53 protein-coding genes and 4 pseudogenes (2 of these 57 running past the window's edge) are annotated in these 56049 nt (G+C 64.0%); 25 read left to right on the forward strand and 32 right to left on the reverse strand.

Annotation, left to right across the window (positions count from 1 at the left end; genetic code table 11):
* From IM701_RS19935 to IM701_RS19950, 4 genes are all read right to left on the reverse strand, one after another.
* A protein-coding gene (locus IM701_RS19935; RefSeq protein WP_193829139.1) for a hypothetical protein crosses the window boundary here: on the reverse strand, positions 1–629 show its beginning. 832 nt of this gene lie to the left of the window's left edge; the window shows 629 of its 1461 coding nt (coding positions 1–629); its start codon is at positions 627–629; its stop codon lies beyond the left edge, outside the window.
* A complete protein-coding gene (locus IM701_RS19940; protein ID WP_193829140.1) occupies positions 626–1960 on the reverse strand; it encodes a DUF4365 domain-containing protein in 1335 nt (444 codons plus the stop codon). The genes IM701_RS19935 and IM701_RS19940 overlap by 4 nt, the downstream gene beginning before the upstream one ends.
* Positions 1961–2027: 67 nt before the next feature.
* The gene (locus tag IM701_RS19945) at positions 2028–2768 is read right to left on the reverse strand and encodes a hypothetical protein (protein WP_193829141.1); all 741 of its coding nucleotides are present in this window, start codon (positions 2766–2768) and stop codon (positions 2028–2030) included.
* Between the two features lie 22 nt (positions 2769–2790).
* Complete coding sequence (locus IM701_RS19950; RefSeq protein WP_193829142.1) at positions 2791–4725, reverse strand: competence protein CoiA family protein; 1935 nt, start codon at positions 4723–4725, stop codon at positions 2791–2793.
* 209 nt (positions 4726–4934) lie between these two features.
* Between IM701_RS19950 and IM701_RS19955 the strand changes: the two genes are divergently transcribed.
* Both IM701_RS19955 and IM701_RS19960 read left to right on the forward strand, forming a co-directional pair.
* The gene (locus IM701_RS19955; protein WP_193829143.1) at positions 4935–5453 is read left to right on the forward strand and encodes a DUF736 domain-containing protein; all 519 of its coding nucleotides are present in this window, start codon (positions 4935–4937) and stop codon (positions 5451–5453) included.
* A gap of 162 nt (positions 5454–5615) precedes the next feature.
* The gene (locus tag IM701_RS19960; protein ID WP_193829144.1) at positions 5616–5972 is read left to right on the forward strand and encodes a hypothetical protein; all 357 of its coding nucleotides are present in this window, start codon (positions 5616–5618) and stop codon (positions 5970–5972) included.
* Between the two features lie 308 nt (positions 5973–6280).
* On the opposite strand, the gene IM701_RS19965 is transcribed toward IM701_RS19960, so the two are convergent.
* Together IM701_RS19965 and IM701_RS19970 are read right to left on the reverse strand one after the other, a co-directional pair.
* The gene (locus IM701_RS19965; RefSeq protein ID WP_193829145.1) at positions 6281–6892 is read right to left on the reverse strand and encodes a DUF3800 domain-containing protein; all 612 of its coding nucleotides are present in this window, start codon (positions 6890–6892) and stop codon (positions 6281–6283) included.
* Positions 6889–7398 carry a helix-turn-helix domain-containing protein gene (locus IM701_RS19970; RefSeq protein ID WP_206662681.1) on the reverse strand — a complete coding sequence of 170 codons (510 nt, stop codon included), beginning with the start codon at positions 7396–7398 and terminating at the stop codon, positions 6889–6891. Before IM701_RS19970 ends, IM701_RS19965 begins: the two co-directional genes overlap by 4 nt.
* A 345-nt stretch (positions 7399–7743) precedes the next feature.
* Between IM701_RS19970 and IM701_RS19975 the strand changes: the two genes are divergently transcribed.
* From IM701_RS19975 to IM701_RS20000, 6 genes are all read left to right on the forward strand, one after another.
* On the forward strand, positions 7744–8364 hold the full coding sequence (locus IM701_RS19975; RefSeq protein ID WP_193829146.1) for an SOS response-associated peptidase: 621 nt from the start codon (positions 7744–7746) through the stop codon (positions 8362–8364).
* A gap of 52 nt (positions 8365–8416) precedes the next feature.
* On the forward strand, positions 8417–8881 hold the full coding sequence (locus tag IM701_RS19980) for a hypothetical protein (protein ID WP_193829147.1): 465 nt from the start codon (positions 8417–8419) through the stop codon (positions 8879–8881).
* Positions 8868–9209: a hypothetical protein gene (locus IM701_RS19985; RefSeq protein ID WP_193829148.1), complete on the forward strand. Its 342-nt coding sequence runs from the start codon at positions 8868–8870 to the stop codon at positions 9207–9209. The genes IM701_RS19980 and IM701_RS19985 overlap by 14 nt, the downstream gene beginning before the upstream one ends.
* Positions 9206–9697: a hypothetical protein gene (locus IM701_RS19990; RefSeq protein WP_193829149.1), complete on the forward strand. Its 492-nt coding sequence runs from the start codon at positions 9206–9208 to the stop codon at positions 9695–9697. Before IM701_RS19985 ends, IM701_RS19990 begins: the two co-directional genes overlap by 4 nt.
* A gap of 46 nt (positions 9698–9743) precedes the next feature.
* The gene (locus tag IM701_RS19995; protein WP_193829150.1) at positions 9744–10256 is read left to right on the forward strand and encodes a hypothetical protein; all 513 of its coding nucleotides are present in this window, start codon (positions 9744–9746) and stop codon (positions 10254–10256) included.
* A gap of 87 nt (positions 10257–10343) precedes the next feature.
* Positions 10344–10847 carry a hypothetical protein gene (locus tag IM701_RS20000; RefSeq protein WP_193829151.1) on the forward strand — a complete coding sequence of 168 codons (504 nt, stop codon included), beginning with the start codon at positions 10344–10346 and terminating at the stop codon, positions 10845–10847.
* Positions 10848–10853: 6 nt separating this feature from the next.
* On the opposite strand, the gene IM701_RS20005 is transcribed toward IM701_RS20000, so the two are convergent.
* Positions 10854–12086, reverse strand: a complete 1233-nt coding sequence (locus IM701_RS20005; RefSeq protein WP_193829152.1) for a DUF1173 domain-containing protein — start codon at positions 12084–12086, stop codon at positions 10854–10856.
* Between the two features lie 143 nt (positions 12087–12229).
* Positions 12230–14368 (reverse strand): hypothetical protein, encoded by a 2139-nt coding sequence (locus IM701_RS20010; protein WP_193829153.1) that lies wholly within the window; start codon positions 14366–14368, stop codon positions 12230–12232.
* 803 nt (positions 14369–15171) lie between these two features.
* Here IM701_RS20010 and IM701_RS20015 point away from each other — a divergent pair.
* Complete coding sequence (locus IM701_RS20015) at positions 15172–15861, forward strand: pentapeptide repeat-containing protein (RefSeq protein ID WP_193829154.1); 690 nt, start codon at positions 15172–15174, stop codon at positions 15859–15861.
* Between the two features lie 22 nt (positions 15862–15883).
* Here IM701_RS20015 and IM701_RS20020 read toward each other — a convergent pair whose 3' ends face one another.
* Complete coding sequence (locus IM701_RS20020; protein ID WP_193829183.1) at positions 15884–16072, reverse strand: hypothetical protein; 189 nt, start codon at positions 16070–16072, stop codon at positions 15884–15886.
* A 314-nt stretch (positions 16073–16386) separates the two neighbouring features.
* Between IM701_RS20020 and IM701_RS20025 the strand changes: the two are divergent.
* From IM701_RS20025 to IM701_RS20045, 5 genes and pseudogenes are all read left to right on the forward strand, one after another.
* A pseudogene (locus tag IM701_RS20025) lies at positions 16387–16733 on the forward strand (thermonuclease family protein).
* Between the two features lie 478 nt (positions 16734–17211).
* Positions 17212–17547, forward strand: coding sequence for a single-stranded DNA-binding protein (locus IM701_RS20030; protein WP_006949404.1), 336 nt, complete (start codon positions 17212–17214; stop codon positions 17545–17547).
* A gap of 504 nt (positions 17548–18051) precedes the next feature.
* The gene (locus IM701_RS20035) at positions 18052–18609 is read left to right on the forward strand and encodes a hypothetical protein (protein ID WP_193829155.1); all 558 of its coding nucleotides are present in this window, start codon (positions 18052–18054) and stop codon (positions 18607–18609) included.
* A gap of 117 nt (positions 18610–18726) precedes the next feature.
* On the forward strand, positions 18727–19242 hold the full coding sequence (locus tag IM701_RS20040) for a MucR family transcriptional regulator (RefSeq protein ID WP_193829156.1): 516 nt from the start codon (positions 18727–18729) through the stop codon (positions 19240–19242).
* A 175-nt stretch (positions 19243–19417) separates the two neighbouring features.
* The gene (locus IM701_RS20045) at positions 19418–20815 is read left to right on the forward strand and encodes an ISNCY family transposase (protein ID WP_193829157.1); all 1398 of its coding nucleotides are present in this window, start codon (positions 19418–19420) and stop codon (positions 20813–20815) included.
* Positions 20816–21058: 243 nt separating this feature from the next.
* Here the strand turns inward: IM701_RS20045 and IM701_RS20050 are convergent, their stop codons facing one another.
* Both IM701_RS20050 and IM701_RS20055 read right to left on the reverse strand, forming a co-directional pair.
* Positions 21059–22105, reverse strand: coding sequence for a nucleotidyl transferase AbiEii/AbiGii toxin family protein (locus IM701_RS20050; protein WP_193829158.1), 1047 nt, complete (start codon positions 22103–22105; stop codon positions 21059–21061).
* Entirely contained in the window at positions 22098–22706 is a 609-nt protein-coding gene (locus tag IM701_RS20055; protein ID WP_193829159.1) for a DUF6088 family protein, read from the reverse strand. Before IM701_RS20055 ends, IM701_RS20050 begins: the two co-directional genes overlap by 8 nt.
* Before the next feature lie 784 nt (positions 22707–23490).
* Between IM701_RS20055 and IM701_RS20060 the strand changes: the two genes are divergently transcribed.
* The 3 genes from IM701_RS20060 (at position 23491) to IM701_RS20070 (ending at position 26650) form a co-directional block, all read left to right on the forward strand.
* The gene (locus tag IM701_RS20060) at positions 23491–24546 is read left to right on the forward strand and encodes a DUF2493 domain-containing protein (protein ID WP_193829160.1); all 1056 of its coding nucleotides are present in this window, start codon (positions 23491–23493) and stop codon (positions 24544–24546) included.
* A 137-nt stretch (positions 24547–24683) separates the two neighbouring features.
* On the forward strand, positions 24684–25715 hold the full coding sequence (locus tag IM701_RS20065; RefSeq protein WP_193829178.1) for an IS110 family transposase: 1032 nt from the start codon (positions 24684–24686) through the stop codon (positions 25713–25715).
* Between the two features lie 623 nt (positions 25716–26338).
* Entirely contained in the window at positions 26339–26650 is a 312-nt protein-coding gene (locus tag IM701_RS20070) for a hypothetical protein (protein WP_193829161.1), read from the forward strand.
* 125 nt (positions 26651–26775) lie between these two features.
* On the opposite strand, the gene IM701_RS20075 is transcribed toward IM701_RS20070, so the two are convergent.
* Positions 26776–27003, reverse strand: coding sequence for a hypothetical protein (locus tag IM701_RS20075; RefSeq protein WP_193829162.1), 228 nt, complete (start codon positions 27001–27003; stop codon positions 26776–26778).
* Between the two features lie 457 nt (positions 27004–27460).
* On the opposite strand from IM701_RS20075, the gene IM701_RS20080 reads away from it, so the two are divergent.
* The 7 genes and pseudogenes from IM701_RS20080 to IM701_RS20110 all read left to right on the forward strand — a co-directional run bounded on the left by IM701_RS20080 (position 27461) and on the right by IM701_RS20110 (position 34343).
* Positions 27461–27754, forward strand: coding sequence for a ribbon-helix-helix protein, CopG family (locus tag IM701_RS20080; RefSeq protein ID WP_230487973.1), 294 nt, complete (start codon positions 27461–27463; stop codon positions 27752–27754).
* Complete coding sequence (locus IM701_RS20085) at positions 27741–30092, forward strand: type IV secretion system DNA-binding domain-containing protein (protein ID WP_193829163.1); 2352 nt, start codon at positions 27741–27743, stop codon at positions 30090–30092. Before IM701_RS20080 ends, IM701_RS20085 begins: the two co-directional genes overlap by 14 nt.
* A gap of 3 nt (positions 30093–30095) precedes the next feature.
* A pseudogene (mobF, locus tag IM701_RS20090) lies at positions 30096–33141 on the forward strand (MobF family relaxase).
* On the forward strand, positions 33138–33386 hold the full coding sequence (locus IM701_RS20095) for a hypothetical protein (protein ID WP_193829164.1): 249 nt from the start codon (positions 33138–33140) through the stop codon (positions 33384–33386). The pseudogene mobF and the gene IM701_RS20095 overlap by 4 nt, the downstream one beginning before the upstream one ends.
* Complete coding sequence (locus IM701_RS20100; RefSeq protein WP_037486428.1) at positions 33376–33579, forward strand: hypothetical protein; 204 nt, start codon at positions 33376–33378, stop codon at positions 33577–33579. Before IM701_RS20095 ends, IM701_RS20100 begins: the two co-directional genes overlap by 11 nt.
* A gap of 18 nt (positions 33580–33597) precedes the next feature.
* The gene (locus IM701_RS20105) at positions 33598–33969 is read left to right on the forward strand and encodes a hypothetical protein (RefSeq protein ID WP_193829165.1); all 372 of its coding nucleotides are present in this window, start codon (positions 33598–33600) and stop codon (positions 33967–33969) included.
* 152 nt (positions 33970–34121) lie between these two features.
* Positions 34122–34343 (forward strand): DUF5818 domain-containing protein, encoded by a 222-nt coding sequence (locus IM701_RS20110; protein WP_193829166.1) that lies wholly within the window; start codon positions 34122–34124, stop codon positions 34341–34343.
* A 10-nt stretch (positions 34344–34353) separates the two neighbouring features.
* Here the strand turns inward: IM701_RS20110 and IM701_RS20115 are convergent, their stop codons facing one another.
* The 20 genes and pseudogenes from IM701_RS20115 to IM701_RS20210 form a co-directional block, all read right to left on the reverse strand.
* Positions 34354–34836 carry a type II toxin-antitoxin system YhaV family toxin gene (locus IM701_RS20115; RefSeq protein WP_305082414.1) on the reverse strand — a complete coding sequence of 161 codons (483 nt, stop codon included), beginning with the start codon at positions 34834–34836 and terminating at the stop codon, positions 34354–34356.
* Positions 34833–35156 carry a type II toxin-antitoxin system PrlF family antitoxin gene (locus IM701_RS20120; protein ID WP_193829167.1) on the reverse strand — a complete coding sequence of 108 codons (324 nt, stop codon included), beginning with the start codon at positions 35154–35156 and terminating at the stop codon, positions 34833–34835. Before IM701_RS20120 ends, IM701_RS20115 begins: the two co-directional genes overlap by 4 nt.
* A 490-nt stretch (positions 35157–35646) precedes the next feature.
* Entirely contained in the window at positions 35647–38688 is a 3042-nt protein-coding gene (locus IM701_RS20125) for a conjugal transfer protein TraG N-terminal domain-containing protein (RefSeq protein WP_193829168.1), read from the reverse strand.
* Between the two features lie 16 nt (positions 38689–38704).
* Positions 38705–40156: a conjugal transfer protein TraH gene (locus IM701_RS20130; RefSeq protein WP_193829169.1), complete on the reverse strand. Its 1452-nt coding sequence runs from the start codon at positions 40154–40156 to the stop codon at positions 38705–38707.
* The gene (gene traF / locus IM701_RS20135) at positions 40156–40971 is read right to left on the reverse strand and encodes a conjugal transfer protein TraF (protein WP_193829170.1); all 816 of its coding nucleotides are present in this window, start codon (positions 40969–40971) and stop codon (positions 40156–40158) included. The genes IM701_RS20130 and traF overlap by 1 nt, the downstream gene beginning before the upstream one ends.
* 25 nt (positions 40972–40996) lie before the next feature.
* Complete coding sequence (locus tag IM701_RS20140) at positions 40997–43123, reverse strand: conjugal transfer protein TraN (protein ID WP_193829171.1); 2127 nt, start codon at positions 43121–43123, stop codon at positions 40997–40999.
* Between the two features lie 22 nt (positions 43124–43145).
* A complete protein-coding gene (trbC, locus tag IM701_RS20145) occupies positions 43146–43916 on the reverse strand; it encodes a type-F conjugative transfer system pilin assembly protein TrbC (RefSeq protein ID WP_193829024.1) in 771 nt (256 codons plus the stop codon).
* A 14-nt stretch (positions 43917–43930) separates the two neighbouring features.
* Positions 43931–44950: a conjugal transfer pilus assembly protein TraU gene (gene traU, locus IM701_RS20150; RefSeq protein ID WP_193829025.1), complete on the reverse strand. Its 1020-nt coding sequence runs from the start codon at positions 44948–44950 to the stop codon at positions 43931–43933.
* A complete protein-coding gene (locus IM701_RS20155; RefSeq protein WP_193829026.1) occupies positions 44947–45213 on the reverse strand; it encodes a hypothetical protein in 267 nt (88 codons plus the stop codon). The genes traU and IM701_RS20155 overlap by 4 nt, the downstream gene beginning before the upstream one ends.
* Positions 45210–45881: a type-F conjugative transfer system protein TraW gene (traW, locus tag IM701_RS20160; protein ID WP_230487963.1), complete on the reverse strand. Its 672-nt coding sequence runs from the start codon at positions 45879–45881 to the stop codon at positions 45210–45212. The genes IM701_RS20155 and traW overlap by 4 nt, the downstream gene beginning before the upstream one ends.
* Positions 45878–46420, reverse strand: coding sequence for a S26 family signal peptidase (locus IM701_RS20165; protein WP_193829027.1), 543 nt, complete (start codon positions 46418–46420; stop codon positions 45878–45880). Before IM701_RS20165 ends, traW begins: the two co-directional genes overlap by 4 nt.
* Complete coding sequence (locus IM701_RS20170; protein ID WP_193829028.1) at positions 46404–46973, reverse strand: type-F conjugative transfer system protein TrbI; 570 nt, start codon at positions 46971–46973, stop codon at positions 46404–46406. Before IM701_RS20170 ends, IM701_RS20165 begins: the two co-directional genes overlap by 17 nt.
* Positions 46960–47310, reverse strand: a complete 351-nt coding sequence (locus IM701_RS20175) for a hypothetical protein (protein ID WP_193829029.1) — start codon at positions 47308–47310, stop codon at positions 46960–46962. The genes IM701_RS20170 and IM701_RS20175 overlap by 14 nt, the downstream gene beginning before the upstream one ends.
* Positions 47307–49914, reverse strand: a pseudogene (gene traC, locus IM701_RS20180) (type IV secretion system protein TraC). Before traC ends, IM701_RS20175 begins: the two are co-directional and overlap by 4 nt.
* Before the next feature lie 1188 nt (positions 49915–51102).
* A pseudogene (locus IM701_RS20185) lies at positions 51103–51994 on the reverse strand (DsbC family protein).
* A gap of 11 nt (positions 51995–52005) precedes the next feature.
* Positions 52006–53379 carry a TrbI/VirB10 family protein gene (locus IM701_RS20190; RefSeq protein WP_193829030.1) on the reverse strand — a complete coding sequence of 458 codons (1374 nt, stop codon included), beginning with the start codon at positions 53377–53379 and terminating at the stop codon, positions 52006–52008.
* A complete protein-coding gene (locus IM701_RS20195; RefSeq protein WP_193829031.1) occupies positions 53379–54134 on the reverse strand; it encodes a type-F conjugative transfer system secretin TraK in 756 nt (251 codons plus the stop codon). Before IM701_RS20195 ends, IM701_RS20190 begins: the two co-directional genes overlap by 1 nt.
* Entirely contained in the window at positions 54131–54721 is a 591-nt protein-coding gene (locus IM701_RS20200) for a type IV conjugative transfer system protein TraE (RefSeq protein ID WP_193829032.1), read from the reverse strand. The genes IM701_RS20195 and IM701_RS20200 overlap by 4 nt, the downstream gene beginning before the upstream one ends.
* A gap of 1 nt (position 54722) precedes the next feature.
* Positions 54723–55007, reverse strand: coding sequence for a type IV conjugative transfer system protein TraL (gene traL, locus IM701_RS20205; RefSeq protein WP_193829033.1), 285 nt, complete (start codon positions 55005–55007; stop codon positions 54723–54725).
* A gap of 62 nt (positions 55008–55069) precedes the next feature.
* A complete protein-coding gene (locus tag IM701_RS20210; RefSeq protein ID WP_193829034.1) occupies positions 55070–55384 on the reverse strand; it encodes a hypothetical protein in 315 nt (104 codons plus the stop codon).
* Between the two features lie 171 nt (positions 55385–55555).
* On the opposite strand from IM701_RS20210, the gene IM701_RS20215 reads away from it, so the two are divergent.
* Positions 55556–56049: the 5' portion of a hypothetical protein gene (locus IM701_RS20215; protein WP_230487964.1), read on the forward strand. The gene runs 43 nt beyond the window's last position; the window shows 494 of its 537 coding nt (coding positions 1–494); the start codon lies at positions 55556–55558; its stop codon lies off the right edge, out of view.

A 56049-nucleotide genomic window follows, 5' to 3' on the forward strand; every position in this document is an offset into this window, starting at 1 on the left:
GCTTTTTCATCGACGACATCTTCCCACACGATCTGGATGGGGAAGCTCAGGCCCATTGCCTTAGCCTTCAGCATCCCCCGGAAATTTGGTGCGTCCGTACCGCTGCTATCGTCCTTTTCGGTCGTGCCGCCAGAATCGACCTTCGCATTCCAGACCCGTTCCAACAGGCGGACAGGCAACGCAATGATCGCCACATTTGGTCGATGACCGCTGTCGTCGAGCGATTGCAGCTCTGCAACGATGTCATCGACGGCCATTTCGACGGCACGCTGATGGTCCGGCTCTCGCGCAATCTTGTCGAGTTTGCTTTGCGAGAGTGCGGCTGTCGCTCCCTCTTCGACTTCGAACCTGCAGCGATATGGGCTTTGGTTGCCCAGTCCTGGAAAAGCCGGGTGCATGTTGGGATGCTTCTCGGATTTTCCATCGATCCCATTTGATGCCGTCTCAAGGAACTTCTTCGTATCCTCGATCGTCTTGGCACTCCCGATGATGCCAATCTTGATGACTTCCCCGACAAAGGGCTGAAGCGGGCCCGCCTCCACAAGGCCCAGTCGTGGATCTGGATGATGATGACGGTCGCCAAATTCCAGTTCGGGCTCGTTGAAAATGCGCGTCGCGAACGTCGTCATGCGAAGAGCCCTTCTTGCTGTTCAGCGGACTCGGCCTTCTTCTTGCCGCCCCCCCAGCCATCTTCCGGCACCCGGGTCTCAAGCTCCACACTGGGCGGCTCTCCGAAAAGCAACCGCGGCTCGGACGTCACGCTCACGCCGAAAAGACCTCCTGCGTTGCGCTCAGCGCTACGCTCGTCCTCGGTGAGGAAGCGATGCCACATGATCACTTGCCCGCGCAGCGCCGCACTTTTATCGAGACGCTTCTTGCCCGCGAGGAGGGCGGCGGGGTGCGAATGGGGAACGAAGCCGTTGGTGGTGAAATAATAGGTCGGTGAGACGATGAGATACCATTGGTCACCCATGAGCTCGAAGCGCGGCGAAAACGCGTGATGCCGCACAAAGGAAATCCGGCCCGTGTCCTTATCGCTCAAGGTGACGCTGACGACGTCTGCATCGGTTTTCTTCTTGGCTGAATCGTATGCATAATTTCGCGCGACACCTGCTTCGCGGGCTCTGAAATAGAGGATTTTGTTGCTCTTGCTCCAATTGAGATCGTCGCGGGTCTGGTGCCGCAATGTCTGTCGCAGCAAAAAGCTGAAACGGTTTTGCTCATCGACATCGTCATGAAAGGCGAGATCAGCCGTATCGATCGCATCCACTTGATCCTGATCGACGATTTCCCGGCAACAAGAGGTTCGCGGGTCATGGAAGGACCAAAATGTTCCGCCCTGGATAACCCAGTCAAACCGTGCCGGCTCATCCCCATCAAGCAAAATAGCTGACGCCTTCTTGCCGTCATAGGGTGTTGAGGCGACGAAAATTTCATTGGGGAGGCTGATCGGCAGGATGTTGACGATCGCTTCTTCGCCGCCGCCCAAAGCCGGCACGTAATAGCCGAATCCGGCCTTCGGCACGGTCAGACCGGCAAGGCGGTTTACGGTTGTGCTGTCGAGGACGTCGAGCGTCTTGTTTATCAGCAGACGCCTCTCGCTGGCATCTTGCTCGCGCGAAACTTCCTTCCAATAAAAGCTTTCATCCGAGCGCCGATAGAAGACGACGATCACCGGAAGGTTCGAGCCTTTCCAGTAATCGAGATCCTGAGGCCTGAGCAGGTAGGTGAAGGAATCGTCGGTTTCTGCAACGTAGCGACCGCTGTCCGTCGACTTGACCTGAACCGCTATCATTCGGGCCATCGGTTGCCCGTTGTCCATTACCTCGGCGATGCCGTCGATCCCGGCTTCAAGCCTTGAGCGTCCATCGAACTGAAAACCGATGGAGAGGAAGCGGCCTCTTACGGCGTTCTCGCCAATTTCGCCGATGATCTGGTTTGGAGTGAGATGCTTGGCCATGGCCTAAACTAGAACATTCTAAGAACCTGCAAAAGCAGGATTCCGCCAATCCAACGGCCTTTTCCACCTAAAGCTGCATATTCCAGTATGCAGCGACGGCAATCACCTGCTCACGCGGATAATGTGGCCCTGCATTCTGAAGGTCAAAGCGAATGCGATCCAATCTGCGACTCGCATCTCGACCAATGGATGAGCTGAAAGTCACAATGCCCAAGGGACGCGAACTGCGCGCATCATTCGGCCAACTTTCAGGATAGGCAATGTCATGGCCTGGACTTTCAACGTCCACACTAGAAACAGCCTCATGGCCGCAACGCCATCCATACAGGTGATATGCGCAAGTTCGCAGCATGGCCTTCACTTCCGGCATCACGTCCGTAAATGCCTTCAGCGGTGTGGGGAGTAGGACCATATTGGCGACGCACGAATAGTAGCGTGCATCTTGGACGATCACATTGGTAGACGCGTAACTGGCGTCGTCGATGCCCCATATGTGACAGCATGACCAATTGGGCCGATCGTTGCCGCGAAGGCCCAGAGCATAGGTCAGGGCCTTATTAGCATAGAGATTGCCTTCATGCTTATGGACTGCAACGCCCGTCTGGCGGTTGCGATTCATCTGTGGCTCGGACCAGTTGTTCTTGTAAAATAGCCCTTTTCGACTGTGCTCCGGATACCAAACCGGCAGCCTCTCGAAACTTTCCGGGTCCACCCATCTGGCAGTCCGCTCAATCAATCTCATGACTTCCGAAAGGCTCAATTCAGCCCGGTGCGCCTCAAGGCCGTCCTCTGCAATTCTTGGGGTCATGGTATCCTTCGGGCGACTGGGTCTATCTCCTGCGCCCGCTATGTCGTGTCGGGGACAGTAGCGCCAGACACTCCTTGAGTGAACGCTTGTCCACGCAATGGGTTAGCGGCGATTTTCCGAGCGCCGGATGGAAAGCACGGAGGAACAGATCGAGGTGTTCCTTATCCATGAGCTTTGCGCCTGCTTCTCTAAGTTCCTCTTGGCAGGCAAGAGCCTCCTTGCGCGCGCGCGCGGCCGCCTGCCGCAGGGCAGTCGCCCTTTCGAGCTCTCGGCGCGCACGCTGATAGGACAGGTCATCCACGCCTGCCTGATCGATTCTGGTAAGTTCCTCGTCATCTGCTGCTGGCCCGGAAAGCCATGCGTGCGCTTCTTCCTCCAATTGAGAAATAGCAGCTTCGGTCAGACTCTGACGCCGATTGGCGGCTGCCCGAAGAAGACGGTCTCGCTCACGATTCAGTGCCCGCGTGACTTCGGCTTGAAGCGGGAGGCCCAGCAGTTCCTCGACCGCCGGTCCTCCCTCGCACATCAGCTCGATATGACGAAGCAACCTGTCGCACTCGCGGAAACGGGCGTCCCCGAGCCGGCAAAGAGTGTCAGGCGACGCTTTCAGAGAATGACATTCGTTGCTCAACCAGCGTTCAATTTCGAAGTCGACTGCATCATTCCTCGGCAAACCAGCAATGACAACTGTCACCCGAGTCCGCAGTGTCTCAAGACGATGCTCATACGCCGCCTGGCGCCTTACTTTTTCGGAAAGGCGAGCGGCATAGCCGTCATCCACATGATAGGAGCCAGGAAGGTTCGGCACCAGAAAGCCAGACTCCACCAAATGATCGAAGAAGGCTTCGATGGCCTCTGCAGGAATACGCTTGCGCGGAAAAACCCTGCTGAGGCGGTCTCGGACGCTTGGGCGGATCTCGGCCTGGAATCCCGGGATAATATAGTGCTCAATCGATCGCAGAGCCTGCGTGATCGTGATCGGCTCGTATTCCTGGAAATCGAGAGCATTCGGGTGGGTCAGGTACTTTCCGGCTAGCTCGGCTTCCCACACCAGATCGTTCACCGTAAAGCCGATCGAATGCATGTCCGACCAGGAAACATCGTCAAACTCGGCGATAATGACGCTGGCGGCATCGGGCAATTCGTGGATGAACCCTTTGAAGGTGCGAACTGACTGAATGAGCCTCCGCGCATCTCGCTCGGCTTGTTCTTCCTCCCTGAGGGCCTTTTGCGCTTCGAGTTCTGCCGCGCGTTTGGCGCGCGCTTCGGCCTCACGCGCTCTTTGCTCCTGCTCGTTCGCGAGACGGAGCCGCAATTGTTCGTCAAAGTTCGCCTTCTTGGCGTTGTTCAGCCATTCGCGAGGCGCCTTCGAGAGCAGGGCTTGCTCCACTTCACCGCGGTTGGCGGAAGTCCGATAGTGGCGCAGATCGATTTCGATTGCCGAAAGGCCTTCCTGGCGAAGTTTTCCCAATTTTATGTCGTCGCACGGATGGGTGACCCTGACTTCGACGATCAGTTCTGTTCCATTCTGTGTGATGAGGACGACGTCGGGCACTATCGAACCGAGCTTCTTCTCCAGTCTCGCGTGCGCAAATCGGTATGTTTGGGAAGGCGACACGACCTTTGAAACACCGCCATGTTCGGCAGTTACGGTCGGTATGGTCAGGCATTTTACGCGCTCTAGAACATCCTTTGCCCAAAGGTGAGCGTTCGTTTCTGCAATGTGAGCGCAGGCCGTGCCGTTATTGTAATGGGCAAAGTGGTGGATTTGCTTTTTGCCCTTTTTGGCCACCAAAACCTGCTCGCATGCGGGGCATCGACAGTTGCAGCGCAGTCCACGGACGGCTTGCGAAATATGAATCGAACTACCGTCGGCAGAAATTCCATACACGAGCTCGTTGGATAAACCCGAAAACGGCTGATGATCTTTGAAGCCAAAGGGATTTTCGCTCTGCATCTGAGGAACGCTTTTCGTCGAACGAGGACTTGAGCTGGGATCATATCACTGGTCGGGGGGCCATCAACAGCCAGCTCACGCAAAGCTCTTCCATCAATTCTGCGGGCAGAGCCCGCAGCTTCGGCCTGACGGCCGGGAGGGAAGGGGGGTGGGAAGAGAGTGATCGAACAAGGGGTTCGGTCGCAATCGATCCACCTAGGAGAACGTCCATGAACATCGGTGAAATCCGCAAGAACGCCAACGGCCAGCTGATCGGTTCTGTCGAAACGCTCACCATCACCCGCACCATCGGCCTGCGGCTGGTGACCTCCAGCAACCCCCGCGCGCCCCGCTACGAGATCGTCGCGCTCAACGACCAGCGCCGCTGGGTGATCGTCGGCGCGCTCTTCGAGCTCTCCTCGAACTCGACCGGCGAGAGCTTCTACCAGGGCAAGATCGACGATCCGTCGATGGCGCAGCCGCTCTACATCGCCGCTTTCCCGCGCGAGGACGGCACCATGGCGGTGGCCTGGCAGCGTCCGCGCCGCCGGAACACCCAGCTCGGTTCGTCCGAATACGGCGAGAGCGACATGTTCCCGGCCGACGACACCGGCGGCGACCGCAGCGAGGAACAGGCTGGCGACGGTCTGGGCGACAGCACCGCGACCCCGCCCGCCAAGCGCGGCCGGGCGGGTGCCAAGGACGGCGCCGAACACGATGGTGCGCTGCCGCCGCTCGTCGACGCCTGATCGGCTTGTCCCAACTCCAACCGGCGGGGACCCCAAGCGGGTCCCCGCAACCCGAGCAAAGGCCGCGGATGCCCCCGCGCGCGGCCTGAGGCGGAACGCCGGCACTGCCCCCCGCCCGGCGTTCCGCCTCTTCATTTGCATGGGGATGTCCGGAGAACCAAAATGCTGACCGACAGTGAACGCTTCGCCTTCACCACCCGGCGCCATCACGCCTTTGCCAGCACCGGCAATGCCTATGACGCGGTCCAGTGCGACGAGGCCATCAGCACCGGAGACACGCTGGTCGTGCTCGCGGAGCGGGTGGTCGGCGTGGCCATGACCTGGCCGTTCGCGGTGACGCAGGCGCACGGGAATCTGCATGCCTTATCCGCCCCGCGCGAAGGCGAGACGCTCGCGGATCTCGCCCGTTCGCTCCACGTCAGCGCGGCCGACTTCGAACACGCCGCCGAGATCGCCCAGCGTTTCGGATATCCGCTCGACCCACAGCTTGTTCCGCTATTGGCGGATTGCCTTAGATAGTCGGGTAGGGGTCAGGTACGAACCACTTTCCAGGGCTTGGTACTTGGAACCAGTACGCTCACCAGTCATTAATGTCTGGTCAGTATGAAGCCTGATCGACCCCGTACCGGACACGATTGTCCAGACGTACCTTGAAAACGTCAGCAATGTAGTGTACGTGGGGGTTGCAGGGAGACCTGTAAGGCGACTTGTCCCGACCGCGTGTTTGGCGAGCGCCGTGGCTACCCAAGGCCGCAAATCCTTGGTTGCCGGCCACCATTCTCCCTCAACCTCTTCATGAGCCGCCCTTCGGGGCGGCTCATTCGTTTCTAGAGCAGTTCGATACCGAATCGCTCACGCAGTCCTTGCGCATTGAAATCCTCGGCCACGATCCATTTGCGAGCGTATGCGACGACGTCCGCCAATTGCAGGAGACGTGAAGCGGCCGAATCCAATCGGACAATGCGATTGACGCCTCGGAACCGACCGTCTTCCTGGCGCGCCCGTTCCAGTTCGGCGAGAAACGCGGGATGATCGTTATGGTGGTTTACGTCAGTGACCACATCGACGTTGGCGATCGACGTTCGGCCAAGAATGCCGCGGAATCGCTTGAGACCGATCTTCACCGTTTCCACCACCGCCTGAGCATATAGGACGGGCGGCTCGCCGTTCGCGGCCGTGAACTTCTGATTGAGCATCACCAAACGATCTTGCGGCGCCGAATTCCAGAACCGCTGCAACAGGCTTTGCAAATACCCATCGCTCAGATTGGCTGCGTGAATTTCGTTTGCAGTTGGCTCTAGCAGGTCGCTGAAGCGCTTATCGAAGCGGCCTGCTTCGTTGGACATCACGAACACCGCGCCGAGATGAAACGACGCCGTACCCGCAGTCCCGTACTCGTCGATGAAGCACAGTACCTTCTTGTTGAGGGAAGCTGTCACTCAGCCTCCTTGGTCGCCGGTCGAATACGGCGACGCGCACGCGGCTTAGCAGCAGCCTTACGCACAGCGCGGGCTTCTTCGGCCGCTTCGCTGAAATCTGGTTCGATTTCGGCAAGGCGATCAACCAGGCCTTGCAGATCGTATTCGTTGGAAATCTTCCCACGATGCGAGGCACGCCGTTCGATGCGCTGGACGAAACCCGCCATTTCCAGTTCCGCGATGTAACGCTGCACTTGGCGGTCGCTGAGGCCAAGCCGCTGCGCGAGGTCCGCCTTCTTGGGAAAAGGCTTTCGTCCTGCGTCCCACCAAAAGTCAGCAAGCTGGATCAACACGGCCAGTTGCGTGGGGCTGAGCCCAAGCCGCCGTTGCGCACGCAAAAGTAGTGACGGCAGGATGCAAAAGCCAAGTGCGATGACTTTCGCCCCCCACTTATCGGCGGATGCGGCCCTTCGCTTAGCCTGCTTCGTGGGATTGTCATCAGGGGCGTTATCGGTATTGTCAGTCAACGGCGTTCTCCATATCCTGCACATGAGCCGGAATGGGGGCCGCGACAAGATCGAGCCATAGGACATAGGTGTCCTATGGGGACCAGTCAAGGGAGACTGGTAGCTGGAGACGTTTCTGTCTCGTCTTAATAAGGACACACGGTAACACGGACAACTGTGAAGCCGATTAACCGAGTAACAGGGACCACCCGTCCTGGTTGTCCGGTCGGTTTTGGTCTGGCAGCCCCAGATTTGCGAATCGGCCAAGGTTGACGTGTGGCGGTTGCCACCGGGCACTGCATCGTTGCCACCCGAAAGGGCCTTCCTGCGATTGACAGGGCAGGGCGGTCCGCCGAGCATCGCCGCATGTGCAACTTGTACCGCATGACCAAGGCGCCTGCGGAAATCGCCCGTCTGTTCGGCGCGCGCAGCGCCTCTGGCGCGAACTTCGCGGCCGAAGTCTACCCCGGCTATCCCGGCCTTGTCGTCGCCGAGGGCGAGACGCGGGTGATGACCTGGGGCTTCCCGCTGATCCTGAATGGCAAGAACGGGCAGCCGCTGAGGCCCAAGCCCGTCAACAATGCGCGGGAGGACAAGCTCGGCACTTCATTCTGGCGCCCAAGCTTCGAGCACCGCCGCTGCCTGATCCCGGTCAGCGCCTGGGCCGAGGCCGAGGGCATCAAGGGCCAGATGACCCGGACCTGGTACTCGCTGGCGGGTGCAGATGTCTTCGCGGTCGCCGGGCTGTGGCGTCCGACCGAAGAGTGGGGCGCCGCCTATTCGATGGTCATGGTAGATGGCTGCGCGCAGATGGCCGAGGTACACGACCGTATGCCCGTCGTCCTCGCCCGAGAAAACTGGGAGCAGTGGCTCGCGGGCACGCCCGCCGAAGCCTTCGCGCTGTGCCAGACCTGTTCCAGTGAACTCGCCGTCGATCGCACAGCCGAGCGCTGGGGGGCAGGGAGGCCCGCGGCGACGTCAGGCTGAGGGGAGGGGGGCTTCGTCGGTCGGATCAGACCCAAGCGAAAGGACCCTGCCCATGGGCGACCGAGCCCCCGTCCACATCACCATCGGCGGCGCACTGCCGCGCGAACATCTCGAAGCCTTTGCCGCACATGCGGCGGGCTATGACCTGCGCACCGAATGGGACGGCGAACCCTTCGATCCCGCGGTGCTGCCCGAAGACGAACCGCTTGAGCTCTACGGCACTGAGCTCAACGGCGGGCAGATCCCCGAGATCGACGCCTTCTGCGCCGAGCACGGACTGCCGTTCCGCCGCTGGTCGGGCGGCTGCCTCGGCGCCTATCTCCCCGAAATCATCCTGTTCGATGGGCAAGGCCCGATGCGCGACTACACGGCAAGCGAGGACGAATACGTCCTCTTCCCCCCGTCATGGATCAACAACTTCACCCGGCTGCGCGAGCTCAAGCGCGAAATTGCCCGTGCTGAACTGACTATCCCGGCCTTCGTGGTGACCGGAGGTGCGAGCGATGACCACAACTGACGCAGCCCTGCTGGCCGCCTCGCGCGAGGCAGTGCTTGCCAGCTTCCCGCTGTCGCGGGTGAGCGAGGCCTTCTTCGACGACATGCTCGGCGTCCTGCCGCCGGCGCACATCGCGGGCGTGCCGGGCTTCTTCGTCACCGAGGCGGTGAGCGAAGACATCCACGCCCAGTTCGTCCATGCGGGCGGCCGCTTCTACGGCGGCTATGTGGGGCTCAAGGATCGCGCAGGCCTGATCACCCATGCGCGCATCGCGGCCTTCGATGCCGCCCAACCGGACGCGGTGGAACTCGCCTGGTATCCCGACGCCTGCGAGGAGGCAGCGCGATGAGTCGGCACCGGATCCTCGAACTCGGCGCCGGTCCCGCCGATGAGCCCTGCGCGCAGCTTGGGCAATGCTCGGACTTTGCCGAGGCCAACACCCTCGAACTGCTCGCCTACAAGGCCGCGATCATTGCCCTCAACGGCGAGCCACCCCTGCCGCTCGGCTTCGCCCTCGTCGCCAATGCCCACGATTTCGGGACATACCGGACCTTGTGGCTGGTCTCGGCGGATATGCCCTTGCCCGAACACGCACAGGCCTGGCTCGACGACCTCGTGGAACCCGCCACTTGGATCGCGGCAGGGTTTCCGCAGCCCGTAACCTACGAGGGCTCGCGCGCTGTCATGCGCCCATTCCGCGACGTGGTCGCCGCCGCGCTCCAGATCACCCGGCCGGGCGCCGACGGCAGCTTTTTCCCCGCTGAGAACGCGGTGCTCCACCGCAACCTGCTCGCCGCCTACGGTTCCGGCACGGTCGCTGCCGCCGACAGCGGGTAAGGGGAGGGGGGCTGGAACTGGGCGTTCCTAAAGGGAGTCCAAGCCCATGCCTCGCTTCTATGCCGGGATTGGCGCGCGCGCCACGCCGCCCGAGATCCTCAGCCTGATGACCCGTGCCGCCTTCGCGCTCACCAAGCGCGGCTATGTCCTGCGCTCGGGCCATGCGATCGGCGCCGACAGTGCGTTCGAGCGCGGGGCGGGCCGTGATGCGCAGATCTTCCTGCCGGCGGCGGGTTGGCGCGGTTCGGCAAGCAAGTTCCATCCCGAGACGCTCGGCGCCGAGATCTGGGGCAGGGCGCGCATCATCGCCGCCGCGCACCATCCGGCCTTTGCCGGGCTCTCGGCGTTCGTGCAGGCACTCCACACCCGCAACGTGTTCCAGGTGCTGGGGGCGACCCTCGATAGCCCTGCGGAATTCGTGCTGTGCTGGACCGCCGACGGCGAGGCTTCGGGCGGGACCGGCCAGGCGCTGCGGATCGCCGCCACCCACGGCGTCCCCGTCTTCAACCTCCATAGGCTGCGGACACGCGCCCACGTCGAGCGCCACCTCGTTCTCTGATTCGTTCAATTCCGTGTCTTCCGGCCGTTCTATCCCTTGCCTTGGCAACGGGACGCGTCGGCGCGCGGCCAAGCGAAAGCCCCAACCATGTCCTCGATCACGCTCACTTTCGAACTTGCCTGCACCCGCGAGGAAGCCGCGCGCTTCGCCGCGGTCGAACTGTTCCTCGCCGAAATGGCTGAGAACGCCGAGGCCGAGCCCCCGGCCGAACTCGACGCGGTCTTCGGCGTGAAGCCTCGCGAGACGATCCTTGGCCTTGCCGGCCACCCGCAGCCGCTTGGGATCACCTGCCGGTACGACCGCGAGGGAGGCGTGATGACACTCGCTGCGTCGGGCGGCAAACCGAACCTCGCCGCGCTCCCGGTGCTGCTGCTCTGGCTCTATCCCGACAAGCTGCCCATCGCCTACTCGGTCCACGTAACCGAACGGCCCGAACTCGCGGTCTGGACGATCGTGGGCCTCAATCGCATCGAGATCACCCAGCACGAAAGCGAGGTCGCCGCGCGGCTCGAGGCCTTGCGGGCGATTGGTGACACGCCCCGGCGTCTCGACCTGCTGCCGACCAAGCCGCTGCCCCGATCGGACGGCTGAGCCCGCTCAGGCGGCCTGCTGCGCGTCCCAGCTTCGCCGCGGCGTCCGGCTGACGCGGGCCGGGAGCGGCTCGCCTTCCTTCCACAGCAGATGCGCGACGCCTTGCCCGGCGAGCAGCGCTTCCAGCGGCTCCGCCACCTCGTTGTCGCGGTCATGGATGTGAATGGCGCTGGCTTCCTCGCCGGTGTCCTTGAGCACCAGGCTGGCGATCGGCGTGTCGGTGTCGAGATTGACGCGCAGGCCCTTCACGAACCGCCGCTTCTCCGCGACCGCCTTGCCGACAAGGTAGCGCTCGTCGCTGGTCTCATAAGGCAGCCATTCTCCCGTTACCGGCATCAGCGCGACCTCGATGAGGTCGAAGGTGCCCTCGCGGCGCCGCGCGAACGAGCCGGCGAGAACCAGGTGGCCGCTCTTGCCGTTCGGCCCATCCTGCGCTTGCCACAGCGCGAGTTCGCCGGCGAACCGCTTGTGGAAGCGCCGCGCCATGTCCTGGTCCATCACGAAGGGCATGTCGCCGACATGGCGCAGGACGATTCTTTCCGCGCCGTGCGCGGGAACGATCTCCTTGATCTCGCCCACCACCACCATCATCTCGTCCCGCGAGGCATAGACCCGGGCTAGGGTCGCGCGGCGGCGGGCCCGGATCTCTTCCTTCTCTTCGATCTTGAAGCTCTCGGGCAGGAACAGCACGTGGGGCAGGGCTTCCTGCTTCGCCCGGCAGCTTGCCGCTGCCTCGAGCAGCGCGCGGCGCACGACGAACCACGTCCGTTTGCCCGCCATCTTCGGATGCCAATGGGTGAGTTCGGCCCGGTCCCACAGCACATGCAGCAGCCCGCGCATCGACAGCTTCTGTCCCGACGACTTCACCGTCGGTTTGTCGTTGGTGAGCGCCGCGGGCGCGAGCCGGGCGGCCCCGCGCGACAGCGGGAAGCCGAGCTTCAGGCTGGTCTCGCCGCTCGCCTCATCGTCGAGGACCGCGCTGCCGCGCACCTGGCCCATGCCGGTGAGGTAATCGGGTGCTTCGTAGTGATCGCAGGCGGTCGCATGGCGTGCGCCCGAGCCCGGCCAGCGCGCGAGCACGTAGCCATTCTGGCGGTGCGAGATGTAGAGGGGGAGATCGGTTCCCTTGCGGCATTCGCAGTGGACCGGACTTTTGCGCTCGTAGGCTTCGCGCAAGACGGGCTGAAGTTCATCGCCTTCGGCCACGCTGCGGCCGAGCACACGGTATCGCTGGATCATTGGGGTATCTCCAATTTCTCGCGATCGACGCTGCCCGTTCGACCTCTCGCGCATCTCCTTCAGGTTTGACGCGGCCCCGGGATGGGCGCGCATGGGGAAGTCTATGGACAGTGCGGCTGCGTCGCAAGACTCGAAGCGAAATCCTAGCGCACGTTCATTCGAACGTAGAATTCGCGCCGCGGACGAGTGTCGTCTGGCTTTCCACCAGCCAACTGCCAGCTGACTCGGATCTCATACGTGCCGTCGCGACTTATCGCTTTGCCATTGCTTATCGCTTCGGCCTTGTTCCCATCGACTAAGATGACATCCAGGCCGCGCGCGCTTGCGGCACTGTATCCAACGACTTGCCCTTTCCTGAGATCGAGCTTGTATGTGCACGTTTCCGCGTCACGCAATGCGCCCGACAAATGGATTACCGGACCCGTAGTGCCGCGCGCGCTCGACTTGCAGGAAGACGTTTCCAGCGGGAAGGGTCCTACGTCTCCGGCAAAGCCCCCAATCGCCTTCATCATTTCGCCGGGCTTCCGGACTGGGACACCGGTGCTACGATAAATATCGGTTTGACCATTAGTCCGGATGCCGATCTCAAGCCGTTGGGCATTCTGGTCGATCAGCAAATAGGCTCCGTCCTGGTCACCCGTACTTCGACTGCCTACTACCCATAGGATGTTGCCGTCCCGTCGGAGCTCCGACTGCTGTGTCATCCGCACTAGAAAATCGTCGTAATCTTCCCCGAGGATATCCCTGACCTTGCCGGCGATCACGCTGCTGGTGAACAATCCGGTCTCTTTGGGCGGCTTGCCGACAAATTGGTCGAGACTAGCCCAGGGAGTGCCTGGCAGCGCTGACGGCCGCGGTGTAACAGGCGGCACCTCGTTCTTCGGAGTGACCAAATAGGCACCCCAAGCCGATAGTCCGCTCAGGCCAAGAAGTAGCACTAGCTGAGCATAATAGCCGATCCGGTCGCGGCCGCGCTTTGCCACCTCAGCGCCAAAGGCCTCGGACATCGAGCGGACAAAGCGCAACACGGGTTTAGCGAACGGAACATTGGTCACGCGTTTGAACAGGAAGATGTACGCCATTCCACCGGCCAGCGTCAGCAGCACCACAAATCCAAGTGGGTTGGCTACGATCTGGTTCACAATGTTGGTGGTGAAGTCCGGCTTGATTGGGGGGCAGACAGCTGCATTGGCGCGGTTGTCGCCGCAAAGGATGGGCTGGATTTGAACCGCGCCTGCCCACAGGGCGAGCGCGGACAGCAGAACGCCGATAAAGATCCCGAACAACTGGAGGTGCGCGCCACGCTCGGATTCCGAGATAGCATCCAATGCCTCGATCGAAGTCTTGGTGTGTATGAAATCATACAGGATGATGTCTTCGTTCCAAACGAAGCCCTGGTCCAAATTCGCACACCTGCACGTCCGCGCCAGGACTGATTGAAAGGCATCGGCATAAGCCAGCACGCCAAGCGCCTTCTTGTGGCTGTCCGGCCGGTTAGACTGACGATACTCGACGACGACCTTCGCAAGGCCGCGCAATATATTGACTCGCCATGCGCTATCCCCGGCAGGTTCAATGGCGCCGATATCGACCCTGGTTATATCGAGAAGCTGATCGGTTCGGGAGTCGTGATGGTAATGGTAGTGAAACACGTCCTTTAGAAAGTAATACGCTTGCGACGGGAGGGCTTCCGCCGCCACCTGCTCCATCTCCGTCGGGGGGAACTCGTCTGGATCACGGCCCAAGAAGTCGTGCCAGTCGAACCAAATTCGGACTTCACCAGTACGGAACAGCGCAAATTTGAGTCGAAAGCAGGCGATCTGGCGTGACGCTTTGTCAAGTTGGTCACGTATATGCTGGGGAAGGCCTGCCAAGGCCTCTAGATCCCCTTCGACGCCCGCTTGCTGCCGCCTGTCCATGTCTTCATCGATCTGGTCGAGCAGTCGCTTGAGGACACTGCCCGTGATCGCATCATCATCAGGTGGCAGGACGACCACCTCGCCGACCATGACCCCGTTCTCTTCATGCCTCGACCCAGGAACACCTCCGACGTTGCTCGCATCGTTAGTGCCGCCAATTTCTTGGAGATTTGGCGTGCGTGCGCCAGCGGTGTTTGCGATGATCAGGTAATCTTGAGTGACTGATTGACGAAAGAGGCCGACTAACCCGCCAGGCAGGGGGAAGTCCTGAGCAGAGCGGCGGGAATGCACGACAACGACGCGCGTCCCACCTGCATCGCAATGCTGGTTTACCGAATGGCATTTGCCACGCCCGTCGATCACTCCAAAGGAGAGATGCCCAGAAACATTAGGGACCCAACTGGCATAGTTGTGTTCAGCGCCTGACCACGGGGTCGGCCCAGAGCTCGGAAACGTATACGGAAGTTGCTGTACTGTCGCCTGCTGCAAAACTGGCCCCCCCGAATGACCGGGGATCAGAGGAGTTCAGAAGACGGCGCGCGCGTCCGACGGGCGTGGCTAAGTGTCCCGCCCCGTGACTTCAGTTCGATGCCTTCGAGTTCGCGCATCGTCGCGCCCCGAGCCGGCTTGCGCAGGGCGCCAGTTGCCCATGGCTTCAAGCCATAATCTTTGCGGCGCAAGTAGGATATTTCGCCTGGGCCACCCCTCAGTACGCTCAGGAAGACGGTCAAGACGACGAGCGAAATCAGGCCGAGTAAGATGGCTCCAAATGTCGCAAAAAGATCATACATCCGACTACCGTCCCATCGTCGCCGCGCGCGCGGCCCTTAGACGCAAGGCGCGCGCCCTGCAATGCACGATATCAAAATCGCTCTGGCAGAGAGACGAAACCCCTGAGTGTGCTTGCGGTTCCGCTAGGCCAAAGAAGTAAAGAAGTCGTCACGATACAATGCGTTGCGCACATAACTCAGACCTCTCCAGACTTATTTTCCCGAGAAATTCCCTATCGTTCGAAGGAACGCAAGTGAAATCGGATGAAACCATCCGCGCTTTTTGCGCGTTAGAATTCTTCGTGCGCCTAAAGGACACGCTTTCCGCCAAGTCAGCGTGGACGACAAAGGACCTCTCAGTGGTCAATATGCATGCCGCGCGCTACCGGTCCTGTGATGGATGACCTTTTTGCTTCGCAGCCCATCGCAGGCGCCACCTTGGCGCGCAGCGACATCGAGCGCCTGATCGGCAAGGGGCCGCGTACACTCATCGACTGCGACCTTGAGGAGGCCGACCTCTCCAGGCTCGACCTCACCCGCTGGCACTTCGAACGCTGCAACCTGCGGCGCAGCGATCTTGCGGGAGCAAAGCTGGAAGGTACGGTCTGGCAGTCTTGCCGGGGACCGTTCGCCAATTTCTCGGGCGCGAATCTCAGCGAAGCCGAGTTCATCGGCGGTGACTGGAACAATTGCGCGATGCGCCGCGCGAGCCTGACCTCGACCCGGTTCACCGGCTCCAAGCTCACCGGCGCCGACTTCACCGAGGCGCGCGCCATTCACATCCACTTCGAGGAAGTGCTGCTGGTCTCGGCGAAGCTGCCTGGATTCTCGTTCCGCAAGGAGAGCCTGCGCCGGGTCGATCTGTCCGGTGCCGATCTGCGCAAGGGCGATTTTCGCATGACCGTGTTCGAGGACTGCTCGCTGCGCGAGGCGATGGTCGCCGGATCGCGGTTCGAGGGCTCTGACTTGCGCGGCGCCGACCTCGGCGGGCTGCGCCTCGTCGATGCCGGGCTGTTTCGCGGGGCGACAATCTCGCGCGAGCAGGCCGGCCAATTGCTGGGCGAACTGGGGCTCAACGTCCGGTAGCCGCAGGGCGGGACCGCTTGCCTCAGTCCGCGGCGCGCTCGTCCTCGTCCAGTTGTTCGCTTACGCCTTCGGCAAGGCCGAGGCACAGCGCGGCTTCCTCGCGCGTGAGCATGATCTCTTCAGCACCGAACACGGCAAGCTTCGTGCGCAGGACCTGCGCCATTGCGCGCGCCACCTGCAACGCGCTTGGCATTTGCTGTGGTTCAGCCATGGGCCGGGATCCTTTCCCTTGGGCGGCTCTGCCTGCGGCAGCGGGGCCGGACAAGTTGAGCTGGAGGGACGAGCATACCGGTTTTGGTGGGGTTTGGCGAGGTAGAGAGGCAAAGGGGCACCCCGGAGCCCGCGCCCCGCGCGGGCCCCGCGGCGACCCGCTCTACTCGCTAGGGCGGAGCGTCGGCGCTATCGCACCGCCGCCCACCCAAGCTCGCCGGCATGGATGCCGGCCCTGCGGGTGACGATCGGGGCCAGTGGAGGAAGTGGTGAGGCTGGTTGGCGCGGGCGGGCGAGGGCGCTAGGCTTCGGGCCATGCCGATCGTTCTCGCTGCCGCCGCCCTTTGCATGTCGCCTTCGGTTCACGACGGCGACACGATCCGCTGCGGCCGCGAGCGGGTCCGCATCGCCAATATCGATGCACCTGAATTGCCTGACAGCCCCAAGTGCCAGGACCGTCGGCGGTCCTATGCTTGGGTAGCGACTTCGCCGCGGGCGAAGCCTCGCGGGCTGCCCTTGCGCGGCTACTGTCGCGCGGGCGGGTCATGATCACGCGGCTTGGCACCGACCCCTATGGGCGGACGCTTGCCACGGTCTCGGTGAACGGCGTGGACGCCGGCGACTATCTGGTCGCGCAAGGCCTCGCGAGGCCCTGGCGCTGAGGACCCCTAGCGAGGGGGAGGCTAGCCTTGCCCGCCTGCGGGCGCCAGCTTGCGCATCTGACCAAGATGCTTGCCGTAACGCATGGCGTTGGACGGGGAGGGGCTGGGCGCGGCCTCGTGTGACCCCACCTGTCTCTGACCGGCATGGTGCGGGGGCCGAGGAAGGCAATGCCCGCTGCTGCGGGCGCCTAGGTTGGAGCAGGTCCTGCCGAAATGGCCGAAGCTGACGGGTCTGACCTTTGCGGGGATCCGCGGGTCTGAACTGACGAAACCGCCCTTCGTTTGCCGATGAACCCTGCAGGGCCAGTCCCTGGCCGCAACCCAAAAGCAGCGGACCGTGAAGCCCTTCAGGCTTGCCGCACCACTCCTCGCTTTTGGGTTTCCCTCACATGCGTTCGGTGCGGGCCCGGGCCTTTGGCCCTGCCTGTGGTGTTCATCGGCGGGCGGTTCCGCCGAGTTCAAGCCACGGAGATACCCCATGAAGAACCTCGTCATCCTGATCGGCCGCATCGCCGCCGCTCCCGAAACCCGCCACGCCGGCGAGACCGCGATCACCTCTTTCACCCTCGTCACCGATCGCCCCAAGCTGGTCGACGGCAAGACGGTCAAGAACGAGGCCGGCTACACCGAGACCCTCGCCGAATTCCACCGCGTCACCGCTTTCAACGGCCTCGGCACCTCGGTCGCCAAGCACAAGAAGAAGGGCGACCTGGTCGAGGTGCAGGGCCGCCTCCACTACTCGAAGTGGACCGACCGCGAGGGCGTCGAACGCTACGCGGTCGAGATCGTCGCCGAGGAAGTCCTCTTCCTCTGACGCCCGAGCCCGGGAGGCGGCAGCGCCGCCTCCCATTGGGCCACCGGACCGGCCCCCGATCTCTCATGTAGTCGCTGCGACGGGCGAAACGCCGGTTGCGAAAAAGGCAACGCGCGGCGTCACTTTCGCACTTGCAGCATAAAGGGCCCGCACCCATATAGGCCATGCCTTTCAGGCATCCTCTCCCAAAACTTTCCAAGGGGTCGGCTCACGCTGGCCCTATTTTTTTGCCTGCCGGATCGGCGGCTTGCGCCCCTTCGGGCATGGCATCTGTGACACTTTGCCCTCGGGCGGAGTGTCATGCTGCGCTGCGCGCGTGACATGCGCGGAGGGCGGGTCATCGATCATGCCTGCACGATCTCTAAAGCGGTCGCGGAAAAAGGGCACCGCACGTGACCGCGCAAGTAAGATGGCGCCTCCGGGCGAAGTGTCACGGGCGACAAACGACAGCGCAAGGCACAAAGGGGATTCACAGGATTCACCTTTTGTGCTCAATACTGCTCGATGGAACGAGCCCAAGAAATCTCTGGTGTCGGCGGGATCTACGCGGTCCTGGTCGAAGCCTCGAACCGGCCGCGCTACGCCTTCCTCGTCCTCCAGCTTGTCGCCGAGATTGCCGACGGGCGAGGGCAAGCCGGACCCTTCGTGGCGCAAGGCGGGGTGCCCATGCTCCTGCGCGAATGGCTTTGCTCCCAGCTCTTGCCGATGAGCGAACAACCCGCACGCCGCGCCGCCCTGCGCGCGCGCGTGGCCGCAGCGCTGAAGCATGAGTTCACGGGCGATGCGATGCGCGATGCCGCGCGCATCGAGGCGGCCGTCGAAGAGCAGGTCCAGGCAGTCGGGCGCGCCAATGTCAGCCGCGCGATTTCCGATCTGGTCCGCGCCGGGCTGATGAGCCGGCACTATGCGGGCTACGCCACCAACCACAAGAACCGCGGCGGCGGGCGCCATGCGGTCTATGTGGTCAAGCCCGGTGTGCTGGCGCTGCTGCGCAAACCCGCGCCGCTGCGTGGGACTGGCCTGGCGACCGCCAATCCGCAGGGCGAGCTCTTCGTGGCCTGAACCTTCGCACTTCGAGCATCAGGTCAGGCCTGGCGCACCCCGGCGATGCTCCTATGGCGTGGTGGCGAACTATCGCCTAGGAACCCCCGATCCGGGAATTGGAAAGGTCTCGCCCGCATGGAAAACGAAGCACTGCTGGATCATGTCGCCGATATCGTGTCTGCCCATGTCAGCAACAATGCGGTCGCGGCCGCTGACCTGCCGGGCCTGATCCAGGCGGTCTACGCTTCGCTTGCCGCGCTTGGACAGGCGCCGGAACCGGCGGTGGCAGAGCTGAAGCCTGCCGTCTCGGTGCGCGCGTCGGTCAAGCCAGACGCGGTCATCTGCCTTGAATGCGGCGAGAAAATGAAGATGCTCAAGCGCCATCTTGGCACCGAGCATGGGCTGACGCCCACCGAGTACCGCTCGCGCTGGAGCCTGCCCGCCGACTACCCGATGGTCGCGCCCGACTATGCTGCCAAGCGCAAGGAACTCGCGGTCAGGATCGGCCTTGGCCGCAAGCCCGGCCAGAGCCCGAAGGCTAAAGCCAACGCAGCGCCCGAAGCTGCACCCAAGGCGCAGCCCAAGGCCGCCGCGGCCCCGGCAAAACGCAAGAAGCTCGGCGTTGCCTTCGGCTCCGCAGACGCCAGCTGAACCGCTGATTTCCGCTAAATCCTTGATTTCATTTAACATAAGATATATTATCAATCTTGGATTTGTAAGCGCCAGATAGAAATGACACCCCTCCGCTAGATAGAGATGACACTCTGTGGCGTGGTTGGCGGAGCAACGGTGGCATGGTTCTCCCGTCGGTCGGGAGGACAAGGCTATGACGGTGGTGGCGATGAGCCATGGCGAGCTTTCGCGGTTTGATACCTTGATGCGCGTGGAGCGCGGCGAGCTGCGGGTCGACGATGCTGCTGCGTTGCTGGGGTTGAAGCGCCGTCAGGTGTTTCGGCTGCTGGTCCGGCTGCGATCGGAAGGTGCCGCTGGCCTGGTGTCGCGCAAGCGCGGCCGGCCGAGCAACCGGCGGTACAGCGATGCAAAGCGCGAGCAGATCCTGGCGATCGTGCGTGAGCACTATGCGGATTTTGGGCCGACGCTGGCGCGCGAATACCTGATCGAGCGCCACGGCATCACGGTGGCGTGCGAGACGCTGCGTCAGCTGATGATCGCGGGCGGCTTGTGGAAGGACCGCGATGCGCGGCGCCCGCGGCCCTATCAACCTCGGTATCGCCGGGACTGCCGCGGCGAGCTGATCCAGGTCGATGGCTCGAAGCACTGGTGGTTCGAGGACCGCGGCCCGCAGTGCACGCTGCTGGTCTACATCGACGATGCCACCAGCGAGCTGATGCACCTGAAGATGGTCGAGAGCGAGAGCGCCTTTGCCTATATGGATGCGACGCGCGAGTACATCGAGCGGCACGGCAAGCCGGTGGCGTTCTATTCGGACAAGCATTCGGTGTTCCGCAACAACCGGGCCAGCGCCAACGGCGATGGCATGACCCACTTCGGGCGGGCGATGGAGGCGCTCAACATCGAGATCATCTGCGCCAACTCGCCACAGGCCAAGGGCCGGGTCGAGCGGGCCAACCTGACGCTGCAGGACCGCCTGGTGAAGGCGATGCGGCTTGCCGGCATCACGACGATCGCCGCGGCCAATGCGTTCTTGCCGGGCTATCTCGAGCAGCACAATCGCCGCTTCGCGAAGGCGCCGTTCGATTCGCGCGACCTGCATCGTCCGTTGGCCATGCATGAGGATCTGCGCACCGAGCTGGTCTGGCGGGAATGGCGGACAGTGTCGAAAGCACTGGCACTGCATTACAACAAGGCGCTGTTCCTGCTCGAGCCGAACGCCATCAGCGAGGGGCTGGTCGGCAAGCGGGTCGAGGTTTGCGAGTATCCCGATGGCGCTCTGGAGATCCGTCACGGGGACCACGCCCTCCCCTACCGGATGCATGACAAGCTCCGGCAGGTGAACCAGGCGGCGATCGTGGAGAACAAGCACCTCGACGCGGCGCTGCTGATGGCCAGGTTGATGCAGGAGCAACTGCCGCAGAGGAAGCGCAACCTCAACGAGCCATGCCGCCGCTCGCAGGGAGCGCACATGTTCCCCTCGCCCGCGCAGCCCGACCAGCAACCGGTAAAGCGCAAGCGGGGACGCCCTCCCCTGCGTCGGCTCCCCCCTATCGAGCAGGCTCGGCGCGAGCTGGTCGAGGCAGGTTGAGGGAGCCCACTGCTGGCGCAGCGGGTCCGGGCATCCTTACCGCGAGATCAGCGCACCAGCAGGGGCTGTGCTGCACAAGCCCGAAGGGTTCCGCACAGCCCCTGCTGCATCAAGCGGTGACATCTCTATCTGGCGGGAATAGTGTCTTCTCTAAACAGCTAGAACAGATTTTCGCGCCAAGTAGAGATGTCATCGCCCGTCTTGGGCTGATTTCTCCTCACGCCTTACCGGTGCCACTGCGTACTAGCCGGCTGCGTTGATCCTCCCCTCGATATCCGAGAGGCGGGACACCAGCTCGTCGAAGCTCGGCGGCTCCTCCATGAACATTTCCGCCATGGCGGCGTAGTCCGCCGCAAGTTCGTCGCGCATCGCGTCAGTGACCGAGAGCCGCAGTGTGCCGAGCTGCGCCGTGCCGTAGGAGGCCTTGGCATCAGCGAAGAGCAAACTCTTGTTCCTGACGACCTGCTCTAGCAGCACTCGCTCGGTTAGGGCCCGCTCGGTAATCCCGGAAGCGTCGAGCATGAACACATCGTAGAAGTGCCGCGACAAACCTGGCCGCAATTTGCCGCTGTGGTGCAGCGCATGCAGGATCGTCGCCTTCTCCCAGTAGGTCCGTTCGAGCGTGAGCGTTGGCACGGCAGTCACTGCATCGGGCACCTCGCCCGGAAAGTCCTCGGCGACATAGGGCAGGATGTCCCGCTGCTCGAAGGGTTCAGGGTCTCCCCTTGCCCCAAACTCGAGCTTGATTCGTGGCTGCACGTAGCCGGGCCGTCCGCCATACGTGTTGCCATAGTCGAGATTGTAGCCCGAAAATGCCGGGTAGTTGAACAGGACAGTCTGCCGGTCCTTGTCATCGGGATCGGCCTCGATGCTCCAGCCCTCACGGGTTCCCAGAGCATCCTCGATCGCTTGCGCGAGCGTCGGCAGGAGGATCGTCCCGACCCACTCTTGGGCGGCAGCGCCGAGCGCCTTGCCGCGTCGTTCGCGCTCCTTGCCGCTGATGTCGTTCGCCATCGGCGAAGCAACCTCGCCGAGCAGCGGCGCGGCGCGATTGATCGTGAGATCGATGTCCTCTGAAAATCGTTTGATGATCCCGAAGGCCTTCGAGAGCGAGGTCCCGCCCTTGAAGGTCAGGACCTTGGCCAACTCGGGTACGCTCATCAGCCGGCGCAGGGTCCAGCACACCCAGAAGTCCTTCTCGATGATGAGCGGCGTAAGATCGCGGCGCGCGGCTGCTTCGGCAAAGAATGCCCGCCGATCATCGGCAGGTCGCCGGGCAAATTCATCCATGGTGCGCAGCCCCGATCTTCAGCACGACATCGCCCATCCAACCGGGCATCTGCGCGCGGCCCTTGAGTAGTGCCTGCACGTCCTTGTCATCAAGTCGCGCAGCAAGCTGTGAAATCGCATCAGCATCGACGTTGGCTCGCCCCAGTCCAGCCAGGTACTGGACCACGCCGTTGGCCGCCTCCGAGGCATTGCCCAGCACTGGTGCGCGGCTGTGTTTGAGCGTGACGCTTCGGCCAGCGGCCTGGTGCACGCGGCTTCGACCTGTCGTCGCATAGCTCGTTCTGGCAGGCACTTGCGTCGACAGGCCAAGCCTGTTCGCCGCTGCCGCTGCCGAGGGCGCAAGTCGATCGCCGCTTTGCGCCGATACAGCTTGGGCTATCATCTCGGCATCGGGTGTCAGCGCGCCCAGCTTGTCGTGCAACTGCGGATAGTCGTAGAGGCCGCGCCCAATCCGGCGAATCTCGCCAGCTTGCGCTAGGCGTGAAAGTGCCATGTCGACCGAGCCGCGTGTGCCGAAGTCGATAAAATGCTTGGGGGTGAATACCCACCCCCGCCCCTTCGCGCGAACGCGCTTCATGATCTTGTCGGCCATGGCGGACATGATTCGTGTGCTCCTTTCGTTAGAAACTAGCATACATATTTCTAACAAACCATACCGTCGTGAAAGACCTCTTGATGACCATGATGATCATAGTCACCGCATGCCTGCCGATCATCGCCACTGGCGTTCCGCAAGTTCGCTGATGATGACCAACAGGGTGCCGGACATCGCCGGTCAGACGTGAAGGAGCGGCCCCATTAAAATTGCCGCACTCGGTCCCGCGCGCCATGTGGCGCGCTCCTGCGGGTGCGGGGTTTCTTGCACTGGGCCGCCGGCACTCTTGCACTACGCCTTGGTCGCCGTCCCGCGCCCGTGCGATGCACCGGGCCACGGGCCGACTGACTTGCTCCGGCAAGGGGTCCGTCATTTGTTGCTGGCCGCGCCGACGACGACGCAGCCAGGGCGCCCCGCGAAAACCCACCAACATCCTTCGGCCACCGCAATCAAGCGGGGCGAAGAGAGCATGGCGTTTTGCGGTTAACCCCGAACGCCCAGATGGGGTTCGGGGGCAAAACCGTAATCTCTCTCTCATCTCGGTGGCTGAGCGAAATCAGCATCGCCATAGCATGACGCCTGGGAGATTGGCGGCCGTCAAGGATCGCGGGTGCCCCCCGATTTTGGCCTGCTGCGGCTAACGCCTTGCGAGCAAAAATCGGCTCCCCCCACGCCCGCTATTCGCGGCGGCAGCGCGTGCGCGCCGCCGTCCCTGACGGCCTGACTCCGGCGTCCTTCAAGGCACATCTTTCATCAGCGTGATGAGAGAAAATTCCTTTTGGAGGTTATCATGACGGACCGTTTCTCGAACTTCGCCGACCTTGCCGAACACTATGCGCGCGAAATCGCCACGCCCGATTATGCCCGGGCATTCATGGAGCAGACCGAACTGGCCAAGCTCTCGATCGAGCATGAGCCGAGCGCAGCTGAAATGCCCGACCCGGAAGCGGCGCAGGCGGCGATCGAGATGATGCTGGCGACGGTCTTCGACCTGTTCCGCGACACCCGGATGGAGGACTTCGCCAGCGAAGTCGCTTGGGGCATCGCCAACAGCTTCCATGTGGTGGCCAAACGCCTCGATGATCGCGAGGATGCGATGGCGAGCCGGCTTCAGGAGAAGCTGCGCGAGTACGATCCGAGCGAGGTCTACGCGACCGACCTTGAGGACCTGACCATGCAGGCCCGCAGTCTTGCCGAATGCCGCGACGCGATGGAATGCATGAGGGACCATGCCGCCAGGATCTATCTCGTGGAAACCGGCCGTCCATTCTCGCCGGTCCGGGGCTCGCGGGTGTCGTCCAAGACCAATGCCTCGATGATCGAAGCACGCGACTATCTCGCGGCACAGAAGGCGCAGCGGCGCGAACAATATGCCCCATCAGGTCCGGTCGTGGTGTTCTCGGGCGGGCAGCAGTTCACCGACATTGCGCTGGTTGAAGACTATCTCGATGCGATCCATTCCCGCGTGCCCTCGATGGTGCTGGCGACGACCGCGCAGAACAAGGGTGCGGACGTGATCGCGGCGGCCTGGGCGTCGCGCCACAATGTTCCAGTGATCCTGTGCAAGCCCGACGCTTCGCGGGGAGCATCCGCCCCCTATCAGCGCAATGCGCGCATGCTCGCCTTCAAGCCCGTCGAGGCCGTGGTGTGCAGCGGCGGCGGCATCCAGGCGAACCTGGCCGACCGGCTGCGGGAAGCACGCATTCCCTTGCACATCGTGCGCGACGCATCGGTCCACAACGATGCTCCGGCAGCGCGGACCAAAGCCGCAGCGCAAGCTGAGCGGCCTGCGATGAAGCGCACGGCATGTGGCACCGTCAATGGCGATGAACTCCCGCCATTCTGAGCGGGGCCTGCTCCGATTGCATCAAGCATGAAGGGTGTCCGGCATCACCGCCGGATGCCCTTCTTTATGGAATGGCCCGCCCCTTTTCCCCAGCATCGGATATGATGCTGGTGCTTGAAGAGGAAAGGAGCGGACCGATGTCTATTGTGATCCTTGGCGTTGATTTGGGCAAGAATGCCTGCAGTGTGGTGGGCGTGGATTCGGCAGGAGCTGTCGTCGTACGCAGGTCGATGCGCCGCCAGACGCTGGTCGACTACGTTGCCAAGCTTCCTGCGTGCGTGGTCGCGATGGAAGCATGCTGTGGCGCCCATAACCTCGGGCGCCTTTTCGCAGCGCACGGCCACGAGATCAGACTGATGTCGCCGGAGTACGTACGGCCGTATGTCAAAGCGCAGAAGAACGATGATCGTGATGCCGAGGGGATCGCCGAGGCCGCCTCGCGTCCAACGATGCGCTTCGTCGAACTTAAGACCCAGGAGCAGTTGGACATCCAGACACTCCATCGGGTCCGGTCCCGCCTAGTGGCCGAGCGCAGGAGCCTGATCAATCAGCTGCGGGCGATCCTGCTGGAGCGCGGGACCATTTTCCCGGTTGGGCGGCGCAAGCTGGAACTCGGCATCGATGCCCTGCTCGCCGATGAGGATACGACGTTGTCACCGCGTCTGCGCCAGTTGGTGGGCGAACTGCGTGCCGAATGGCGCGAACTCGATACCAGGGTGGAAGCGCTGAACGGCGAGTTTGTCGAGCTGGCGCGCAATGACGCGGCTGCCCGGCGGCTTACATCCATCCCCGGCGTCGGGGTGCTGAACGCAACTGCCCTGATTGCAGCCGTAGGCGATGCCAGCAGCTTTGCCAAAGCCCGAGACCTGGGTGCCTGGCTTGGTCTGGTGCCCCGTCAGCATACTACCGGCGGCAAGCCGCGGCTGCTCGGCATCTCCAAGCGCGGCAACACCTACTTGCGCACCTTGCTCATCCACGGCGCCCGAGCAGCATTGCCGTCGCTGGCGCGAAGTGAGACCCCGTTGGGCCGCTGGTTGACAGGAATGATCGAGCGCGGCGTCCACCGCAATGCGATCGTCGTCGCGCTGGCCAACAAGCTGGCACGGATCGCATGGGCGGCCTTGCGCAAGGACGCGACGTTCGAACGCGGCTACCCAGTCGCGGTATAACCGGATCGGCCGCACGCATCTGCGTGCATAGGCCAACGATGTTTGCAGGAAGGATCGTGAAGATGGCCTGACAGTCGATCGGCGTCTGGAAAGCCCGGGCAAAAAAATGGCACTTGCTGCCGGTGTCTTTATTGTGGCTCCAGACGTGCGGATGTCCATCTTGGCCATGGGGTCACCCATGAGACCGCATACGTTGACGCAGACTGATCAGAGCACTTCAAAATCCCCCTTGCAGACGGGGCGGGCCATACGTTTTTTGTCGACCGGGACGCACACCTTCATGGCCCGGCCCGCTCGCTTCTTGCACCCGCCAGTAACGGCCTGACGGCCTGCTGGTGGGGGGTGCGAAGGCTTCGCATCGGCCGGGCATGCGGTACCTGCGCGTGGACCACCGGGGTGCTCCCCAACAGGGTTAAACACTCTCGCAGAATTCCAAGCATGATGGCCGCCATTGGCCCGCGTCAAGAAGGGCGGTTCCCCCAATTTTTACGCCTGAAGAAGGCGAAAAAATCGGCTCCCCCACCCCCGCTCGCGCGGCGGGCCGCGAGCGGCCCGTTCCTGACCCGGGCCAAGCTCGGCCATCCTTGAGGAGACCTCTTCAATTCCTTTGACAGGAGGCTCACATGAACGCTCTTACCACGACCCTCGACATCCCGGCTTTCGACCACATCAGCTATGACGCAGCAGTGCGCGCCGCGACTATCCGCGCCCAGCACAGCTTCTTCGACAGCCACGTAATCGAGAACGACGACGGTTCCTTCAGCGCCATCGACGAGGGCGACTACAACGCCCTGCCCCAGGACTTGATCGACCGGATCGTCCATTCCGTCCCGGGCATGATGGCCGACGACTATGACGAAGCGAACATCGCCCGCGCCGCAAGCTTCATGAGCGTGGTGATGGATCCCGACTGGGACGCGGACTGCCCGTTCTGAAATGATCATCGATCCAAGCGCCGGAGGGCTCCAGAGGGGCTCTCCGGCCCCCTTTTTTGCGAGCCCAGAATAAGCGCAGCCGAGGCATCGAGCCCCGGCTGCGCTGGTCTCTGCCGAGACCGGTTTCAGCTTACCCGCAGGCGCTTCTCCGCTTCCTCCAGGCCGAGCTTTCCGAGAGCGGCGAAGAATGCTTCGACCCTCTCGAACGGGGCCTTGCCGAGTGCTGACTTCCTCAGCAGTTCGGCCATGGCAACCTGCTCGCTTTCCCGCAGCTTCGCTTCGCGCGCTTCCAGTGCGCTCCGCTCCTTTGCGATCGCCTGTCGTTCCGCTTCAAGACTTCCTTTCCTGGCCATGATGATACCTCGTGGGTTGGCGCTGAAACCTCCCGCGCCCATCGTTCCAAGCCGCCACGACTTTGGCAAGACCTGCATCGCATATCTGGTCAGAAATAATCAGCCGCCGCTAAGTAAAATCCAGAAGAAGTCCGTCATTCAATGCCAGTTTGAATACCCTTACTTATACAGATATGAAATATCTCAACCCACACAAAACGAAGGTTAGCGGATCAGGGGTATAGATGGCACACCCTACACGGCCTGACCGTAGTAAAACTGTCGGAGTTTTGCGGGCATGCGTTTGTCTGCCGCCGTATGACATATGTCCGACATCGTGGCGGACAACGCAAATGCGCCATTTAGGCGTCTGACACCGTCACACACCTGTAGTTCATGTCGCTTGACTTGCCAAGCACGGTCCAATCGCCTAGAAAGGTTGTCGCGCAATTCCCATCGGGCCCTCGCAGAGGGCTAGATGATGACAGACGAAACCCGCGTCTCCGTTCGCCTGCCAAGGCGGCTTGCCGAAGCGCTCGACAAGGCCGCCGAAGCGCAATCGGTCAACACTTCGATCATCCTGCGCGCCGCGCTCGAAACCTATCTCGGTACGCTAGCTGGCGCTGGCGATGCTGAGCGGCGCCGACAGTTTTCAGCCGAGTATCTTTTCCTCGTCGCGGACCTGATCGCCCAGCGCGAATATCCCGACGTTCATAACGAACTGCTGATCGAAGCCGAACGCCGGATGGAGGCGCTCCATGGCGCGGCCTGACGCCTGGTCCGATCAGACCCGCCCGGGCAAACTGCTGCACCATTCCGCGCGCGGCACGACACCGCGCAACGCTGGAAACTTTACCCGCGGATCGCAGCTCATCACCCACGAATACCTGATGTGGTTCGCCTCTGCGCGGCTCCCCTTTCTGGTCTGGTTCTTCACCTTTCTGTTCGTGCTCTCGGTGGTCCTCGCGCTGCGGCTTCACGAACACGAAATCGAGATGATACTGATGCGGATCTATGCCGCCGGTTGGACCTTCATGGAGTTCTCGCCGAGCAAGGTGATTAACCTCACCGTGCCTTCGGGCGAAGTGATCCCGGCGCCGATCTCGATGGTCGCCTCGCACCCCGATGTGGTGATTGCCTGGAACAAGCTGACGCGTGCGGTCCTCGGCTCGCTGTTCATTTCGCTGTTTATCGCACTGCCGCTCACGGTGTGGTTCGTCGACTATTCGCGAAGGCGCGGCAAGGCCATTCTGGAGGAGCGGCACCAGCGCGGCGCCATGCTGGTGGATGCGCCTGCGCTTGCCGCTGCCATACACGAGCACAACCGCGCTGCGCTGATCGCTGAAGTTGCCGAGCGGCTCCCGGGAAAGTCGCTGGAGCAGGTCCTCGCCATGCCGCTCGTGGAGCGCAAGGCGGCCGGTATCCACCATGCCTATACCATTGCGGGAGTGCCTTATCCCTGGCGGACCGAGCAAGCCCACGCGATGATGATCGGCTCGACCGGAACGGGCAAGACGACGCAGATGCGCGACCTCATCGCCCAGATGCGCGTGCGGCGTGATCGGGCCGTCGTCTTCGATCTCACCGGGGCTTACGTCGAAGCCTTCTACAACCCCGAAACCGACATCGTCCTCAACCCGATGGACGAGCGCTGTCCATCCTGGTCGATCTTCGATGAGGCGAAAAACCACGCCGACTTCATCGGCATTGCCGCGGCCCTCCTGCCGAGCGACGGGGGCGGAGCGGAGCCCTTCTGGATGCTCGCCGCCCGCACGCTGTTCGTCGAGACGTGCGTCAAGCTCGTGCGGATCGGCCAGGCGACCAATCAGGCGCTCGCCAGCAAGCTGATGATGGCCAACCTCAAGGAGGTCCACAAGTTTCTCGAACGCACTGTCGCCGACCCTCTGACCGCGCCCGAGGCGGCCAAGATGGCGGAATCGATCCGGGCCGTGTTCAACACCAATGCCCAGGCGCTCCGGTTCCTTCCCGAGGGCAAGGCGCCCTTCTCGATCCGCGAGTGGATCGGCAAGGAGCACCTGCCCGGCTCGATCCTGTTCATCACCTCTTCCCACACCGAGCTGGTACTCAATCGCGCGCTTCTGTCGCTGTGGATGAACCTTGCCGTGCACTCGCTGATGCGCCTGCCGCGGACCCGTTCGCTACGCACCTGGTTCTTCTTCGACGAGGTCCACGCGCTCCACCGGCTGCCGGCAATCGAGGACGGCATGCAGACCGCGCGCGGATTCGGCGGCGCCTTTGTGCTGGGCATTCATTCGTTCGCCAAACTCGCCGAAACCTACGGCAAGGAAGGCGCGCAGAACCTCGCCTCGCTGGCGCGAACCAAGCTGATCCTGTCGGCCGCCGATCACGATACCGCCGAGCAATGCTCGGAGTTCATCGGCGAGCGCGAGGTGCGGATCATGGATGAGGCCTATAGCTACGGCTATTCGACGATCCGCGATGCCGCAACGATCACGCCGCGTACCGAACTTCAGCCCCTGATGCTTGCATCCGACATCATGAAACTGAAGTCGCTCTACGGCGTCCTGGTGTTCCCCGAAGGCTTCGATGCCGCCCGGATCAAGCTGCAGTACAAGGACTATCCTGCGGTCGCGCCGGGTTACGTGCTGCGAGAGAATGTCGAGCCGATCGAGTACGTCGCGCTTGACCTTGACGACAGCGAAGATGCTGATGGCGATTCCTCGGAAGAAGCTGGCGGACGCGAGAATAGGGAAGCGCTTGAAGCCGACCTTTTCCGCGATTCCGAGCCCGTTCCCGACCGGGCGCCGTTTGCTTCGCCCTCGCACGACCATGTAGCGCGCCAGATCGAGCAGACTGCGCCTGCCAATCTTCTCTCCCCAAAGGGCATGGCGGTCCAGATGCAGTTCCGCAAGCAACCGGCCGGGCCCGCATCGGGGCGCAGTGTCCGTGAGGCTGGTCGTGACACTGCGCGCTCCGCAAAGCCAGCCCCCCGCGCGTCAGGCAAGACAGCCTCGCCGCGAACGGCGCAGGCCAATCGCGAACTCGGTGAGAACCTCGAGCCAGAGCCGCGCGATGCGCGCAGCCGGGACGGTACATCCCCCACCCCTGACGACGGCATGGAGATGTAGGCCATGCATTCGATCGCCCCGGTCCGCTCTTCGGGCGGCGCTGCCGCCTACTTCGCCCAGGACAACTACTACACGGTGCAGGAAAACGCGGAAGCGGGGGTCTGGGCCGGCGAAGGAGCGCGTCTGCTCGGACTATCGGGCCAGGTCGACAAGGACACGTTTGAAGCGATCCTCAATGGCCGGCTGCCCGGCGGTGAGATGGTCGGCCAGGTCGAGGGGCGCAGGCTGGGTGTCGACCTCACTTTCTCGATGCCGAAGTCAGCCTCGATTCTGGCGCTTGTCAGCGGGGACACGCGCATCCTCGACGCCCATATGGCGGCGGTCCGGTCGACCATGTCGCAGCTTGTCGAAAAGCAGTTTGCCGAAGCCCGCAACTACGAACGCAATCGCAGCGGCGAGCCCGAGAAGACCGGCAACCTCGTCTATGCCCTGTTCGCCCACGACACGAGCCGCGCGCTCGATCCCCAGGGGCATATTCACGCCGTCGTCGCCAATCTCACCCGCGACCTCAAGGGAAACTGGAAGGCGCTGTGGAACGGCGAGATCTGGAAGAACAACACCACCATCGGCCAGTTCTACCACGCCGCCTTCCGCGCCCAGCTCCAGAAGCTCGGCTATGAGACCGAAGCTACGGGCAAGCATGGCGGTTTCGAGATCAAGGGCGTGCCCAGCGAGGTCATCAAGGCTTTCAGCCAGCGCCGCGAGGACATTCTCGCCAAGGCAGAGGAGACGGGCATATCGGCACCCAAAGGGCTCGACCGGATCACGGTCAATACGCGCGATGCAAAGCTCGCGGTGGCCGACCGCGAAGCGCTGACCCGCGACTGGCAGGACAGGGCCCAGGCGCTAGGGTTCACCGGCAAGGCGCTTGTCGCCGAAGCGCGCGAACGGGCCCAGGAACTCGCTCGCCCATCCTTGCGCGAAACAGCGAGCCAGGCCTTCGCCGAAGTGGCAACCAGGATCGGTGCTGCGTTGCGGCCACCCAGCGAACTTGCCGCGAGCGGCCCGGCGGCCTTTCTGCTCAGCGCCGCCACGATAAAGGCGCAGCATGCCACTGCCTCGGCGATCCGGCATCTTTCGGAGCGTGAGGCAGCTTTCAGCCCCCAGGCGATCCTGAGCGCTGCGCTGGGCTTCCAGATCAAGGGGCTCGAAGGGGGTGCTGTCATCGAGCGGATCGGCGAGCTCGTTCGCAACGGCCACCTCATCCCCGGCAAGTCAGACCGGCTCGACGGGCATTACGATCTCGTGACCACGCCCGCCGCACTTGCCCGAGAGCAGCAGATATTGGACCGGATCGATGCCGGAGTCAGCAAGGCCCGGGTGTTCATGGCGCCTGACCATGCCATGGCGCGGCTCCAGGCGGCGGCACGCGAACTCGGGATCGAGCGCGCCGGCAGCGATGGCTGGCAGCTCAATGCCGGACAGCTCGCCGCAGGCGTGGCCGTGCTGTCCGGCAAGGACCGCTTCCTCAACATCCAGGGCGTGGCGGGCGCGGGCAAGTCGACGCTGCTGGGTGCGCTCGACAAGGTGCTGGCCGCCGAAGGGGTCAAGCTCGTTGGCCTCGCCTTCCAGAACAAGATGGTTGCTGACCTGCGCGGCGGAGGCACGGGCGCGATGACTGCCGAGCAGATGCGCCAGGCCGGGATCGAAGCTTGGACCATCGCCAGCTTCGTCAGCCGCTATGCCGGGCCCGCCGCGCAAGGCCAGGGCGAACGGTTCGAGACCGCGCGCACCGCGCTCCAGAACACGGTCATCATCACCGACGAAAGTTCGATGGTCTCCTCGCGCGACATGGCGAGCCTGACCATGATCGCCGAGCGCCTCGACCTCGCCAAGGCACCGTTCATGGGCGACCGCCAGCAGCTCTCGGCGATCGAGCAGGGCAAGATGTTCGCGGTGTCGCAGGCCGCGGAGCAGGCGACAGTCAGGATGGACGAGAACATCCGCCAGAAGGGCTCGCCGCTTCTGCTCGCGGTGGCCGGACTGTCGAACGAAGGCCATGCCGGTCTGGCGCTCGATCTCCTGGCGGCACACGGCCGGGTGATCGAGGACAAGGCCGACCATATTGCCGCAGCCGCCGACCTCTGGTTGTCGCTTGCCCCGGAGGAGCGCGCGCGCACAGCTATATTCACGGCGGGCCGCGACGACCGCACCCGGATCAACAGCCTCGTCCAGCAGGGCCTGCTCAAGGAGGGAACCCTCACCGGCCCCGGCGTCTCCTTCTCGACCCTGCAAAGCGCCAATGCCACCCGCGAGGAGATGCGTTTTGCCTCGACCTACCGGCCCGGCCAGGTGCTTGAGGCGCGGATGGACGTGCGCGAACTGGGGCTGCGGCACGGCGAATACGACGTGGTGGCGATCGGCCGCGACGGCAAGGTGACGCTGGAGCGCGAGGGCAAGCGCAAGGTCATCGACCCCGACAGGATCGATCCGCAGCACCGTTTCGACCGGATCGGGCTCTACGACCGCAAGGACATTACCCTCCATGGCGGCGAGACGGTGTTCTGGCGCGAAAAGGATGCCGCCCGTGACATCGCCAAGTCGACCTATGCGACGGTCGTCTCGGCGACTGCGCAAGCCGTGACGCTTGAGCTTGCCGACAAGCGGCAGATCACCCTGCCCTCCAGCGATCCGATGCTGCGGCGGCTTGCCCTGGGCTATGCGCTCAACGCGCACATGGCGCAGGGCATGACCCAAGCCCAGGCGATCGAGGTGATCTCTTCACGGCAGCGCAACCTCGCCACCCAGCGCACCCAGAACGTGCTCAATACCCGGGCGACCGACGACATTGCGGGTCGTGACCAACGACCTCGAAGCGCTCAAGTTTCAGCTCGACCGGACGCCGGGCAACAAGACCTCGGCGCTCGAGACGGTCGGCAGGCTGGAGGTTGACGCGAGGCCCGCGAACCCGATCGAGCCTCGCCAGCTCCCCGAACTCAGGATGAGCCCGGAACTGAAGGCGAAGCTCGATGCGGTCCTTGGCCCGGTCGCCGCGCCGGCGGTGCGACAACTCCCTGTCCCGGAAAAATCGCTGGGGCTCGACCTGTGAGGCCCCTGCCCTTGCTTTCGCGCGAGCGGCGCACACGCCTGTTCGATGGCTGCCAGGCGGCGCTGGTCTGGCTGGCTGTGCTCGCCAGTGTTGTCGCCGACGAGCAAGTTGAGAGACTGGCGCTTGCTGCCATGGCAGCCGTGGCGCTCGCCGCGGCCTTCGTTGCGCTTTGCCCTGCGACCCAAGCCCCAAGCCTGCGAGATGCATCACCCACAACCAGGGAAGACGAGAACCATGTCCTATGACCATCAGGAAATCGGCGACTTTGCCAATGAACGCGACGCTCAGGACTGGGCCGAGCGCAACGGCATCGATGTTCGCGACCTGCATCTGCGCGCGGTGCGCGGGCGCGGCGTGACCCTGAGCGTGCGCCGGTCGGCGCTTGGCGATTCTGCAACCAGCGACCTCTCCTACGGCCGCCGGACCGGCTTTTTCTAACCAACGAGGAGATCATCCATGAGACTTTACCTGCCGTTCGCGCTGCTTGCCCTCGGCGCCCAACCTGCCCTCGCTTCGTCGAAAATGGCAAGCAATGACACGGCCGCGATCGAGCCCGCCAGTTCTCACTGGGATGCGCGCAGGCGAGAACTGCAGCGCGTCGCTGATGCCCTGTCGGCCGAAATGAGGACAAAGACTGGCGCGACCATGCGCGAGACCGTGGAAGCGGTGAAGGCGCGGATCAAGGCGATGAAGCGCCCTGCCCCGTCCGATGCGCTGCCACCTTGCGAGGATTGTCCTGAAAAGGCCGCAGCGCCTCGCCCCAGTTCTGCCAGCCAGGAGCGCAACCACGACTGCATCACTTGCGTCGAGGAAGCGATCCTGGTCTGACCAGAAGGCGCGGTCCGGGTCGCCTCCCACCGGGCCGCGCCCATCATTCACGCAAGCCGGCACTGGGCAATATTTGCTCGATCGGCTATCAGCGCAGGCGCCGACCGTGTTCCGGGCGGTATCCTCCAGCAAGACTGCCCGCGCCAAGGCCCATGATGTCATCCCGCTCCCACGCCTCCAGGTTCCACGTCGGCACTATCGAACCGGGTGCGCGCGGGCCGATCCTGCGCGACGATGACGGAGTGTGCTGGCGGCTCGGATTTGTCGATGAAACCACTGTCAATGGGCTGAGCGGGCGAGTCCGCGTCCGCGGACGCATCGTCGAGGTCGACCGGATCGAGGTCGAATACGTCGAGATACAGGACGTCGCCTGAGGCACTCAGATCAGCTTTCCGTAAGTGTCCGGCTTGCCCACAGCAGAGCCTCCCAATCCTCGGGCGGGTTGCCCTTCTCGAGCATGGACTTGAACACGGCATAGGCATCGGTCTTCGCGCCATAGGTGCGCAGCGTGTCGCTGTCGTTGACCCAAGCGAAGATGATGATCTTAGCGGCTGTCGAATAGCGGAAGAACAGGCGGAAGCGGCCATTGCCGAACTTTGCCCGAAACCAGTGCTTGCGCGCCGGACCCAGCGTCCCGCCCTGGCGGAACTCTGGGCGAGCGGGATCGATGGGGATCACCTCGAACATCAGTTTGCGGAGCGCTGCCAGAAGTTTGGCATTGGCAGTCGACGCATATCCACCCGGATCCTTCTCGCGGGCGCGTTCAACCGCGAGCGTCAACTTCTCAAGCTGTTCGAGAAAAAGCGGATGAGCGTAAAGCGTCCATCCGTTGACCGTCAGGCCTGCAGGAATGGGCTTCTTCTTCAAAGGGCGACGTCGCCATCGATCGCGTCATCGAGATCGACCGGAACATCGGCCGTGAGCGCTGAGATGCGCGCTGCCAATTCGGGGCCAAGCGCCTTCACGGTCTCGGGATGACGCTTCAGATCGGCTGCCAGGAAGCTCAGGAAGCTGTCGATTGCCGGATCTTCGTCTTCGTCGGCCCGGCAGACGGTAACCCCCCCATCGCTCACGCGAAAGGCAATGCGGCCGCCGTAGTCGACGCCAAGCGCCTGACGCACAGCCTTGGGGATCGTCGTTTGACCCTTGGCGGTGATGGTGCTGATTTCTTCGAGTGAGATCGCCATGATGCTCTCCATACCGGGGGTTGAGGTAAGGAATAATTCTTACATTGTCAAGGCTCCTACCTTGGTTCGACCGGACTCTCTGCATTTTATTCGCCGCACATCATGCGGAGAATGGCAGCTCTAATGTCCGCTTCCCGCCGATGGGGGGTGAGGCGATCGGCGCTTCGCGCCGCGGAGTGCGGAGGTTCGGCATGGGTGCGGGGGGCTTTCCCTTTTCCTGGCAGATCATTGAAAATCCGGCGAGAACCGGATATGATCATGCCAGCGCAAGGAGCCCCGCCATGGACCACAATCGTTACGGACTCGATGGCTTGCCGCTAGCCTGCCGCCAAGCGAACACTGACCCTGTCACGGGTCTACCGTTGCCGAGGATTCCGCAGGCAGGTGCCTCAGACCAGATCGGCAACCCATACGTTTTGCCTACGGTACTCGGAGGTATGGCAATCTTCCTGATCGTGTTCGCGGTGCAGTCCGGTATCTTGGGCTGACCCTATCCGCGCCGCCTGGCCACGTGCAGGTGATCCCGCGCCGGGTTTTCGGGGAACCTCTCGAAGTCGACCGCATAACTCGGGCCCAGGCGCTCACGCACGCGTTCCGCCCATTGTTCTCCCTGTTGGTCCGAGATGTTGTTGCCGCGGAAGTCGAGCGCTCGGTTATCGTAGTGCGCCGACCCGGAAGCATGCTGGGTGCTGTCATTCCCCGAGGTTACCACCGGGCGCGGCAGCCCGAGTGCCCTCGCCTCTTCGGCGACCACGCCCATAGCCGGAACCAGATCGCCATCCATCCGGCCGAGCCGCGCCCCGGATTTGACGCCCATACCCAGCTCGCGCGCCAATCTTGCGCCGTCGACCGGGCCGTTGGGTGCCGCGAGCAACGTGCCACCTTCGAGCGGCGAAGCGACTAGCGACGGCGAGCCATCGGCGGACGGGAGCGATGCACCTTGCGGCATACCGAGGTCGGCATGGCTGCCAAGCTTGCCCTGCCCGGTGATCGCCGCCACGTCTTCCAGTTCGTCGATCCGGCGGTTCCTGAGGTCGCTCAGCAGATCATCCATGATGTAGCTGATCGCCTGATCGCGCCGTGCCATGTCGCGGTAATCGAGCCGCGGGTTGGCAATGTCGGGCAGGTGCCACTCGGGGTGCTCGCGCTGCAACGCCTCGTAACGATCCTGGATCAGGTTCGACATGTCGCTCGAGACCTGGAACCCGTGGCTCTCGGCATAACTCGCTTCGCTCATCATCCGGCTGCCGATCTCGCGGTAGCGCGCGGCGGCGGCGCGGCGCTCCTCTGCTTCGGAGACCCGCCAGTCGGTGCCCTCGCTGCTGGTCCGGCTCTGGCTGGCATCGGTGTAGTCGGAGCTCTGGCTGAACGTGCCCGAAGACTGGACGTCGCCGCTGTTGCCGATGACGACGACACGGCTGCTGACATCCTCGGACTTGTCGGTGCCGCGGGTGACCTGGTTCGTTGCTGATCGTTCCGAACTCGTTCTGGCGTCGTCCCCCCATTCCCTTCTACCGTAGATCGAGGCGCCAAGCCCTGCGGAAACGCCGCTGCCTGCCAAATCCTTGCCTGGAGTCCCGACGGTTCCGTTAGCCGAACCTGTGAGTGAGCCGCCAAACGCCCTTTGATCGAAATTCCCGCTCGAACGGCTATTGCCCTGCCGCAGGATCAGGTCGTCGTTGGTCACCTCGCGCGTCGACTTGCCCGCCGAGCCTTCGACCATGACATTGCCGCCGACATTGTGGGTGTCGGACGCGCGTGATCCGCGTTCGCTGCGGCTTCCGGTCACCTGGCTGCTGGCGCTGACCGCGCTGCCGAAGGTCCCACGCGTACTACTCCAGCTCGCCGAGGTGCCGTTCTCGATGCGGTCGGCCTCATTGAGATACCACTGGCCCTGATTGCGCAAATCGCTGGCATAGCCGCGCGTCATCGAAGCCTTGAACGGCAACTGCGAGATTGCTCCGCTGGTGTCGATTACCCGCGCGCCGCTGCCATAGGCATGGACCATCGCGCCATCGTCGCTTCTGTGGCCCATGTGGCTTGCGCCCACAGCCAGATTGGGGGCCTGGTTCCACTGCGCCATCTGGCGGTTGTTGGCGTTGAAGTTGCCATGGCTGACATCGCCGAAAGTGTAGTTGCCGGTGGTCCTCTCGAGCGCGGCAGCATCGGCCGCCCCTTGCGGCGCACTCAGCATCGAGCTCATGTTCGAGGCCACCGACATGGTCCCGCGCATAACCATCAGCGCGAGCACCGGCACCGACATCATCAGGAACCCGGCCATCGTCGCGATGTCCTGGTTGACCGCGTCGATCCCCGCCCAGTTGGCGAGCGCAATCCCGCCCGGCGCTGCCGCATTGGTCTGAGCGGTCAGCCGGTCCATGATGAACATGTGGATGAGGACGTAGATTGGTCCCCAAGCGGCGAGGTAGAAGAACCCCGCGAAGTAGCCCTTGAGCGTCGCGATGCCGCTTTTCGGGAACAGCAGCAGTGGGAAGATGATCGGGAAGAGCGCGTAGAACACGACCGTCAGCACGACGTTCAGCACCGGAATCCAGATCAGCCCCTGTTCGGCCGTGGTGGTCATGGCGTTGCGGGTCTGGGCATCGGCGCGCTGGAGCGCGAAGGAATCGCTGTCGGCATTGCCGAAGTCGAGCTGGGCGGCCTCGAAGGCATCGACCACGCTCTTCTGCTTGAGGAACTGGTTCCGGCCCATGGCGGTGCCGGTGAGCAGCTGCGAAATCACCGGCACGTCGGCGGCAAGCTTGGCCCCGGCGGCGGCCTGACTGAGCTTGGGGTACATGGTGTGCGCAAACGGCAGTGCATAGGCATTGATCTCGGCTTCCCAATGTCCGTCGATCAGCGCCCAGGCCTCGGCACAGGTCTTGCCCTCGATGTCGACCGAACCCGCGCCGGTATCGGTGAGATACTTCATGCCGCGGTTGGTTGCGGCACCCGCCCCCAGGGCGGCCCAGAGGTCAGTGGATTCGCTGAGCAGCTTCAGACTCTTGGTGCCCAAGAGGATGTCGTAATAGGCGCACTGCTTGAGGTAACCGTCGAGGTTGGCCTTGAAGACGGGATTGCGGATCTCGAAGCCGCGCACCTTGTCCCACATCCGCGCGCCGTAGACGAAGCCGCCGTTCGAATAATTGAGCGCGGCGGGCATGACGAAGACCGTCTCGGCGGTGCGGGTGAAATAGTCGCTCACCTGGCTGGTGAACGAAGCCATGACGCCGAGCCCGATCGGCACGTTGGCGACCGTGGCTGGGGCAAGGCCGGGATTGACGCGGTCGGTGACCCTGACGGTGACCGTCGGCACCATGAGCACGAGGTAGATCAGCGTCGACTGGATGAACCAGCGAAACCAGGCGCGCCAGTCGAGGTCCATGGCGGTGACGAGGAGCGCGTAAATCAGCCCCATCACCATCACGACGCGGATCAGCGACTTGAACCCGCCCGAACCGGTCCAGGCGGCGATCGCGTTGAAGGTATTGACGAGGTACTCGCCGCCCCCGACTGTGAAGACCTCGAGCATCGTGCGGTTCCCGCCCCTACTGGACCTGTTGATTGAGCGTGCGCGAGAAGCGCAGCGCCGCCGACATTTGCGGGGAAAGCTGGGTGCGCAGCGTCTTTTCGAGCATCTGCGTGCGCTGGATCAGCGCGAAGGTCTGGTCGAAGCGTGCCGAGGTGCGCGCCGCGAGCCCCAGGAAGTTTCGCCGGGTCTCGTAAAGTCCCTCGCGCCATTCGCGCAAGGAATCCGCGTCCGCCCCGTTGAAGTCCGAGCGCGCGTTCACCGCCATGTCGATGAACCGCATGGTCATGGTGGTGACGAGATCGACCGCGACGATCTCGGAAAGGTCGTTGATCTCCTGGGCGGAAATGCCGAACTCGGCCGCCGCGCTCACGGTGATGATCTTGTAGACGGGAACGCTCGCCATGCCGAGCAGCTGGACTTCGGCCGGTGTGAGCGATGCACCGGGATCGCGGACCTTCAGCGCCATCGACTCGATCAGCGCGCGGACCTTGGCCTTGAGCGCCACATTGGGGCCGATCACCAGCGAGGTTTCGACTGGCGCCATGCATTTGGCCGTGTCGGCGCCGCAGGACCAGACCTTGTGCGGCGCGGCCGAGGTGCCGTCGAGCATGGCGCTGATCAGCGCCGAGTCCGCCGGGCCGATGAACTGGACGCGCGGTTTGCCGCCGCTGCCATTGGGATCGTAGATCACGGTCCCGACCAGCGTCATCAGGAACTCGCGGAACTGGGTGTCGAAACCGCCGTACTTCTTGCCGAGCGCTTCCCAGGTGTAGTTGTTGGGCATCCCGGCCTGTTCCTTCATGTCGGGATCGGAATTCGCGCCCTTCAGGGCCTCGCGCTGCCCGCCATTGTTGCATTGCTGGCGCGCCCGCGCCCAGTCGGCGACCGCACCTTGGCTGTTGGCGATCGCCTCGCAGATGACCGACGAGGCGGTGTCCGAGGTCGGCCAGAGCCCGCCGACCAGCGCCTGCGCGGTCTCGCAGCTCGAAATGTTCATCTGGTTCATCTGCTGCACCTTCTGGGCAAGCTCATCCATGACCTTGCCGATCTCGGGCGAGATCGTGTCGATCGCGAGCTTGAAGGCGAAGCCGAGCGCATTGTTGGCGGTGGCTTTGAGCATCGCGACCAGCTCGGCGGTGTTGATGAACGAGAACGAGCCGGCAAACAGGTCGATGCCGCCGCAGCCGGCGCGTGCGTGCGGCAGCTGGATGTTGAAGGGCTGGATGTTCTTCTGCGGGAAGCGCGACCACATGGCGCCGCCCGAGTAGTAGCCTGCCGACTGGCCCTGATAGGCCGAAGGGCCGGTGACATTGGCCTGCGCGCCCATGTCGGACATGAAGTTCTGCATCTCGCCTTCGACGCCCGCGAGCGCTGGCGTGGGGGCAGCCAGCAAGACCGAGGCTGCGAGCACGCAGGTCAGAGCCTTGCGCGAGGCGCCGGCGAGGCGATGGGTGAGTGCGCCGCGCATCAGAAGTCGCTCCCGGGCTGCACCTGGGTCAGCTGGAACACCCGGTCCATAATCTCGTCCTGGCTGAGGATCCCGTAACCGATCGGCATCGGTTGCTTCGTCACGGAGTCGAACAGGACCAGCGCGGGCACCTGGCGATCGGTGCCGAGCCCGAGCCGTTCGTATTGCCCGGCATCGACGACATAGTTCGGGAATGTTGCGGTCGGGCCGCCGTCCATTGACACCGCGAGGACGGCAAGCCCGTACCTGTCGCTCACGGCTTTGAGGATCGGGGCGAAGATATCGCAGGCGCCGCAGCTCGAGGCGTAGAAATAGAACACCCCGTAGCGCCCGGAAAGCTTCGCCATGGCAAGGTCGCGATCGGTCTTGCGCTGGTCGATCCAGGCACGCTTGCCGAGCGTCGAAACCGGGCGCTGCAGCGTGTAGTCGAGCCCCGGATCCTGCCACAGCGCGCGCTGCCAGACGTCGGCGAACAGCGAGGAGCGGTCGAGCTGCTCGCGCTGGAAGCGGACATAGGCGGTGACGTTCTCGGCGCTCGGTTCGAGGATGGCGCGCGCCTTCAGCTCCTCGAGATTGGCCGAGATTGCCGCAAGCTCGCTGCGCGCAGAGGCCGCGGGGCTTGCCGCCGCGCGCGGCGCTTCTTTGGGCCGCTCGCAGTAGAACCAGGTCCCGAGCCTGCGCTCCTTGCAGTAGAAATCATCCTCCTGCCTCTCGACTTCGATCCCGCCGGGGCTCTCGGCGCGGGCGGACGGAATGGGTGCGGCCGCTGCGGCGAGCAGGCTGGCGGCAAGGTGGAAAGCCTTGGGGTTGATCATGATCACTTCCTGACCTCTTGGGGGCTCATGGCTTGTGCGCCGCATAGTAATCGGCGATTTTCTGCTGGATCTGGACAAGGGCGGCGGCCTCGTCGGGGAGCTTCGCGGCTTCCATGAAGTCGGCGTAGACCTCGGAAAAATCCATCACCGACAGGTCGAGCTGCTGGAACTCGAAGATCGTAAACCCCTCGCAGGTCTCGGTCTTGGGCTTGCCCCAGGGCTTGCCGATCTGCGGGCGGCCCTGCTCCTGAAGGATGCGGCTGATCTTGGACTGGAAGCAGCAGTAGACGTCCTTCTTGGTGACGCAGATGCCAAGGAAGCTCGACGAACAGTAGGTCCCGACCTTGTGGCACAGGCCCGCATCGTCCTTCTCGTCGAGGAGCTTCTCGGCCGAGGAGCAGAGCCAGGGGGTGAGCAGCGGGACCCCCTTGCCCGAGCAGCAGTTCGAAAGCCCAAAGACCTTGTGCGAGCAGCTTTCGCGCGTCCCCCTGAACAGCGTGAGCGCGGCCTCGTCGAACTCGGCATTGGCCTGGCCGAGTGCGTTGAGCGCGACCACGGCATCCTTGAACTCGTCGGAGGCTTCGCGTTCCACCGCCTCGCAGTCGCCGTTCACGCAGTAGACGTCGCCGCCGCAGATGTACTGCGCGGGCTCCTCGCTGGTGCCCGGGATCGGACAGGAATAGACCCGCTCGCTGACCGCGCAGGAGCCATCGGCTGAGGGCGGATCGTCTAGGCAGACCTCGCGCGCAAGCGAGCATCCTGCCTGGGCCTCGAGCGCGCCGCAGTCGTTGCCGCCGCCGACCACGCTTTGGCACAGGTACGTCCGCGTGCGTTCCCAGCACGGGCGGGTGACCGCCACCCCGCCGATGACCCTGGTTTCACCCGGCGCAGTGCAGGTTTCCGAGGACAGGCTGCAACTGGCCGGATCGATGCTGCAGGCGCTGTCGGTCCACGCTTGCGTGAACCATTTCGAAACCGCGCTTTCCGGGGTCATTCCGGCGACATTCGACGAGCAGAGGTAGACCTCCTCGGGCGCGGCGGCCTCGATGCAGGTCAGGTATCCGCCGCCGCCGAAGGGATCGCCGATGAAATCCCAGGTCTTGCATAGCGAGCGATCAGCAAGCCCGGCGGCCGCCGCGCTGCTGCGGGTGCAGGTTGGGTCCGAGGCAATCGTCCCGCACTGCTGCAGGCCGGTCACATATTGCAGCGGCATGCCGGTGACGGGATCGAAGGTCAGGGCATCGCTGATGCCTTGGGCATTGCAGCGATAGGCGTTGCTCACGACCGCGAAAGCATCGGCGGGCGGCGGCTTGGGCAGCGTGGCGATCAAATAGGCGTTGGGATCGCTGACAGCGGCGTCGCAGTCGTAATAGTCGACGGTGAGCCCGTATTCCGGAATCGGGAAGCTCGAGGTCATGCAGCATTGGGCATTACCGGCAAGCGAAGTGCAGCCGGCAAAGCTGGGACTGGTGACGCAAATGTACTGGTAGAGAGTATCATTCCACTCCGCGACCGAGAGGCTGCTGGTGCAGGTCCGTGGCTGCTCGACCACCTGCGAGCCGACGTGGCAGGTCCATTCCGCAGTGTTGGGCGCGCCCGAGCCGGGCGGGAGCGGCACGCAGTCGCCGGTCGAACCATCGGCGCTCATGCCTTCCAGATAGGCATCGGGATCGGCCTCGATCGCGGCCGCGCGGGCAAGATCGCTGCGTGTCACGTCGACCGTCGGCCGCGTTGTCGAATTGGCGGTGCGGTAAGCCTCGCTGTTCCAGCCCGCCACCGCGCCGTCGGTCTGCAGCGCGTCCGGATTGGTGTAATACTGGGTTTGGCCGGGATAACTCTCTTGATAGCCCGGGACCTGGCCTGCGGCGCCGCCCTCCTGGGTCAGCCCCTGATAGGCACCGCGCAGCGCGGCGCCAGTGCTCCTCGCCTCGGCCTTGGCTTCCTCAGCGCTCATGGTGTTTGGCGCGGAAGGTGGCGGGGGTGCGGGTGCTGGCAGGACGGGATCGACGTCGGGCGGCAGGACCGGCAGCTCTTCGACGAGGTCATCGGGCGGCGGGATGTAGACCTGCGCCTGGGCCGGGAGGGCAGCGAGCACGAGAAGCAGGCAGGGGAGAGCAAGACGCGCGAACCGGCCCGCCCTGCCCCTTGCCATCCGTGATCCCGCTCCCGTCATGTCAGCTGCCCTTGCGCAGCTCGGCGAGCGCCACCCGGGCGACGCCCGCACCCGGTCCGCGGCTTGTCGCAAAGCGCTCGAGCGCATATTCGACCGTGACATTGCCGGTCATGCGGTCGTGGTCGGGGACCATGCTGGTGCAGTCGAACCCGTCGCAGAGCTCGTAGGCGCGTCCCGTCACCACGAAGGTTGGCGCGGCGGTGACGGCAAAGGCGCGAAACAGCCGCGGGTCGACCGCGATATGGGCTTCCTGCCGCTCGTCGGCGACGACGCGCTTGAGCCCTTCGGCAAAGGCCTTCGTGCTGTTTTGCGGGAAGCCGCGAAAGACGACCACGCCTCCGGCCTGGGTGGTGTCGCGGATCAGGCGGGAGAGCGAAGCCTGCGGCATCGAGAGGCTGGCGAAGACCGTGAACAGCGGCCCCTCGCCCATCGGCGCCTGACTGTTGGCGGCCGCACCGGCGAGGATTTCGTCGAAGTCGACCGGGCCTTTTGGTCCTTGCGGCAGGCTCGCGGGATCGAGCGAGGCCGCCGCCGCGAGCCCGGCATCGCGCAGGTCTTCGGCCTCGGCCTGGTGCGCCTCGCCGCGATGGGCCACGGCGTCGACCAGGGCCTGCGCCTCCCTGACCTGCTCGCTCCCCCGTGCCTTGATCGCTGCCAGATCGAGGTCCTCGACCGTCTGCGCGGCACTCTGGGCGAGCGCCGCCGAGACTGCCGCCAGCGCCGCAAGGCCGGCGGCAGCACCCGCGCGGGCGCGGGTTAGATGGCGGCGCATGGCGGCTAACCTCCTCACAACATGCAGCAATTGCGTTTCCTCCAGACGAGGTAGCCAAAGTCCTCGCCCTTGACGGGAAACGACTTGCCGGTGTGGGGAATGATCGTCGTCGCGCCGATCGGCGCGCAGGCGTAGCGGCCCTTCACGGTGGAGACGGGATTGGTCATCTGCAGCCGGTATTGCTGCTTGCGCATCACCGGCATCAGGTACTTGTGGCACAGCGCCTTGGAGCCCATCGTACCCCAGGCGAGCGCCTGGCGGTGGACCTTGTAGAGCATGCGCTCCGCGACGAGCCGCGAGGCCTGGACCGGGCTGACATGTGCCGAGACATGGCCATTGAGGGGATACATCGAGCCGTTGCAGCCCGCGCACCAGAACATCTGGTCGATCGGCAGTTTCGCGGTCGAAGCGACACAGTCGGCGGCGCATGCTGCGGTGGCGAGTGGGTTGGCGAAGAGCGCGACCTCGGGATTGAGGATCGAGGTCAGCGCCGAATCCTGCCAGAGCGGGTCGAGCTCGGTCACATAGGCGACATCGAAGGTGGTCTGCTCGAAGCAGAGGAAGTCGGTGAGGATCTCCATCCAGTAGAGCAGCGGGTAGATGTAGTAGTGGGCCTGCCACTGCGACGAGTTCTGGGTCTTGCCGCCGATCTGGCTGCGCCCCTGGACATGGCCGTTGCCGATATCGAAGCCAGGGCTGAGCCCGATTCCGCCGAGGTTGGGGAAACACCAGGCCTTGTTGGTGACATCGACGAGCCGCACCGGCTCCCAGAAGCCTACCGAGATGCCAATGCGCGGGATCGGCGAGCCGCAGGCGCACAGCGGAAATGTCGGGTTCTTCGGATCGGGGCGCGAGCCCTTCCAGATCGAAAGCCCGCCGATCGACAGCGGAAACAGGCACGACCAGCACACGTCGGTGATCGGATTGACGAACTTGCCGTGGCAGGTCGCCGACGCGCGGGCGGGTGCGGCGCCGAGCATGGCGAGCGCGAGCCCGGCGAGAGTGCCAAGCACCAGGCGGCGCAGCTGTTTCATGGCTCCCCTCCCCGGTTATGGCTCTCGTCGGCGCGGGCTTTGGCGCGGAAATAGACGACTCCGACGATCGGCGCCGTCACCAGGAGCAGCAGCGCCGGAAGCGCACCGACAGGTCCGAACAGGGTGACGCTGGCCGTGTTGAGGGGAGCTGCAATGGCGAGGCCCATGCACAGCAGGACCAAGGCCCGGCGCAGCCTCTTGAGGCGCGGCGTCTCGGGCGCGGCCATCGGGGTCAGCAGGAATGCGAGCAGCGGATGCCTCATGACGCGCGGCCTTTGGAAGCAAGCGGCACTTCGCTGACCTTGAGCGCCTTGACGCCGCTCGAAACTGCGGCGCCTGTGACCACGGCGGGGGTATGGCGGATGCCGAATTTTGCGGTCAGCTGCCCGCCCTGGTCGAACCAGAATCGGCGCTGGTAGGGCTTCATCGCATCGAAGGGCGAGCCGGCGACGAAGATGACCTTGGCGCGCGGGGCGCTGTAGGTCCTGACCGCCCAGTCGATCTGGGCGGCATCGGTGCCGTCGACAAAGACCAGGTCCTGGCCAAGCGCCACATGATCAAGCGGGTTCACCCGGGTGCCGCGCGGCGCAATCAAATTGCCCTTGGCATCGACAATGTCATCCTCGAGCACCAAAGAAGGGTCGTAGAGCCATTCGCGCCGCGCAGTCGCGGGCGTGAGCCCCTCGACCGGTTTGGGGCGGCGCACGCTGGCAACCGCCTGCTCACGCATCTGGTTCTGCAGCCGCTCGATCCCGCCATTGGCTTCGAGGGTCCTTAGCCGCGTCTCGATCGTCGCCAGCAGGTCGGTCTCGATGATCGGGAAAGTCTCGCCCATCTGTCCGTGGTCTGCGGCGCGGACCGCCGAGACGACCGGCCATCCGGCAAGCGCGGCAAGGCCGAGCGCGAGGGCAAGGCGGGGCCGCCGCTTCACAGCAGCGCATCCCCGGTGCCGACGATCCGGTCGGCGCAGACGAAGCCGATTGCGGCATAACGGCTGTCGAACCCGTCGGGATGCGCAGTGCCGAGATAGTAGCAGCGCGCAGGGATCGGCCCGGTCGGACCGGGCGCCAGCGTCTCGCCGCGTTTGGTCAGGGGTTTGAGCGTCGCGACCGTCTCGCCGTTGACCTTGACCCTGTTGCCCTCGCGCGTCACCACATCGCCCGGCACGCCCAGCGCGCGCTTGGCAAAGGGCGCCGGGCTTTTGCCGAAATGCGCGGTGATGAGCGCGCTCTTCGGCGGGTTGAACACGACAAAATCGCCGCGCTCGGGCAGCCGTCCCTTGTCGATGAAGAAGGCCCAGTTGGGAAGCGACTCGGTGGTGTTGATGAGCACCGCGTGCTCGTCGCGCCATTGGGAAAGCGCCGAGCTGGCGGCAAAACCGGCGCCGAGCACGCCGATCGCGAGCCAGCGCGCGCGTTGGCCGAGCTTCGCGGGCGCGGCCGGAGCGGAAGGCTCAGTTGCCGGGGGCATGGAGCGGGTTTCCGGTGGGAACATTGGCGGCGGTCGGGGGCGTCGCGATCGCCGCGCGCATCGCCCCCATGACATCGCCCGCATTGGCCGCGGTCGGCTGCGGCATCTTGACCCGCGCATAGACCTCGCGGCGCAGCTCGGCGGTAATGTCGGGAACTTCACCCGCGAGCACAGCCTCGCCGACCAGCACGATCTGTCCGGCCTGCCCGCGTGCTGCAAGGTTGCGCTGGATCTCGGCCATGAAGGCCCTGGTCTCCGACGTGACCTGCTCGGGCGGGGTTGCCGAACGCGCCTGCGCCTGGACATATTCGCCGACAAGCCCGGCGAGCTGGACCTTGGCCATCGGCGGCAGGTCGCCGGCAGCGAGCACGTTCTTGGTCACCCAGGCGCCCCAAAGCCCTGCGGCAACGAGCCCGCCGACAAGCGCGACCGGCATCCAGCCCAATTTGCGGGCGTTCGCCGGGCGCGGGGCGACTGGCGCGTTCCCGCCCGGCCGCTCGCCCGCTTCCTCGAACAGCGGCCCATCGCCGCTCGGCGCCTTAGACCTGGCCATCGGCAGTCTCCTTGCTGTGGGGGAAGAGATCGCGAAGCGCGTGGCGGCGCAGCACGCCGGCCACGAGGAAAAGCACTCCGCTGGCGATCCAGAATTGCGCTTCGAATGCCGCGCGGCGCTCTGGGTCCGCCGCGACATAGCGCGCCGCGAAATTTTCGAGGTGGAGCAAGGCTCCTGCGAACGTGAACTCGCCGAGCATCACGAAGAACAGCACCCAGAGCGCGGCGACGAGCGCCACTGAGGTCGCAAGCCAGCCTGCAAGCCGCAGCGCGGCATAGCAGGCATCTGCCCATTGAAAGGTTGGGGCCGGACCGGCCGAAGGGACCGCAGCGCTCATTCGGCTGCCTCCCCGAATTCGTCGGCGTGGAAGTCGGGCGCGCCGGGCTCGGGCGGAACGAAGTCGGGAAAAGCGACGCGCTCAATCGCATCGGGGAGCGCCAAGCCGGCGCGCACTTTCTCCTCGATCTCGGAGAAGACTCTCGGGCTCGAGGAATAGAGCGTTGCCGAATAGGGATCGAGCACGAGCCGGCCGACGCAGAGCGTCTCGGGCCCCTTGATCAGGACATCGGAATATTCAGTGCCGTTGCGCTTCAGCGAGCGCAGCAGGGTCTCGGTGTAGCGATCCATCTCGAAACGCTGGTGCTTGGCGAGATCGTTGATCGTCTCCTCCTTCTGCTGGAGCACGACCGACCAGTCCGAGTTCTCGAGCGCGGCCAGGGACCCTTCGGACTTGTAGAAGTCATTCAGGGACTGCGTCGCGGTGATGAGCGAGCCGCCATACTTGCGGCAGGTGCGGGCATAGGTCTCGATTGCCTGGCCCATCTGCCCGCCGCCCAAGAGCTGCCAGGCCTCGTCGATCATGGTGAGCTTGGGCACCGAGCGCGTCGAGATCGCGCATGACCCGGAGGGTCAGGAACATCAGCGCGGTCAGCGCGACCGAGCGCAGTTCGGGCTTCGAGGAAAGATCCGAGAGCTCGAACACGGTAAGCCCGGCCGAGAGGTCGATCGAGCAAGCGCCGGCAAAGAACCGGCCATAGGTGCCGCCGGTGAGGAACGGCGCCATGGCGTCGGCGAGATCGCCGGCGAAGGGCGATGGCGCCGAGCGCAGCGCTGCCGCGACATCGTCGATCGTGCCGCCGCGCTGTTTCTCGCGCCAGACCGCGCTCACCGCCGAATCTATGAGCCCGCGCTCGGTGTCGGAGAGGCGGTCCTGCTGGCGCGCCATCTGCCCGACGATGGCTTTGAGCATTGCGAGGCATTCGACCTCGTAGTCTTCGCCATCCTCGTCGCTGGTCAATGCGGCGGCATCGATCATGTCGAAGGGATTGAGCGAGAAGCCCGAGGAGAGCTTGAACTCAACGAAAGCCCCGCCGAAGGCTTTCGCCATGTGCTCGAACGAGCGCCCGTCGTCGATGACGATGACCTTGGCACCGGCCCCGGACATCGCGGCACAGACGTCCTGCAGGAACACGGATTTCCCCGAGCCCGACTTGCCGAAGACCGCGACGTTGTGGTTGCCTGCCTGGTTCTGGAACGGCGACCAGAAGAAGGGTTGCCCGCGCCGGCCGATGAGGAGCACGTGCGGGATCGGGCCGCCCATATGCTCGCCCTGCAAGGGAGCAATCGAAGCGGCGGTCGTCGTCAGCATGGTCTTGAAGCGCTTCATGCGCCTCAGGTCCGCGGTCAGCCCGTTCGGGAACGAGAGCGGCATGGCAGCGAGCAGCCCCATGACCTGGAGGTAGCGCTCGTCGATGAGGTCCCAGCCTGCCGCCTTGTAGACCGATTTGACGAGCCGCTCGTTGATGTCGCCTTTGCCGAGCGGCGAGAGCGCGCCGACCCCGTAATAGACCTGGGCAAGCTTGCGGCCCTCGCGGATCTGGCCCTGGACATATTGCCACTCGTCGCGCTGCTCGGAGAGCTGGGGGAGGAAGCGTGCCGAGCGGCTGTCGGCAAGGCTGGTGGTGCGCATGACCTTGAGGCCGGTGCGCGAGGCTACTGCCTCATCGTCCTGGAAGACGAGGCCCATGATGGTCATGACGTTGCAGCCAAAGCGCAGCTTGTCGTTGACCATGTCACCGATGATTTTCTGGACGTCCCAAGGTGCCCATTGCTTGGGCAGGTGCCTGACCGCGAAGAAGCGCCAGTCGAAGGCGTCGGGGACGACTTCGCCGATCACCGGCGCGCCATCGACTTTCTCACCGGTGGGACGGAAGCGTTCGGTCTTGAGCACGATCCGGTCAGGCGTGACCTGGGTCTCGAGATCGCGCCTAATGCACTGGACATTGATCGGATCGAGTTCGGAATAGTGCTCTGGCCGGTCGGCATTGTCGACCGAGGGGCAGAGGAAGTCGTCGAGGAAGGCGATGAGCTCGACCGGGCCCATCTCGCGCGCCGGGATCGAGAGCGCCTGTAATGTGCCCTTGAGGCTTTCGCGCAGCGTGGAAAGCGTGTCGGCACCAATCGGCCCGCTGAGCCTTGCACCGACCGAGAGGATGATGCGGGTGTTTCGCACGAAGAACGGCGCATCGCGCGAGATCGACATCCAGGCCCCGCGCCTGAGCCAGCGCGCGCGGTGCGCGGCGGCCCGGCCATAGACCCCCTTGGCGACGACGCGCGGCATGACCCAGTCGGCGATCCGTTCACCCACCGAGGGGCTCTGCCAGTGGATCAGCTGGATTTCGCAGCCTGCCGGCACTGCGTCAGAGAGAAACTGGGTCAGGATCTCGCCGCTGCGCTCATCCGCTCCCATCATCGGGGCGAGTTCGAGAATGAAACCCAGGGACTCGGTGTTGATGAACAGGCCCGATTTGGCGTCGTAGCTGCGGTAGGGCAGCCAGTTCGCCAGCATCGGCGCGCCCAGCAGCGGCCGATCGGCCTCGGGCCGCGCGCTTTCGCCGAAGAGAAGGTCGAGAAAGCTCTCCCAGAAGCCGCGCCGCGCCATTGGTCTATTCCTCGATCTTGCCAGAGAAGCTTGCGGGCGGGTTGGTGACGAGCGGCGCGGAAGCAGCGGGGATCTGCAGTGTGGCTTGCGGTGCGGGCTGCGACTCGGACCCCGGCTTGGGTGCTGTGCTTTGTGCAGGCGAAGTCGTGGTTGGCAGGCCCTCCTTGGCGGTGGCGCCAAGGCGCGCTTCGACCTCAGCCCGGATCGCATCGACCGGCGTGCTCGCTGCGCGCGCCGCGCCCCCTGGTCCGGGCTTCTGCCACAAACCTTGGGGTCGGGCACCGCACCTGATGGTGCCAGGTTCTGGCTTGCTCCCAGTGCGACGGGACCAAGTTCCTTGCCCGCGTCGGGCAAGGGATCACGCGCAGCGCTCGGCTGCAGATTTGCCGGGGATGCGACTGCATCGGGCGCAATTCCGCCCAGCCCGTTCGCGCCGGAAAGCTGCATCCAGCCTCCCGCATCGGCAACGGTATGGACGACGCGCGGCTCGTGGAAATTACCGGCACCGTCGACATAGGAGGGAAAGACCACCTTGAGCACGCGGCGCTCGCGGTGCGCGACCCCAGTGCTGGCGGCGGCGATCCTGCCGCTGCCGGTGGGAACAAGCCTGGCGCTCTTCCCCGAGGCCCGCGCCGGTGGCTGGAAGTAGGGCCCGGACGCCGGAAACCATCGGACGCGCATTCTGGATTACCGCAAGCGCCTGAATCGTCGATCACAGTGGAGGGTGCGCAGGTGCCGCCCGGCGCGCTGCAGGCAAAATTGCCCTTGATGTTGCCGCCCCACAGGCTGGTGCAGGCGGCAAGCTGGGTCGCCGCCAGCCCGATCGCGGCGACACCCGCCGCGCGGGTAAGCCTCGAATGCGTCCCTTCCTTCTGCGACTTTCGGGCGAGGAGCGTTTCGATTTGCCCCGCGAGATTCCAGAGCGCCAGCCCGGCCGGGAGCGTCAGGCTGCCTGGCGAAAGCGCGATATGCCCCGCTGAGCGTCGCCATGCGCGCTGGCGCAGGAGCGCCAGTTCGCGCGGGCTGAGCGCCCTGCCCTGATGCTCGCCGAAGGCCGCGACCAGCTCTCGCCAAAAGGGCGACTGCATCGGACTGGTCGACGTCCATGGTTTGGAACTCGGACCTGACCCCCGGAGCGGCGCAGGACCGCGCGCTTGAACACCGCCAATTGTGGACCAGTAAGCTCGGTCATGACCGTACGCCCTTGAGCCAGTTCTCGAGGAAAGCACGCGGCCGGTAGCCTTCGATCACTGCGCCGTCCGAGCGCACGATGACCGGCGTGCCCGCGATCCCGGCCTCACGCGCGAAGCGTTCGTTGGCATCGAGCGGCCCAGTATCGCAGGGCTTGCTGTCGGTTAATGGCCGCTCCAGCATAGGCCGCCTTGACTGCGCGGCGGCGATCACGCGCGCAGAACACCTGGTTGGCGAGATCACGGCTGCCGAGCACCGAGATCGGCCGCTCGATGACCCGCACGTTCATCGCCTCGAGCTCGGCCGAGAGCGCCCGGCAATAGCCGCAGCGAAAATCGCTGAAGACCGTGACGGTCTTGCCCGAAGGGTTGCCCCAGACGATGCCGCCAGCCTCGGGCAGTTGGTCGAGCGACATCGTCCGGGGGGACCCCTGCGCGCTTGCTTCGCGCGCAGGGGCCGTATTGATCCCGCGCGCAGAAGCCTGCGTGGTCTCAGCTTCTCGGCGGCTGCCTGCCGCGCCGCCAACCAGCAGGTCCGGGTTGACCTCGAGCAGGCGCACGGCGGTGAGGTCCTGGCGGGTCTGCATGTCGTAGACCCGCCCGATCATCAGGTAGCGCGCGGTCCGGTCGACGTAGAACAGCTGCGCACCCGCGGTCACTTCGCAGACCCCGTCCACCACCTGGCAATTGACACGGGATACAGCGGTGCGAGGCAGGCGTTCCTTGAGCAGGCCCGCGACCGCCACATCGGCCTCGGACGGCCGGAGCCGACCCTCCTCGGCATTGGCCCAGACTAGCGAGGCGCCGCTGCCGAGCGCCATCGCTGCCAGCGGCATGGCGAGCCTTTTCAGGCGTGATGGCCTCAACATGGCACCTTTCCAGACCTTCATCGTCACACTCCTCATCCGTTGATGAACACGCCCTCGAGGAAGACGATCTCGACATCGATCCCGGTCGGCATCTCGATCACGGGCTGGTACTGCTCGGCCCGCTCGATCAGGTATTTGGAGACCATGTCGGCCGAGGTCGCGACGCCTTCGCCGAGCCCGCCTTCGAGGATTTCGCCGGTTCCGAGCTTCTGACGCTGGCCGTTCACGTTGACATTGGCGCCTTGGAGCACCGAGCTGGTGTTCGCCGAAAAACCGCGCCCGAACCCGCCGGCGAGGCCCGCCAGGAAGGCCTGGCCGACGAGCGCGCCTTCGCGGCTGACCACGCGCCCCCGCACCCCGGTCTTGCCGCCAAAGGCGATGAAGCCTTTGACCTCGGAGACCGCGTAGCGCCCGCCCGGTTGCGGGCAGGTCATGCGCTGGAGCTTCACATAGACCTTCTCCGAGGAGAGGTCGGCGCGCGCCGCTCCGTTGACGAGACAACCGGCGATGTTGGTCGTGAGCAGCCGGCCCTTGTCATAGACCGAGCGGGCGGGGCCCGTGATGCGCAGCACGACAGGGAGCGGATCGGTCTGGCTCTGGACCCCGGCATTGGCATCGACGCCGACGATGACCTTGGCGACCGCGATCGAATTGGGCGGCAGGTAATTGGCGCTGTCGGTATAGACCGTATTGCCCTTGGCTACCGGCGTGCCGGTCCCGCTGGTCGCTCCCTCGCCGAAGGAGACGAGGCTGACCTCGCTGCCGCGCCCTATCGGAAGTCCGGCGGCGGAGGCTGCGGATTGGACCGCAGGCGTGTTTGGCATGCCGGCAAGGCGCGGCGCGCCCGCCACCTGGTAGCTCGGCGGACTGGTCCGCCCGTAGAGTCCGTTGGGTCCGGTACCCACCCCGACGCCGGGGCCGACCGGCGACTGCCGCGCGGCAGCTAGCGCTGCGCGCAGTTGCTCGTTCTCGCTCTGGTAGGCGGACAGTACGCGCTCGGTGTCGGGTGCAAGCCCGGCGCCTGCCTGCTGGGCGAGCTGAGCCTCGAGCTGGTCGGCGCGTTCGGCGCGCGCCGCAAGCGCGCGCATGTTGGTGTCCATCGACATCATCTGCGCTTCGGACTGGGCGCGCCACTCCTTCTCGGCCATGTTCTTGTTGACCATCTCGTCGACCGAGACGCCCTGCACTTGTTCCTCGAGTGCTTTGCTGCTTTTGCCCGGCTCCTCGTCGAAAATGTAGAGCGAACCCGCCACCAGCGCCGCCGCACCGGCAGAACCGAGCAGCAGCATCTGCTTACGCTTCACTGCTTCGTTGGTGGCCATGGCATCGCCGAGCGGCGAGCCGACTTCGCCCGTGTCGGCATCGAGCGCCTTGGGCTTTTTCTGGAAGAGCGTGCGCAGGTCCATCACCGGCCCCCTGTCTGCGTGTTGGCACTGGACTGGATGAGGTAGACGGCAGCTTCCTGTCCGGCGGCGAGTTCGCTCACCGGCGCCATGAAGGCGAGTGCGCCGCGCGCGGCCAGCATGTTCTCGTCGAGGCTTTGCGCCTGCCGCCCGGTGTTGCGCACGCGCAGGACCAGGCCTTTCATCTCGGCGCCGCGGTATTCGCCAACCTGCTGGACCTGGAGGCGGCCGACCATGACCGGCTCGAGCACATTGGAGCGCAGGTCGAAGCCGTCGATCGCCTCGCCCCGGTACATTGCCTGGGCAAGCCGCACGGCTGCATCCTCGGGCGAGCTTTGCACCTCCCAGTCGCGCGCGCGTTCGCTGGTCAGAGCGGCATTGGCGATGAACACCTGCTCGGCCTCGGTTCCGCGCACCTGGCAGACAAACTTGTAGACGAAGCCTTTGCGGGTCGTGCCGAAGAACGAGAGCGTTGCCCTCGGGAAGCCGTCGGGAACCGAAATGTAGATGTCGCCGCGCACCGGCTCGTTGACGATCTTGAAGTCTTCGGCGGGATTGCCGGTCGTGATCTTCGAGACCGAGGCGAACTGGTCGCCCGCCAGGCTGATGCGGGTGAGGTCTTTCGCCGAGGCGACGCACTGCACCGTGCCGTTGTCGGCAGCCATGACATTCTGGTCGGCAAGAGCGGGCGATGCGATGCTTAGCGCGACTGCGCTGATGGCGCACACCGACAGACTTTGCGCAAATGGCGCCATCATGCCTTCCCCTTCCCGGATGCCGCGTTTCCTGCCTCATCAGCCTTGGTGACCTGGCCGAACCCGGCGAGCTTCAGGCTCACGCCCGAATAGGACCACACGAAGCGGAAGGTGCGCGCCTCGGCGGTGACTTCCTTCGAGCCGACGACCGTGTGGAGGACGCCATTGACCTCGCTGGTCAGGCCATCGGGGTCGACGCTCAATTTTTCGATCGTGAAGTATTGCGAGACGTTCGAGCCGTTCTGTTCGCTGAAGACTTTCATGAGCTCGGCCTTCATCCGGCCGTGGGTTCTGGGATCGGTGATCTCAAGGATCGAATCCATCCAGTATTGGAGGTTGGACGGCGAACGGTTGAGCGTGAGCAGCGCCGCATCGCGGGTGACGAGCTCGAGATAGTCCTTGTCGATGTGCGACGAGGATAGCGTGAGCGGCCTTGCCAGGACCGGCTGCAGCACGACTTCGCGCTCGCGGCTTGCTGCCGTGAGCGTCAGGAGCACCGAGACCCCGAACAGCGCGGCGCAGCCGATCGCCAGCAGGTTGCGCTGCTTCAAGAGCCGCTGCGCCTGGGCATGGGAAATCGAGAGGTCCATATCAACCCGCCATCACGCGAAGGTGGGAGGGCGGCGTCGCTTTCAGGCCGATGAACGAGCCCGGCAGATACCAGTAGGCCGTGTGGATGATCCACGAAACCGCACGTCCCGCCTTCAACTTGCGCAATCCCCACCAGGCCAGCACGCTAGTTATGAGCCCAATCAGAATATGTTGAGACAGGACGCCCCAGGCAAAAGGCACGATCATCGCAATGAACTCATCGAGCGTCCAAAAGCCGATCAGTTCAGGATCATCGAGATGCGCCGGGACCGTGTATCGTTGCATGGCAGACACCACCCTCCAGGGGCCCAGCCAGGGTCGCTACCCTGTACCGGACAAACGAATTGTCAGATCGTCGCGGTGACCGCGGCGGTGACGATGGGAACGCCGGTGCCGGCGCCAACGCCAACGCCGACGGGGATCGCGACCTGGGCGAGGCTGAACCGGCCCGAGGCGAGGCCGACGATGCCGCCGGCGAGGCTGAGCACGGTGATGATCTTGCCGCCCGAGCCTTCGAGAAAGCCGGTGAAGGCGGTGAGCGCCGTGTTGAACGTGGTATCGGCACCGGCCATCGCGACTTCGCTGCCGAACGTGGCGGCCAGCGCCACGACCGCCGCGCCCTGGGCGAGACCCACGCCCTTCCCTTTGATGAACTGCTTCATTGCACTGATGTCCTTCTTCGAAACCGCCCACACCATCGCCGGGCAGGTCCAAAGAACAGGTGCGGGCTTCTGGTCGCAATTAAGGAAGGGTTTCTTCGGAACGGATAATCTTACCGATTGCCGGTGGATTGAGTCGGATGGCCTATTGCGTTTCCGATTCGGAAATTGGGAATGTCCATTGTGGCGTTCGTAAATTCCGGCGGCGCGATCACGACCGCCCAACGGGGCAATGGGCATTGCCCAAAGCGCAATCCGCGCCTGCGAATCAGCGCTGCAGACGCCCGACTCGCAAAATTAACGATTCTGGGTCATGATCGGTCGGACCATGGAACACCCGGCGCTCACTCAATGGCTAGCGGAACGCGCAATATCCGGATGCTCATAAGCCAGGACTGCTTTGCATTCCTGGCCAACGCCATGTGTGAATTTTCCAAGAAAACCGCCAGATTCCAGAGCCTGCGGGCCACTGTCCAGCATGCCTGTTCCAGCGCCAGTTCGATGGAGATCGCGCGCGCGGATCTGGATCGGTTCCTTGCCGAGTACCCGGTCGAAGGCAAGGTAAAGGTCTGGCTCGAGGTCGGCGCTGACTGGCTTGATGATTACGACACCTTCCGCCGAAAAGTGGCGCAGGTCGGCGGCAAACCGGTACAGGACAAGGCGGTGAT

Origin of the sequence: Novosphingobium sp. ES2-1, from assembly GCF_015169775.1 — a bacterium.
Lineage (GTDB): Bacteria > Pseudomonadota > Alphaproteobacteria > Sphingomonadales > Sphingomonadaceae > Novosphingobium > Novosphingobium subterraneum.

Excerpts from the sequence above, each read along its gene's own strand:
- IM701_RS20085 (WP_193829163.1), top strand. The coding sequence starts at position 27,741 with ATGGCGCGGCCTGACGCCTGGTCCGATCAGACCCGCCCGGGCAAACTG.
- IM701_RS20035 (WP_193829155.1), top strand. The coding sequence starts at position 18,052 with ATGGAACGAGCCCAAGAAATCTCTGGTGTCGGCGGGATCTACGCGGTC.
- IM701_RS20100 (WP_037486428.1), top strand. The coding sequence starts at position 33,376 with ATGTCCTATGACCATCAGGAAATCGGCGACTTTGCCAATGAACGCGAC.
- IM701_RS20005 (WP_193829152.1), bottom strand. The coding sequence starts at position 12,086 with ATGATCCAGCGATACCGTGTGCTCGGCCGCAGCGTGGCCGAAGGCGAT.
- IM701_RS19975 (WP_193829146.1), top strand. The coding sequence starts at position 7,744 with ATGTGCAACTTGTACCGCATGACCAAGGCGCCTGCGGAAATCGCCCGT.
- IM701_RS19940 (WP_193829140.1), bottom strand. The coding sequence starts at position 1,960 with ATGGCCAAGCATCTCACTCCAAACCAGATCATCGGCGAAATTGGCGAG.
- IM701_RS20020 (WP_193829183.1), bottom strand. The coding sequence starts at position 16,072 with ATGGCTGAACCACAGCAAATGCCAAGCGCGTTGCAGGTGGCGCGCGCA.
- IM701_RS20130 (WP_193829169.1), bottom strand. The coding sequence starts at position 40,156 with ATGCGCGGCGCACTCACCCATCGCCTCGCCGGCGCCTCGCGCAAGGCT.
- IM701_RS20105 (WP_193829165.1), top strand. The coding sequence starts at position 33,598 with ATGAGACTTTACCTGCCGTTCGCGCTGCTTGCCCTCGGCGCCCAACCT.
- IM701_RS20165 (WP_193829027.1), bottom strand. The coding sequence starts at position 46,420 with ATGCCCCCGGCAACTGAGCCTTCCGCTCCGGCCGCGCCCGCGAAGCTC.
- traL (WP_193829033.1), bottom strand. The coding sequence starts at position 55,007 with ATGCAACGATACACGGTCCCGGCGCATCTCGATGATCCTGAACTGATC.
- traU (WP_193829025.1), bottom strand. The coding sequence starts at position 44,950 with ATGAAACAGCTGCGCCGCCTGGTGCTTGGCACTCTCGCCGGGCTCGCG.
- IM701_RS19985 (WP_193829148.1), top strand. The coding sequence starts at position 8,868 with ATGACCACAACTGACGCAGCCCTGCTGGCCGCCTCGCGCGAGGCAGTG.
- IM701_RS20045 (WP_193829157.1), top strand. The coding sequence starts at position 19,418 with ATGACGGTGGTGGCGATGAGCCATGGCGAGCTTTCGCGGTTTGATACC.
- IM701_RS20170 (WP_193829028.1), bottom strand. The coding sequence starts at position 46,973 with ATGGCCAGGTCTAAGGCGCCGAGCGGCGATGGGCCGCTGTTCGAGGAA.
- IM701_RS20190 (WP_193829030.1), bottom strand. The coding sequence starts at position 53,379 with ATGGACCTGCGCACGCTCTTCCAGAAAAAGCCCAAGGCGCTCGATGCC.
- IM701_RS20080 (WP_230487973.1), top strand. The coding sequence starts at position 27,461 with ATGATGACAGACGAAACCCGCGTCTCCGTTCGCCTGCCAAGGCGGCTT.
- IM701_RS20000 (WP_193829151.1), top strand. The coding sequence starts at position 10,344 with ATGTCCTCGATCACGCTCACTTTCGAACTTGCCTGCACCCGCGAGGAA.
- IM701_RS20140 (WP_193829171.1), bottom strand. The coding sequence starts at position 43,123 with ATGGCAAGGGGCAGGGCGGGCCGGTTCGCGCGTCTTGCTCTCCCCTGC.
- IM701_RS20050 (WP_193829158.1), bottom strand. The coding sequence starts at position 22,105 with ATGGATGAATTTGCCCGGCGACCTGCCGATGATCGGCGGGCATTCTTT.
- IM701_RS20125 (WP_193829168.1), bottom strand. The coding sequence starts at position 38,688 with ATGCTCGAGGTCTTCACAGTCGGGGGCGGCGAGTACCTCGTCAATACC.
- IM701_RS20110 (WP_193829166.1), top strand. The coding sequence starts at position 34,122 with ATGATGTCATCCCGCTCCCACGCCTCCAGGTTCCACGTCGGCACTATC.
- IM701_RS19990 (WP_193829149.1), top strand. The coding sequence starts at position 9,206 with ATGAGTCGGCACCGGATCCTCGAACTCGGCGCCGGTCCCGCCGATGAG.
- IM701_RS20030 (WP_006949404.1), top strand. The coding sequence starts at position 17,212 with ATGAAGAACCTCGTCATCCTGATCGGCCGCATCGCCGCCGCTCCCGAA.
- IM701_RS20155 (WP_193829026.1), bottom strand. The coding sequence starts at position 45,213 with ATGAGGCATCCGCTGCTCGCATTCCTGCTGACCCCGATGGCCGCGCCC.
- IM701_RS20175 (WP_193829029.1), bottom strand. The coding sequence starts at position 47,310 with ATGAGCGCTGCGGTCCCTTCGGCCGGTCCGGCCCCAACCTTTCAATGG.
- IM701_RS19945 (WP_193829141.1), bottom strand. The coding sequence starts at position 2,768 with ATGACCCCAAGAATTGCAGAGGACGGCCTTGAGGCGCACCGGGCTGAA.
- IM701_RS20070 (WP_193829161.1), top strand. The coding sequence starts at position 26,339 with ATGAACGCTCTTACCACGACCCTCGACATCCCGGCTTTCGACCACATC.
- IM701_RS20015 (WP_193829154.1), top strand. The coding sequence starts at position 15,172 with ATGGATGACCTTTTTGCTTCGCAGCCCATCGCAGGCGCCACCTTGGCG.
- IM701_RS19950 (WP_193829142.1), bottom strand. The coding sequence starts at position 4,725 with ATGCAGAGCGAAAATCCCTTTGGCTTCAAAGATCATCAGCCGTTTTCG.
- IM701_RS19980 (WP_193829147.1), top strand. The coding sequence starts at position 8,417 with ATGGGCGACCGAGCCCCCGTCCACATCACCATCGGCGGCGCACTGCCG.
- IM701_RS20210 (WP_193829034.1), bottom strand. The coding sequence starts at position 55,384 with ATGAAGCAGTTCATCAAAGGGAAGGGCGTGGGTCTCGCCCAGGGCGCG.
- IM701_RS20120 (WP_193829167.1), bottom strand. The coding sequence starts at position 35,156 with ATGGCGATCTCACTCGAAGAAATCAGCACCATCACCGCCAAGGGTCAA.
- IM701_RS19960 (WP_193829144.1), top strand. The coding sequence starts at position 5,616 with ATGCTGACCGACAGTGAACGCTTCGCCTTCACCACCCGGCGCCATCAC.
- IM701_RS20075 (WP_193829162.1), bottom strand. The coding sequence starts at position 27,003 with ATGGCCAGGAAAGGAAGTCTTGAAGCGGAACGACAGGCGATCGCAAAG.
- IM701_RS20040 (WP_193829156.1), top strand. The coding sequence starts at position 18,727 with ATGGAAAACGAAGCACTGCTGGATCATGTCGCCGATATCGTGTCTGCC.
- IM701_RS20200 (WP_193829032.1), bottom strand. The coding sequence starts at position 54,721 with ATGGACCTCTCGATTTCCCATGCCCAGGCGCAGCGGCTCTTGAAGCAG.
- IM701_RS20065 (WP_193829178.1), top strand. The coding sequence starts at position 24,684 with ATGTCTATTGTGATCCTTGGCGTTGATTTGGGCAAGAATGCCTGCAGT.
- traF (WP_193829170.1), bottom strand. The coding sequence starts at position 40,971 with ATGATCAACCCCAAGGCTTTCCACCTTGCCGCCAGCCTGCTCGCCGCA.
- IM701_RS20060 (WP_193829160.1), top strand. The coding sequence starts at position 23,491 with ATGACGGACCGTTTCTCGAACTTCGCCGACCTTGCCGAACACTATGCG.
- IM701_RS19995 (WP_193829150.1), top strand. The coding sequence starts at position 9,744 with ATGCCTCGCTTCTATGCCGGGATTGGCGCGCGCGCCACGCCGCCCGAG.
- IM701_RS19955 (WP_193829143.1), top strand. The coding sequence starts at position 4,935 with ATGAACATCGGTGAAATCCGCAAGAACGCCAACGGCCAGCTGATCGGT.
- IM701_RS20055 (WP_193829159.1), bottom strand. The coding sequence starts at position 22,706 with ATGTCCGCCATGGCCGACAAGATCATGAAGCGCGTTCGCGCGAAGGGG.
- trbC (WP_193829024.1), bottom strand. The coding sequence starts at position 43,916 with ATGCGCCGCCATCTAACCCGCGCCCGCGCGGGTGCTGCCGCCGGCCTT.
- IM701_RS20195 (WP_193829031.1), bottom strand. The coding sequence starts at position 54,134 with ATGATGGCGCCATTTGCGCAAAGTCTGTCGGTGTGCGCCATCAGCGCA.